Genomic DNA, 55,290 nt, shown 5'->3' with positions numbered 1-55,290 from the left:
TGCTGGCGGCGCTGCGGTTCGTGACGGGGGTGTTCATCGTGACGGGGCCGCCGGAGGCGCACGGGCCCGAGGACTACATCGACCTGCTCACCCCGATGCGGCCCGGCGCGCTCGCGCACACCGCGGGCGACCCGCACGCGGGCGGCCGGTGCGCGGCGGCGGCGCTGCTCGGCGCCGAGTGCTGGGAGCTGGAGGCCATCCCCGACCGGTCGACGACGCGCATCGTCAACGCCGCGGGCAAGGGCTGACGCGGCCCGCTCCCATGATCGCGTAATCTTCCGTCACATGACGGCCGATCTCCTGGCGCGGAGGGTGACGGACCTGCTGGCGCCGCAGGTGCTGGTGATCGCCATGCCGCCCGCCGTGGGGCTCATCGCGGAGGGCTGGGCGGGGGCGGTGTGGGGGCTGGTGGCCTCCGTGCTGTGCGGCGGCGTGCCCGCCGCGGTGATCGCCGTGGGCGTGCGCTCGGGGCGGCTCGACTCCCACCACATCGTCGACCGGGCCCGCCGCACCGGCCCGCTGCTGGCCGCCGTCGGCGCGGTGCTGTTCGCGCTGCTGCTGCTGGGGGTGCTCGGCGCGCCGACGCTGCTGGTGGCGACGGTGACGGCCATGCTGGCCGCGCTGGCCGTGACGATCCCGGTGACGCTGCGCTGGAAGATCTCCTTCCACGCGGCGGTGTCGGCGGGCACGGTGGTGGTGCTGGCCCACGTGCTGCCCGCGGCGCCGACGCTGACGGCGGGGGCGGCGGTGGTGGCGCTGGTGTGCTGGGCCCGGGTGCGGCTGACGCACCACACGTGGGCCCAGGTGGCCGCCGGGGCGCTCGTCGGGACGCTCGTCACGTGGGGCACGCTGGCGGCGTTCGGCATCGGATAGCGGGCGCGTGACACCGGAATAGGGGAGCCTGCCGCGCGGTTGCGGCGGGCATGGACGCCACGAGCCGGGGCCGGGTGCGCGTCGAGCGCACGGCCAAGCGAGTCAGGACCTATCTGGGCGGCCGCGCGGTCGCCGACACCACCCGCGCCCTGATGGTGTGGGAGAGCCCGCACTACCCGACCTACTATTTCCCGCTGGAGGACGTCGAGCGGGACGCGCTCAAGCCCACGGGCGAGACCCGCCGCTCGCCGAGCCGGGGCGAGGCCGCCGTCCACACGCTCGCCCCGGGCGGCGGCGAGGCGCTCGTCTACGGCGACGACGCGCCCCTGGAGCCGGTACGGGGTCACGTCCGCTTCGACTGGGACGCGATGGACGCCTGGTTCGAGGAGGACGAGGAGGTGTACGTGCACGCGCGCGACCCGTACACGCGCGTCGACATCCTGCCCAGCTCGCGGCACGTGCGGGTGGAGGTCGACGGGGTGACGGTGGCCGACTCGCGCAACGCCCGGGTCCTGTTCGAGACCGGCCTGCGGCCCCGCTACTACCTGCCGAAGACCGACGTCCGGCTCGACCTGCTGGAGCCCACCGCCACGGTCACGCGCTGCCCGTACAAGGGCACGGCCGAATACTGGTCGGTCAACGGCCACGAGGATCTGGCCTGGTCCTACCGCACGCCGCTGCCGGAGAGCGAGCGCGTCGCGGGCCTGATCGCCTTCTACAACGAGAAGCTCGACGTCTACGTCGACGGCGTGCTGGAGGACAGGGCCGGTTGACAGCCGCCACCCCGATCCACCACCCTTTCACTAATCGAATAGTGAAAGGGTGGTTTCGTGATCGAGTTCCAGCTCGACCGGGGATCGGGGGTGGCGACCTACCTCCAGCTCGTCCACCAGGTCAAACAGGCGCTGCGGCTCGGCACGCTGCGGCCCGGCGACCAGCTGCCCACCGCGCGCGAGGTCGTCGAGAGCCTGGCCATCAACCCCAACACCGTGCTCAAGGCCTACCGGGAGCTGGAGCGCGAGGGCCTGGTGGCGGGCCGGCCGGGGCTGGGCACGTTCGTCGAGCAGGGGATCGCCGGGCCGACGCTGGCCGACCACCATCGGCTGCGGCGCGGGCTGGAGGAGTGGGTGCGCCAGGCCCGCGCCGCCGGGCTGGACGAGGAGGACCTGCGGGCGCTGTTCGGCGCGGTGCTGGCCGGCTCCGCGCGTGAGGGCGTCGCGTGAACGCGCTGGAGGTCACCGGGCTGGCCGTGCGCCGCCGCCGGTCCTGGGTGCTGCGCGACTGCTCGCTGGCGGTCCCGGCCGGGCGCGTGGCCGCGCTGGTCGGCCCCAACGGCGCCGGCAAGACCACGCTCATGCACGCCGCCGTCGGCCTGCTCGCCCCCGCCCGGGGCGGCGTCACGGTGCGCGGGCAGGCCGCGTTCGTGGCCCAGGACAAGCCGCTGTACGAGACGTTCACGGTCGCGGAGACGCTGCGCTTCGGCCGCCGCACCAACGACCGCTGGGACGAGGAGGCGGCCAGGAGACGGCTGGACCGGCTCGGCATCCCGCTCACCGGCAGGGTCGGCCGGCTGTCCGGCGGGCAGCGGGCGCAGGTCGCGCTGACCCTCGCGCTGGCCCGGCTGCCCGACCTGCTGGTGCTGGACGAGCCGCTGGCCAACCTCGACCCGGTCGCCCGGCACGACGTGATGCGCTCGATCATGGCCGAGGTGGCCGAGCGCGGGCTGACCGTGCTGCTGTCCTCGCACGTCGTCTCCGACCTGGAGGACACCTGCGACTGGCTGATCGTGCTCAACGGCGGGCGGCTCCAGGTCAGCGGCGACATCGAGGACCTGCTCGGCGGGCACAGCGTGCTGACCGGCCCGGCCGGCGCCTCCGCCGCCGGATGCGACGTCGTCGGGGAGAGCCGCACCGGCAGGCAGGTGAGCCTGCTCGTGCGCGGCGGGCCGCCGCCCGACCCGCGCTGGAACGCCCGGCGGCCGGGCCTGGACGAGCTCGTCATGGGCTACCTGCGCAGCCCCGCGTCGGCGGCGCTGCCCGCGCCCGCGGAGGTGGCCGGATGATCTGGGTCACCTGGCGCCAGCACCGGGCGCAGATCCTCGTCACCGCCGGCTTCCTGGCCGCGCTCGGCCTGCTGCTGCTCGGCTCCGCCCTCGAAGCGACGTCGTACGTGGCCGCGCACGTGCCCGGCGGCTGCCCGGGGGGCACCGCGTTCTGCGGGTCGCTGGAGGCGGCCGTCGGCCTCGGGGAGCGCTACGACGCGGTCTACTCGGTGTTCGGCTGGATGCCGCTCGTGCTGCCCGCGCTGGTCGGCGCGTTCTGGGGCGCGCCGCTGCTCGGCAGGGAGTACGAGCGCGGCACCCACCTGCTGGCCTGGACCCAGCGGGTGCCGGTGCGGCGGTGGCTGGCGGTCAAGCTGGCCGTGCTCGGCGGCGCGGTGGTGGCCGGCGGGCTGCTGCTGTCGCTGATGGTCAGCCTGTGGCGGCCGGTGTTCCGGGAGGGGATCGACTCCGGGTTCGGCAACATCGGGATCTTCAACATGACCGGGGTGGCCCCGGCCGCCTGGTGGCTGTACGCGTTCGCGCTGGGGACGCTGGCCGGGGCGGTGCTCAAGCGGACGCTCCCGGCGATGGCGCTGGTCGTGGCCGGGGTGGCGGCGACCATGTTCGCGCTGTTCGCGCTCAGCGACCACTACGCCACCCCGCAGCGCGCCGAGCTGACCGGCAGCGTGGTGCTCGGCGACCCCGACGCCCGGCTCGTCGGCGGCGGCGCCTGGGTGGACCCGGCCGGGCGCGAGGTCGGCCCGGCGGACACGCCCGCGGCCTGCGAGCGGCGGCTGGACGCCGGGCGCGCCAGCCGCAACACCGACGCGTGGCACAAGTGCCTGTTCGACGCGGGCTACCGCTACGCGGTGACCTACCACCCGCCGTCGATGTTCTGGCGCTTCCAGTGGACCGAGGCGGGAATCCTGCTGCTGGCGTCGGCCGTCCTGGGCGGCCTGGCCGTGCGGATCACGCTGCGCCGCACGGCGGGCGGCACCCGGCTACCGGGGACTCACGACAGCAGCCGCGTCAGCACCCGGACGCCGAACTCCAGTCCCTCCACCGGCACCCGCTCGTCCTTGCCGTGGAACATCCCGAAGTAGTCCAGATCCGGCCGCAGCATGAGCGGCGCGAACCCGTACCCCTCGATCCCGATCCTGGCGAACGACTTGGCGTCCGTGCCGCCGCTCATCACGTACGGCACGGGCCTGGCCAGCGGGTCCTCGGCCACGAGGCTGGCGGCCAGCTCGTCGAAGAACGTCGACGGGTACGGCGCGGCCGGGGCGTCCTCCAGGTTGACGAACTCCCGGGTGATCTTCGGCCCGAGCAGCTCGTCGATCGTCGCCAGGAACTCCTCCTGCAGCCCCGGCAGGTAGCGGCCGTCCACGTGCGCCTCGGCGGTCGAGGGCACCACGTTCACCTTGTAGCCGGCCTCCAGCATCGTCGGGTTGGCCGAGTTGCGGATCTGCCCCTCGAACAGCTTGCCGAGCGAGCCGAGACGCCGCGCCTCGGCGTCCAGCCGGTCCAGGTCGATCGGCTGGCCGGTGATCTCCGACAGGCTGTCGAGCAGCGCCGCGACCGACGGCGTGACCCGTACCGGCCACTGGTAGGAGGCGATGCGCGACAGCGCGTGCACCAGCGTCGCGACCGGGTTGTCCACCGCGGGCCGGGAGCCGTGCCCGGCCACGCCGTGCGCGGTGAGCTTCATCCACGCGGTGCCGCGCTCGCCCACCGCCACCGGGTAGACGCGGTGGCCGCCGGAGTCGACGCTGAACCCGCCCGACTCGCTGATCGCCTGCGTGACCCCGTCGAACAGCTCCCGGTGCTCGGTCACCGCGTGCCGCGAGCCGAAGTCGCCGGTCGCCTCCTCGTCGGCCAGGAACGCCAGCACCACGTCCCGCCGGGGCCGCACGCCCAGCGCCCGCATGCCCAGCACCGCCGACAGGGTCATCGCGCACGAGCCCTTCATGTCGACCGCGCCCCTGCCGTAGACGCACCCGTCGACGATCTCGCCCGAGAACGGGTGCATCCGCCACTCGGCCGGGTCGGCCGGGACCACGTCCAGGTGCCCGTGCACCAGCAGCGCGTCCGGGGAGTCGCCCGCCATCCGCGCCACCACCGTGGTGCGGCGCGGCGCCGACTCGAACACCTCCGGCTCCAGCCCGGCGTCGGCCAGCAGCGTGGCCACGTACTCGGCGGCCGGCCGCTCCCCGGAGCCCGGATTGGTGGTGTCGAACCTGATCAGGTCCGAGCAGATCTCGGCGACGCTCTTCACTTCCTGCCCTCCAGCTTCAGCGGCGCCACCTCGGGCGTCTCGAACCCGAAGATCAGTCCGTAGAAGGCCAGCTCGGCCTCCAGCACCGCCACGATCGTCTCTTCCCTGCGCCAGCCGTGCTGCTCGCCCTCGAAGGTCAGCAGGGCCCACTCTTTGCCGTTCCTGTCCAGCTCCGCGACGAACCGCTCGGCCTGGCCGACGTCCACGATCGCGTCCTCCAGCCCGTGCAGCATCAGGCACGGCCCCGACGCCCGGTGCGCGTGCAGCAGCGGCGAGCGCTCGCTGTAGCGCTGCCGCGTCTCCGGCAGCGGGCCGATCAGGCCGTCGAGGTAACGCGACTCGAAGTCGTGCGTCTCGGCCGCCCAGCTCTCCGGGTCGGTGATCGCGTAATGGGCGACGCCGCCCGCGAACACGTCGCTGTGCACCAGCGCCGCCACCGTCGTCCAGCCGCCCGCGCTGCCGCCCCGGATCGCGATCCGCGCCGCGTCGGCCCGGCCCAGCTCCACCAGCCCGCGCGCCACCTTGGCGCAGTCCTGCACGTCGACCACGCCCCACTGGTGCCGCAGCCGCTCGCGGTAGGCGCGGCCGTAGCCGGTGGAGCCGCCGTAGTTGACCACCGCCACGCCCAGCCCCCGGCTGGTGAAGTAGGCGATCTCCAGGTCCAGCATCACCGGGTGGTTGCCGGTCGGCCCGCCGTGCACGAAGATCACGTACGGGGCCGGGCCGCGCGTCCCCGCCGGCGGATACAGGTGCGCGTGCACGCCCTCGACCGTCACCGCCTCCGGCACCGGCAGCAGGTCCCGCTCCGGCAGCTCCTTGGGCGCCGACACCACCTCGTGCCCGCCGCCGTCGAGGTCGACGAGCATCACCTCCAGAGGCGTGTACGGGGTCGCCGACACCGCCGCGACCTTGCCCCCGGCCGCCGACACCGTCGAGGCCCAGTAGGTGGCCTCCCCGCCGATGTCGCGCAGCTCGCCGCCGCCCGGGTCCAGCACGGCCAGCCTGCGCCGGTCCGGCGTGCCGTACACGACCGCCAGCCGGTCACCGGCCACCGCCAGGCAGCCCGAGCCCGGCTTCCACGCCGCGTGGCCGAACTCCGCCTCGACCGGCGTCAGGTTGCGGATCCGCGTGCCGTCCCTGCCGATCAGGTGCACGTTCCACCAGCCCGTCGGGTCGGTGATCGCGTACAGCGTGTCGTCGTCGCGCCACTCGGCCTGTACCACCGACTCGTCCGGCCCGCCCGCGACCACCTCGTACGGCCCCGCCTGCCCGCCGGGGCCGAGCGGCGCCACGCACAGCTCGGTGCCGTCCCACGGCATCGCCGGATGGTCCCAGCCGATCCAGGCGACATGCCGCCCGTCGGGCGACAAACGCGGATTCATCAGGAAACGCTGCGCCTCGGCGATCACCGTCAGCGGCCCGCCGTCCAGCGGGATCGCCACCAGGTCGCGCACGTCCGCGCTCTCCCGCACCGCCCACACCTCGTCGCGGCCCGGCGGCAGGTAGAGGTCGGCGTAACGGGCCGGGCCCGCCGGCGTCAGCGCCACCGGGTCGCCGCCGCCGATCCGGTAGACGCGCTGGTCGGCCCAGTTCGTGAACACCAGGCCGCCACCGGGCAGCGGACGCCACGAACGGCCGCCGTACTCGATCACCCGGTTGCGCGCGTTCCAGCCGTCCGGCAGGGCGTCCACCCGCTCGCCGCCCGGCAGGCGCCGCACCACGCAACGCCGGCCGCCCTCGTGCGGGCGCGGCTCGTCCCACCACACCTCGACGCCTTCCGGCGTGGCCACCGCCTCAACCCACTGGGGGCCGCCGTCGGTCCGGGCCACATCGATCGGTCGAATACTCATATTTCACCAATTGCCATTTGACGGGGGCAAGGACATCTCGGGTGGGTGCAGCACGTACGCGATCCCGCCGCTGCCGGAGCTCCGCAGCCACACCCGCTCGAACGCGGCACGCGGATAGACCCGGCGCACCTGCGCGTCACCCGGCGCGGCCGGATCGTTGACCATGACGTCGCCCGCGGCCGTGAACCCCGTGACGACCATGATGTGCCCGCCCGTGGAATAGCCGGAGCCCGGCAGCTCGTGCTCCTTGAACGACTGCGACGTGATCACCGGGATCCCGGCGCGCACCAGCACTTCCAGCTCCGCCGCCGACCGCAGCCTCGTCACGAGCCCGGCCAGCCCGTACGTGCCCGCGTACGCCACGTTGAACGGCCAGTTGCCGGTGCCCTGGTAGCTGGTGTCGTAGGCGCCGCGCGCCGCGTGGTCCACCGCCGGGCACGGGTCGCCCGCGCCCACCCAGCCCAGCTCGTCAGCCGCCGGGCCGCGGCCCCAGTAGGCGAGCACCATGGCCACCGCCGCCGGGCCGCACCAGTTCGCGCCGCCGCCGTCCCACTGCGGGTGATGCCCGGCGTGCTCGTGCTGCGAATGCGCCGGCACCACCAGATGGAACGCCCCGCCCGGCCCCGGCGCGCTCGGCGCCGGCCGGCCCGGCAGCGCCGAGGCCATCACGCCCAGCCCGTGCACGCGCGCCCCCGCGCCGTGCGCCGTCACCCGCACCCGGAAAGCCGTCACCGGCCGCCGCGCCACGAACGTGTCGACCGCCACGTCCCCGTCCTCGTCCCCCTGCCCCGGGACCGACGTGCGCGGCTCGCCGTGCTCCGACCAGCGGCCCATCACGTACCACCTGGTCCGCGAACCCGCCGCCGTCGTCGCCTGAAGCTCCACCTCGATCCACGAGCCCGGCGGCGTCCGCGCCGTCCACGAGGCCACGAGCTGCGTCGCCGCGAAGCCGATCGGGTGCTCGGCACTGGTCCACGACGCCTGGCCCGCCGGCACGGAGAAGCGGGCGAAACAGACACGGGCCAGGTCGACGGTGAGCACCAGGCTCATTGTGGAACCCTCTCCCGCCCCGCGCATCGGAGGTTTTACGTACCGGACCCGATTGTGTCGGTGGTGATCACTATCGTCCGGGCCATGACTCAAGCGGTGCAGGCGTACTCCTACGCCGGGCCCTCCGTGCTCGCCGACGGCCGGCTCGGCCTGTCCACCTCCGGCGGCACGGCCCTGTCGGGCCCCCAGACCCATCCCCGGTTCTTCAGCGGGCTCCTCACCCAGGCCGCCCCCGCCGCCGCCGGCCTGCTGGCCGTCGCCGACGTGGCCATGGCCCGCTACCACCAGCCCCGCCCCGGCTGGACCCGCGACCCGGTGGTGACCTGCGACGGCGACCGGCTCAGGTTCGAGTCGTTCTCCGCCTGCGGCGGCGTCTACGCCCGCCTCGACGTGCTCGCCCTCGACGGCGACGTGCTCGACCGGGGCACCACCAACGTCGACGTCAACGGGCCGCTGCGCGAATCGCTCGCCCGCGTCGGCGGACGCGACCCCCTCCACCTCGGCGTCGGCCCCGACGAGCTCACCGTCACCACCCTCGACGGCGCCGTCGTCGAGAAGAAGGTGCCGCTGCCCAGCCGATGGCTGCGCGGCTTCGCCGAGGTCCAGGTGATCGCCGCCGGCTTCGACCTGCGCGCCGAGCTCAAGGGGCCGCAGGCCGTCCGCTTCCTGCGCTCCCTGCCGCGCAAGGCGTCCGCCACCGTGTGGGCCGTCCCCGCCGGCGGCGACCTGCGCCTGGCCGCCGGGCCCGGCCGCGGCTCCGTCTGCCTGTCCGGCGCCGGCCGCGTCGCCACCCTCATGCCGCTGCTGCGCTTCGCCAAGGCCCTGCGCGTCTACGGCCCGCCCGGCGCCGACGCCGGCCACCAGGCCAGCGCCTGGGAGCTCGAACTGCCCGGCATGCGCTACACGCTCGCCGTCTCGCCCCAGCCCTGGCGCGGCTTCTCCGGCGAAGGCGCCGTCCTCGACGACCTCGCCACCGACGAGGCCGCCGGCGACGCCGACGTGATCGGGATGCTGCTCAACTTCGAGCCCGCCGTCGAGATCGGCCTGCTCGCCGACCGCTCCGGGCTCCCCGTCGACCGCGTACGCGCCGCGCTCACCCAGCTCGGCACCGCCGGGCGCGTCGGCTACGACCTGTACGAGGCGGGCCACTTCCACCGCGAGCTGCCCTACGACCGCGACCAGGTGGCGCAGCTCAACCCGCGCCTCACGGCCGCCCGGGCGCTCGTCGAAGCGGGCGCCGTCACCCTCGACGGCGACCACGCCCGCGTCACCACCTCCGGCGGCACCCGCCAGGTCGGCATCGCCGACGGCAGCTGCACGTGCGAGTGGTGGTTCGACCACCGCGGCTCCCGCGGCCCCTGCAAGCACGTCCTCGCCGCCCGCATCGCCTCCCGCCACACCGCGGACGCCCTCCTATGACCCCCACCCCACCCCCCACCCCCTGGCCCACCGACCCGCGTCCCCGGCCCATCGACCCGGGTGCCTGGCCCTCCGATGCGGGTGCCCGGTCCGCCGACCCGGGTGCCTGGCCTGCCGATTCGGGCCCCTGGCCCGCCGATTCGGGCCCCTGGCCCGCCGACCCGGGCCCCCGGCCCATCGACCCGGGCTCCCGGCCCGCGGACCCGGGCTCCCGACGGGCCGACCCGGGCGCCCGGTCCACCGTCTCCGTCCACGCTCCCGTCCCCGCACGTGGGGCAGGACCCGACGGCGGCCCCGACCGGATGCCCGGCGGCGGCCCCGCCCGGCCATCCGGCAACGGTTCCCAACGGGCGGCGGACGGCCCCGTACGGGTGGTTGGCGAAGGCCCTGGCCGGTTGCCCGGCGAAGGCTCCAGGCGGGTGCCTGCCGACGCCCGGGAGCGGACGCCCACCGAGCGCGCCGACGCCCCGCGCGCCTCCGGTGGCGGCCCCTCCGTCGCGTCCGACGCCCGCGACAGCGCCGCCCCGGCATCAGGCGGCACTTCCGCACGGCAGCCTCCCGGCCGGGACCCTGCCGCACGGTCGTCCGCAGAAGCGTCGGGTGGGCCCGGCAGCGGTGCAGGGACCTCCAGGGAGGCTTCCGAACGAGGGGATGGTGTGGGGGAGGGAACTGCCTGGGCGGAGGTCGAGGCGGCGATCGACGCGGGGGACGAGCTCCGGGTGGCCGAGCTGGTGCTCGCCCTGGACGAGGCGGGGCGGCGCGAGGTGGCCGCCGCCCTGCCCGGCCACATCCCCGTGGCGCGCAACCGGGCGTGGGACCGAGAACGACGCCGCCGCCAGGCCCGCCGCACGCAGGAGCGCGTGACACCCACCGGCAGCACAGCCGCCCAGGGCGACACCAACGCCCCAGACAGTGCCGAGGGCCAAGGTGGCGGCGGCGGTCACGGTGGCGCCGGCCGCTACGGGGTGGCGGCGGGCGGCAGCCAGGAGGGCGGCCCGGGGTGGGAGCATGCGCGGGTCGACGCGTGGGTGGGGCCGATGCGGGTGGCGGGCGCGGGCACGATCGGCGGCGCCGCTGCGGTGGCGGCCTGGCTGCACCGGCGCGACTTCCAGGGCTGGGGCGGCCTCGACCACACCGGGCTCGTCGAACGCGTTCTCGCCGCCCGGCCGCACCGCTGGCAGGTGGACTTCGCCGTACGCGCCGCCCTGCGCCTGCGCACGCAGCGCGACGCCCGCGTCTGCGGCGCCCTGGCCCTGGCCATGCTGCGCCGCACCGGCGCGACCCCGCCCGGCCACGACCCGCTGACCGTCGCCTGGGCCGCCGGATCACCTGCGGGTCTGGGCGACGACCCGCTGCTCGACCATCTGCTCCCGCGCCTGTTCGAGGCGGACGGCGTCGGCCGCGTCCTCCGCCACGAGCAGCCCCCGGACGGCGGCCGTGCCGGGCACGAGCCCCGGCCGCCGACCTGGCTCGCCGCCCTGAAGGATCTCGCCGACACCGGGCGGGTGTCGCGCGACCTGCTGCTCGACGGGTGCGTACGCCGGTTCCTGCGCGGCGGCTCCGGTCCTGACCTGCGCTTCTTCGTACGCCTGCACGACCTGCTCGACCCTGCCGACGCCGAGTCCGCCCGGCGGGCCGCCGACTACCTGAGGCTGCTCCCGGCCGCGCCCACCTCGGTGGCCGACCTGGCGCTGCGCCACCTGCGCCGAGCGGGCCGGCTCGGCCACGACGACCTGGTGGAAGGGCTGCACGCCGCCCTGTTCCGGCCGGAGCGCAAGCTCGTCGACGGCGGGCTCGGCTGGCTCGACCAGGCAGTGCGGGAGCGGCGCGGCCCTGTGGACGAGTTCGCGCCGGCGCTCGCCCAGGCCTTCTCCTGCCGGTCGTACGACGTCCAGGCCCGTGCCGTACGCCTTGCCCTGCGCCACGCCGACCGCTTCGGCGCGGCAGGCACGACGCCACTGAGGGAGGCCGCCGCCCAGCTTCCCCCGGACCTTGCCGCCCGCCTCACCACGGCCTTCCCGGGCCCGACGACCTCCACGGGCGGGACCGCGTACCGAGGCAGGGAGACGGACGTGGCCCGCGCGCCGGTGCCCGCCGGCGCTGGGGAGGCGGAAGCGGTCCACACGGCGGCGGCCTCTGCGGGACCCGGGACGGCCGGGCCTGGTGCAGTGGGGGGCGTCTCCGGGTCTGGGGCGGGCTCGGAGCTCAGACAGGGGGACGGGTTCGTGCGCCGGGCGTTGCCTCGGGTGGCGCGGGCGGCGTCGTTGCCGGCGCCGGTCCGTGCACCTGGCGAGTTGACCGCGTTGCCCTACCGGGTCGGGTGGCAGGAGCTTGAGCGGTGGCTGGACGGAGTGGTGCGGCTGCACGCGGAGGATCCTGAGGCGCTCCGGGTGGTGCTCAAGTCGCTGACCGGGGAGCCGTCGCGGCTGTACAAGGAGCGCGAATGGGAGCATCCGGGCCAGTGGGCGGAGGCGATCGCGCGGCGGCTCGTCGACCCGGGGGCCGAGCCGCCGCCCCGGCCGGGGCCCGCCCTGCTTCCCACGGCTCTCGGGGTGCTTCGCGTTCTCGGGGGCGCGTCGGTCGAGCCCGCGCCCGTATCCGGGCCTGCGTCTGGACCCGTATCCGGGCCGGTGCTCGGGGCCGAGCAGGGTGGGCGGCGGCGGGGGCGGTTGCCGGACGCGTCGCGGGTGACGGCGCCGCACTGGATGCTGCTGCGCCGGCTGGCCGAGGTGCATGCCGCCGCCGGGTCCGGGGCGCTGCCGCCGTACCTGCTCGCCACGCCCACCACCGGCGCCGGCGGGGTCGGCGCGGCCGAGCTGGTGGAGAGGGTGGCGGGGTACGAGCGGGCCGGGGTCGAGGCGCTGGACGCCGATCTGCAGCAGGCGCTGCTCCGGCTGCCGCGCGCCATCGAACCCGGGGTGGTGGCGCGGGCGGCGCGGCTGCGTTCCGGGGCGGGCGCGACCGTCGCGGCGTGGATGCGCGACAGGCCCTCGATCAGCACCGGGATCGACTGGATCGACGGCGGGGTCCCGTACGCGAGCGACCGGGCGGCCCCCGGAGCGGAGGCCGCGTCCGGGGCGCGGAAGGCGAGGGGAGCGACGGGGGAGGGGCGGGAGCCGTCGCTGGTTCCGCGGATCCGGGGGGAGGCGACCGGGCTGGAGCTGGTCGACCGGCTGCTGTCCGATCCGCGGGCGTCGCGCTGGCAGGCCGACGGGGACGATCCCGTCGACTGGCCCGCCGTGCTTCCGCACGACCGGGAGGTCGCGGCGCTGCATCTGCTACCGCGGCTGCTCTGCCGTACCCACGGGTCGCACGTGCGGCTGGCCGAGGTGCAGGCGGTGGCGTCGGCCGGCGGGCCCGCGGGGGAGGCGGTGGCGCTGCTGGTGGCGTACTTCCTGCTGCACCGCGAGTGGTGGCGGCGCGACGACGGGGTGCGTCCGCTGCTGGAGCTGGCCGCGCGGGGGGAGCTGCCCGCCGAGGAGACCGGGCGGCAGCTCGGGCTGCTGCTGCGGCGCACCTGGCATCAGCCGGCGGCCATGCGGGAGGCGCTGGAGACGGCGGCCCGGCGCGGCGCCCACGCGGAGGTGTGGCGGGTGCTGACCGGGTTCCTGCCCGTCTACCTGCCGGGGCCGGGTGAGCGGGCGCACTCGGGGCACACGCAGATGCTGACGTTCGCGGTCCGGGCGGCGGGATGGGCGCGGGCCGAGGGCGAGCTGCCGTGCGTGGCGCGGATCGCGGCCAGGAAGGCGACGAGCGGCTTCGTCCGTGAGGCCCGCCGCCTGCACGCCCTCCTCGGCTGAGCCCTGGCGGCCGGGGCGCACCCGGCCGCTAGGGTGATCGTCATGCGTGACGACGCCTACCACTACAACCAGGCCCGCTGGGAGGCGCTCGTCGAGGCGGACGCGTTGTTCACCCGCCCGATGCTCGACCTCGACGCCGAGCGGGCCCGCGCCTACCTCGACCTGGAGAGGCTGGGGCTGCCGGGCGACGTGGCGGGCCGCCGGGTGCTCTGCCTGGCGGGCGGGGGCGCGGCCTCACCCACCACGCGTGGAACGGCGAAGGCTACACGCTCAAGCACCCCTACACCGACGGGGCCGAGACCGGCTACCCCGACCAGGACTGGGTGTACGAGCGGCGGCCCGGCCTGGAGATCAGCGGGCCCCGCGAATACCGGCAGACGATGAGCCGGATCGTCAACGGCCTGACCGGGGTGGGGTTCCTGCTGGAGCGCCTGGCCGAGGTGCGCAGCGACCGGCCCGGCCTGGAGCCGGGGAGCTGGGAGCACTTCACGTCGGTGGCGCCGCCGTGGCTGGAGTTCGTCTGGCGCTACCGCCCCGGCGTCCTCGGCGGGTGAGGGCCTACAGGTAGAGGCCCGTCCCCTCGGTGCCGGCCGTGCGGGTCAGTGACCGCCCGGCGCGGAGCGCGTACAGCTCGGCCAGCGTCGCCCCCGACGGGCCGACGCCCTGGGGCGAGCCGAGCCAGGCGACCGCCTCGTCCCGCGACAGCGGGCCGATCTCCAGCTGCGCCAGGCAGCGGCCGGGGCGGACGACGGCCGGGTGCAGGCGGGCCAGGTCCTCGTTCGTGGTGATCGCGACCAGCACGTCACGGCCCTGGCCGAGCAGGCCGTCGGTCAGGTTGAGCAGCCTCGACAGGCCCTGGCCGGCCTGCGACTTGGCCGAGGCGCTGATCAGCTCGTCGCAGTCCTCCAGCACGAGCAGCCGCCAGCGCTGCTGCTCGTCCTCGTCGTGGTCGTAGCCGACCGCCACCTCCATGAGGTAGCCGGGCTCGTCGAACAGCCGCTCCGGGTCGAGCACGCAGTCGACCTGGCACCAGTCCTGCCACTGCTTGGCCAGCGAGCGCAGCAGCGTCGTCTTGCCGGTGCCGGGCGGGCCGTGCAGCAGGATGAGACGGCCGTTCACGTCGGCCGGGGTGACGGCCATCAGGGAGTCGAGCGAGCGGCGCGCCTCCGCCGAGTAGTTGCCGCTGATCTCGGGCCACGGCTGCGCGGTGATCGGCTTCTCAGAACGGGTGCCGCCGTGCGAGCCGCGCCACCAGAAGCCCATGTCGACGTGGTCGGTCTCCGGCTCGGGCTCCTCTGCGCCGTCGACGGTCTCCTTCAGCACCGACCGGGCCAGCTCCTCGCTGGTGGCCGTCACGCTGACCGTCGCCGACCGGTTGCGGTGCCGGATCACCCGCAGCGTCCAGCCGTCGCCGCAGATCAGCCGCGACTCCGAACCGTCCTCCACCTGCGCCGTCCGCACGACGCTGCCGTGCGCCGGGCGCAGCGGGGCGTCGGGGCGTACGCGCTCCAGGTTGACCAGGCGCGACCACGGCTGCACCCCCGTGGCGAACGGCGACAGCGCCAGCGCGTCGATCACGTCGACGGCGGAGTCGGAGTCGTCGATCCAGATGTTCATGGGGAGCTCGGTGGCATCCTGGCTGGGGAACGGCACCTCCCTGATCACAGACATGGCTCCAATGATCACAGTTTGCGGGGCGGGTTGTCGAAGGGTTTGCGTTTTCAGCCGGTCTTCGTCAGCTCGCCCTCGCTCCTTCCCATGGGCATCGTGAGCTCGTAGTCGGCCTGGTCGTCGTCCTTGAGCTCCAGGGTGACCTTGACGCTGCCGGTGCCGCCCAGGTACGCGCACACGCCGCCGAGGTCGGCGAGCGTGAGGTGCAGGGTGGAGTCCTTGACCTCGGTCGCGTACAGGGTGCCCTTGCCGCAGCCGGGGTCGCTCTGCGCGTCGCCGGGGGAGTCCCAGACGCCCTTGGGCTCGCCTGCGCGCAGGATCAGGGTGACCGACTCGTTCTCGAACTTCGTGCCTGCCGCCTCGCCGTCGACCGTGCCCGTCCAGGTGCCCGCGAACTCGGCGGGGACGTCGACGGTGTCGCTTGGCCTGCCGGTGCCCACGGACAGCTCGGGGAGGAGTTCCGTGAGGCCCGCGCCCGGGTCGCCAGGGGAGACGGGGGAGACGGAGGCGGTCGAGGTGGTGGGCGTGCGCCGGTCCAGGGCGGACGGGGCGCCGCCGTTCAGCCACAGCAGCGCGCCGCCGCCCGCGATCAGCGCGACGACGGCGGCCGCCGCGCCGACGAGCAGGCCCCGCCGCCGCCGTCCCGGCCGCGTGGTGATGGCGGGCCCCGGCGGTCCCGTACGGTGCCCCGCGCTGTGCCCTGCGCTGTGCCCGGGTCCGCCCGTAGGTGCGCCACCCCCGCCGGGTGTGGCCGGGAGGGGGAGTTGGGGTTGACGAGGTGGACCATCAGGTCGCGGGCCGTGGGCCGGGCGGCGGGGTCCTTGGCGAGGCAGGAGGCGAGCACGCCCCGCAGCCGCGGCGGCAGCGGGGTCAGGTCGGGCTCGGCGTGCAGGACGCGGTGCAGCACCGCCGGGACCGTGTCGGCGCCGAACGGGCTGACCCCGCCCGCCGCGAACACCATCGTGGCCGCCCACGAGAACACGTCGGACGCCGGCGACGCCGGGGTGCCGGCGATCTGCTCGGGCGCCAGGTAGGCGGGCGTGCCGATCAGCCCGGAGGTCAGGGTGGCCGCGCCCTCGGCGCGCGCGATGCCGAAGTCGACCACGCGCGGCCCGTCGGGCCCGAGCAGCACGTTGGCGGGCTTGAAGTCGCGGTGCACGACCCCGGCCGCGTGGATGGCGGCCAGCGCCGTGGCCGTGCCGACGACGACGCGTTCCAGCTCGCCGCCCGCCAGCGGCCCCCGGTCGCGGACGCGGTTGGCCAGCGACGGCCCGTCGATGTACTCGCTGATCACGTACGGGCGCGGCCCGTCCGTGGAGGCGGCCAGGACGCGTGCCGTGCAGAAGGACGCGATGCTCTCCAGCGCCTCCAGCTCGCGCGCGAGCCGGGCGCGGGTCTCGCGGTCGCCGGTGCTCAGCAGCTTGATGGCGACCGGTTCGCCCGCCTCGGTGTGGGCCAGGTAGACGACGCCCTGGCCGCCTTCGCCGAGGCGCCCCGCCAGCCGATGTCCGCCCAGTTCGGGCGGATCGTCCGGCGTCAGAGGGGTCACCATGGCCGATACGTTACAGGTCATCCTGCGGTGACATAGATCACCCGCTACTTTATGACGTTGATCAAATGACCTGAACGCGGAGGTACGGGGTGTCTGGTGTGAAGTTCCGCGAGCGGGCGCGCTACTGGTTCGACAACACGATGTCCAAGGGGACGGTCTCGCTCGTCGGCTGGCTGGCCGTCGTGTCGATGGGCCTGGTCGTGGTCGTCGCCGGGTTACTGATGTGGGTGGCGCCTAATGAGCCGGAGGGCGTCGGGGGCCCGGGGCACGTCCTGTGGATCGCGCTCATGCACGCGCTGTCGCCCGACGAGCTGGCGGCCGACAGCGGGTCGGTGCCGTACATGGCCGTCATGCTGGTGGGCTCGCTCGGCGGGCTGTTCATCGTCAGCATGCTCGTCGGCCTGCTGGCCAACGGCTTCGAGCAGAAGGTGGACCGGCTGCGCAGGGGGCGCTCGCGCATCGTGGAGTCCGGCCACACGGTGGTGCTGGGCTGGTCGGACCAGGTGTTCACGATCGTGGCCGAGCTGGTCAAGGCGCACGCCAGCGAGTCGGGCTCGGTCGTGGCGGTGCTGGCCGACCGGGACAAGCTGGCGATGGAGGAGGACATCCGCGAGCGCGTCGACCTGGGCCGCACGCGGCTGGTGTGCCGCACCGGCTCGGCCACCGAGCCGCACGACCTCGACCTGATGAACCTGGCCGCCGCCAGGTCGGTCGTCGTGCTGTCGCCCGAGGGCGAGGACCCGGACGCGCACGTGTTCAAGATCCTGCTCGCGCTGGAGAAGCGGGACGGGCCGCACCCGCCGGTGGTGGCCGCCATCGCCGCCAGCCGCAACGTGGCCGCCGCCCGCCTGGCCGGGGGCGCGGACGTGCACCTGGTGGACTCCGACGACACCGCCTCGCGGCTGATCGTCCAGTCCTCCCGCCAGTCGGGCATGTCGGTCGTCTGCATGGACCTGCTCAACTTCGACGGCGGCGAGATCTACCTGCGGCCGGGCGCGGAGGTCGCGGGCCGGACGTACGGCGAGACGCTGCACGCGTACGGGACGGCCACGGTGATCGGCCTGCGCAGGCCGTCGGGCGTGGTGCTCAACCCGGCCATGGACACCGCGGTGACCGAGGCGGACGAGGTCATCGTGATCGCGCACGACGACTCCCGCATCGAGCTGGCCGAGGGCGCGCCCGCCGTGGACGAGGCCGCGATCGTCACCGCCCGGCCCGCCGACCCGGAGCCGGAGCGCACGCTGCTGCTCAACTGGAACAGCCGGGCGCACCACATCATCCGCTACCTCGACGGCTACGTGGCACCCGGCTCGGTGCTGGAGATCGCCACCGACCACCCGAAGGCGGGCACGGGCCTGGAGGGCCTGCGCAACCTCACCGTCAACGTCAAGGACTGCGACACCACCGACAGGTACGCGCTGGAGGCGCTCGGCCCCGGCCTGTTCCAGCACGTCATCGTGCTGTCGGACGACCGGTTCACGCTGCACCACGCCGACACCCGCACGCTCATGACGCTGCTGCAGCTGCGCGACATGCAGAGCGCGATGAACGAGCACTACTCGATCGTCAGCGAGATGCACGACGAGAACAACCGGGCCCTGGCCGAGGTCACGGAGGCCGACGACATCGTCATCAGCGACACCGTCATCGGCCTGCTGCTCGCCCAGCTCGCCGAGAACCGGCACCTGGCGGACGTGTTCGGCTTCCTGTTCGACTCGCGTGGCTCCGAGATCTATCCGCGCCCGGCGGGCTCGTACGTGACCACCGGAACGGAGGTGAGCTTCGCGACGGTCATCGAGGCGGCGCGCCGCAGAGGGGAGACCGCGATCGGCTACCGGGACGCCGCCGGGCGCAACGTCCCGCCCCACTACGGCATCGTGCTGAACCCGCCCAAGCCGGACCTCGTCCGCCTGTCCGAGCGTGATTCGGTCATCGTGCTGGCGGAGGACTGAGTCTGGGTTAGCGTGTGCGGCGTGAGGACCATCGATTGGGTGGACGGCGCCGTCGAGCTCATCGACCAGACCCGGCTGCCCGCCGAGTGCGTGACGCTGCGCCTGCACACCGTGGACGAGCTCGTCGAGGCCATCCGCCGGCTCGCGGTGCGGGGCGCGCCCGCGCTCGGCGTGGCCGGGGCGCTCGGCGTCGTGCTGGCCAGGGGCGACCAGGAGGCCGTCGCCCGGCTGCGCGCCGCCCGCCCCACCGCCGTGAACCTGGCCTGGGGCGTCGACCGGGCCGCCGCCCACCTGGGCGAGGGGCAGGAGGCCGTGCTGCGCGCCGCCCTGCGCATCAGGGACGACGACATCGCCGCCTGCCTGGCCATGGGCGAGCGCGGCGCCGACCTGCTCGAAGGCGACCGGCTGCGGATCATGACCGTGTGCAACACGGGCGCGCTGGCGGCCGTCGAGCGCGGCACGGCGCTCGGCGTCGTTCAGACGCTGCACGAGCGCGGCCGGCTGGCCGAGGTGCTCGCCCTGGAGACCCGGCCCCTGCTCCAGGGCGCCAGGCTCACCGCCTGGGAGCTGGCCCGCATGGGCGCCCCGCACCGCCTGGTCGCCGACTCCGCCGGGCCGTACCTGCTGGCGCGGGGTGGGGTGGACGCGGTGCTCATCGGCGCCGACCGGATCGCCGCCAACGGCGACACCGCCAACAAGATCGGCTCGTACGCGCTCGCGCTCGGCGCGGAGCGGGCCGGGGTGCCGTTCATCGTCGTCGCGCCGGAGAGCACGATCGACGCGGCCACCCCGTCGGGCGACCACATCGAGATCGAGGACCGGGGCGCCGAGGAGATCGTCAGCGTGGCGGGCGTGCGGGTGGCCCCGGAGGGCACGAAAGCGCTGAATCCCGCTTTCGACGTGACACCGCACGACCTGATCACCGCGATCGTGACGGACACCCGCGTAATCCACCCGTAGGTTAAAATTATCCCGAACTCGTGACCAGTTCGCGCATCTAGCGTTACGCTCTGTTGTGTAATGACGCTACTTTCCGGAGCGTATCGTGGCCATTGACCTGATCAAGCGGGCGGATTGGGATGCGCGTTCTCCCCGCGGCGCCTACACACAGCTCGATTCCACCAAAGGGGTGAAAGTCCACTACACCGGTGGACGGGTCGATCCCGGAATCGTCGACGACCACGCAGGATGCGTGAAATTGGTGAAATCCATCCAAGGGTCACATATGGATGGAAATGGCTGGATCGACATCGGATATTCCTTTGTCGCCTGCCCGCACCGCAAGGTGTTCGAGGGGCGGGGGCTGCACCACCTGCCCGCCGCCAACGGCGCCGGCCTCAACCGCGGCCACTACGCCGTGCTCGGGCTCGTCGGCAACGCCGGGCTGGTCCAGCCGCCCGACGAGCTGCTCCACGCCATCCTCGACGCCGTCGAGCACGTCCGCGACCGGGGCCGGGCCGGCAAGGAGATCAAGGGACACCGCGACGGCTACTCCACGAGCTGCCCCGGCGACGCCCTCTACGCGTGGGTCCGGCGCGGCGCGCCCCGGCCCGGCAACGACAACGGCACCCCCGAGTCGCCCCCGCCCCCCGGGCGGTTATTGAGATACCCGCCCGTCACCCGCGGCGACGACGTACGGACCTGGCAGGCCAAGATGCGCGAGCGCGGCTGGGAGATCGACGTCGACGGCGCCTACGGACCCGCGTCCAAGGACGTGTGCCGGCGGTTCCAGCGCCGGCAGGGCATCGAGGACGACGGCATCGTCGGCCCCGTCACCTGGCGTCTCACCTGGGAAGCCCCCCTGACCTGACCCCTGTCACAGCCCCGCGTGCACGTTCCGTGACGTGTTGCGCTTACGATCCCAAGCATGGATCTGGCAGCGGGTTTCCCCGCCACCACCCGGGACGGCTGGCGTGCGCTGGCGCTCGCGGTCCTGCGCAAGTCCGGCGTCGAGGCCGCCACCCCCGAGCAGGCGCTCGGCGCGCTCACCTACGACGGAGTGCCGATCGCGCCGCTCTACGACGCCTCCGACCTGCCCCCCGTGCCGCCGTTCGACCGGGGGAGCGCCCGCGCCGGATGGGACGTCAGGCAGCGGCACGCCGTCCCCGACCCCGAAGCGGTGCTGACCGACCTGGAGAACGGCGTCACCTCGCTCTGGCTGGTGGCCGGAGACGGCGCGATCCCCGTGGTGGAGCTGCCCCGGGTGCTCAAGGACGTCCTTCTCGACCTCGCCCCGATCGTCCTGGACGCCGGGCCGCACACCCGGGAGGCCGCCGAGGCGCTGTTCGCGCTGGCCGGCGACACGCCGCTCACCGGAAACCTCGGCGCCTCCGCGCTCGACGACTCCGGCGTGGAGCTGGCGGCCCGGTGCGTGACCGGCCACTCCGGGCTGCGCGCGATCACCGTCGACGCCACGCCCTACCACGACGCCGGCGCCTCCGACGGTGAGGAGCTGGGCTGCTCGATCGCGCTCGGCGTGGCCGCGCTGCGGGCGCTGACCGGGGCCGGGCTGAGCGTCGAGCAGGCGTTCGGGCAGCTCGAGTTCCGCTACTCGGCCACCGACGACCAGTTCGCCACCATCGCCAAGCTGCGCGCCGCCCGCAAGCTGTGGGCGCGCGTCGCCGAGGTGTGCGGCGGCGGGTCCCAGGACGCGTACGCGCAGGTCCAGCACGTCGTGACCAGCTCCGCCATGATGACGGCGCGCGACCCGTGGGTGAACATGCTGCGCACCACCGTCGCCTGCTTCGCCGCCGGGATCGGCGGCGCCGACGCCGTCACCGTCCAGCCGTTCGACGCGGCCGTGCGCCCGCCCGACGCCTTCTCCCGGCGCATCGCCCGCAACACCCAGGCGCTGCTGCTGGAGGAGGCGGGCGCCGGGCGGGTGGCCGACCCGGCGGGCGGCTCCTGGTACGTCGAGCGCCGCACCGCCGACCTGGCCGCGCGTGCCTGGGAGTGGTTCCAGGAGATCGAGGCGGCGGGCGGCATCCGCGCCGCCGCCGGGAAGGTGGCCGGCCGCGTCGCCGCCACCCGCGCCCGCCGCGCCGCCGACATCGCCCACCGCCGCCTCCCGATCACCGGCGTGAGCGAGTTCCCCGACCCCGCCGAGAAGCCCCTCCGCCGCCCCGCCGCCCCGAAGCCGCCCGCCGGTGCGACGACGGCCCCCGTCCAGCCGCCCGGCACGGCCGCGGAGCGGGGGACCGGGCTGCCGGTGGTGCGCTACGCCGCCGAGTTCGAGGCGCTGCGCGACCTGGCCGACGCCCAGCCGGAGCGGCCCAAGGTGTTCCTGGCCACGATCGGCCCCGCCGCCGCCCACACCGCGCGGGCGGCGTTCGCGGCGAACCTGTTCCAGGCCGGCGGGCTGGCCGTGGACAGCGCGGGCCCGGGCGCCGACGCCGAGCGGATCGCCGCCGCGTTCGCCGCCAGCGGGGCCGCCGTCGCCTGCCTGTGCTCCACCGACAAGCTGTACGCCGAGCACGCCGAGGAGGTGGCCGCCGCGCTGCGCCGGGCTGGCGCCCGCCGGGTGTGGCTGGCCGGCAAGGGCAGCCACCCGGGCGTCGACGCCTGCCTGTTCGCCGGGTGCGACGCCCTCGACGTGCTCCGCACGACCTTCCGCGACCTGGAGGTGACCGCATGATCCCCGACTTCACCGGCGTCCCCCTGGACGGCGCGCCTCCGGCGGCGACCGCCGGGGAGCCCGCCGCCCCGGGCCCGGTCTGGGAGACCCCCGAGGGCATCGCGGTCAAACCGCTCTACACCGCACGCGACCTGGACGGCCTGGACTTCCTGTCCACCTACCCGGGCGCCGCCCCCTACCTGCGGGGCCCGTACCCGACCATGTACGTCAACCAGCCGTGGACCGTCCGCCAGTACGCGGGCTTCTCCACGGCCGAGGACAGCAACGCCTTCTACCGCCGCAACCTGGCCGCCGGGCAGAAGGGCCTGTCGGTGGCCTTCGACCTGGCCACGCACCGGGGCTACGACTCCGACCACCCGAGGGTGGCGGGCGACGTGGGCATGGCCGGGGTGGCGATCGACTCCATCTACGACATGCGCCGCCTGTTCGACGGCATCCCGCTGGACCGCATGTCGGTGTCGATGACGATGAACGGCGCCGTGCTGCCGATCCTGGCCCTCTACATCGTGGCCGCCGAGGAGCAGGGGGTGGCGCCGGAGCAGCTCGCCGGGACCATCCAGAACGACATTCTCAAAGAATTCATGGTACGGAACACGTACATCTACCCGCCGGGCCCCTCGATGCGGATAATTTCGGATATTTTCGCATATACCAGTGAAAAGATGCCGAAATTCAACTCCATCAGCATTTCTGGTTACCACATCCAGGAAGCGGGGGCGACGTGTGATCTGGAGCTCGCCTACACGCTCGCCGACGGGGTCGAATACCTGCGTGCCGGAATCGCCGCCGGAATGGACGTCGACCGGTTCGCGCCGCGTTTGTCGTTCTTCTGGTGCATCGGCATGAACTTCTTCATGGAGGTCGCCAAACTCCGGGCCGCGCGGCTGCTCTGGGCCAACCTGGTGTCCGGGTTCGATGCGAAAAATCCGAAATCGCTGAGCCTGCGGACCCACTCCCAGACCTCCGGCTGGTCCCTCACCGCCCAGGACGTCTACAACAACGTGGCCCGCACCTGCGTCGAGGCGATGGCCGCCACCCAGGGCCACACCCAGTCGCTGCACACCAACGCCCTCGACGAGGCCCTGGCGCTCCCCACCGACTTCTCCGCGCGCATCGCCCGCAACACCCAGCTCCTGCTCCAGCAGGAGTCCGGCACCACCCAGGTGATCGACCCGTGGGGCGGCTCCTACTACGTCGAACGCCTCACCCACGACCTGGCCGAACGCGCCTCCGCGCACATCCACGAGGTCGAGGCCGCCGGAGGCATGGCCAAGGCCATCGAGGCCGGGCTGCCCAAGCTGCGCATCGAGGAGGCGGCCGCCCGCACCCAGGCCCGCATCGACTCCGGCCGCCAGCCGGTCATCGGCGTCAACAAGTACCGGGCCGCCGCCGACGAGCCCATCGAGGTCCTCAAGGTCGACAACAGCGCCGTACGCGCCCAGCAGCTCGCCAAGCTGGCCGCGCTGCGCGCCGAACGCGACGAGGACGCCGTCCGCCGCGCGCTCGCCGCGCTCACCGACGCCGCCGCCGACCCCGCGCCCGGCCTCGACGGCAACCTGCTCAAGCTGTCCGTCGACGCCGCCCGTGCCAAGGCCACGGTGGGCGAGATCTCCGCCGCGCTGGAGCGGGTCTTCGGCCGGCACGCCGAGCAGGTCCGTACGATTTCCGGCGTGTACCGCGACGAGGCCGGACCGGCCGCCGACATCGAACGCGCCCGGCAGGCGTGCGCCGACTTCGCCCGCGCCGAGGGCCGCCGCCCGCGCATCCTGGTGGCCAAGATGGGACAGGACGGCCACGACCGCGGCCAGAAGGTGATCGCCACCGCCTTCGCCGACCTGGGCTTCGACGTGGACGTCGGCCCGCTCTTCCAGACGCCGGAGGAGGTGGCCAGGCAGGCGGTCGAGGCCGACGTGCACATCGTCGGCGTCTCCACGCTCGCCGCCGGGCACCTCACGCTGGTGCCCGCCCTCCGCCAGGCGCTCGCCGACCTGGACGCCGCCGACATCATGATCGTCGTGGGCGGCGTGATCCCGCCGGGCGACTTCGACGAGCTCCGCGCCGCCGGGGCCTCGGCGATCTTCCCGCCCGGCACGGTCATCGCCGAGGCGGCCCTCGGCCTGCTCGACGAGCTGCGCGAGCGTCAGAAGTAGTCCTCGCACATGGTGAACGACACATGGTGAACGACACCCGGCGCCGCGGCCGGGTCCGGCCCTGGCGCGCGGGTGCACCGCGCCGGCCGGACCTGCTGGAGCGAGGGCCCGTCCACGTGCTTATGGTCAAGTGATTCGTTCGCCAGGGCCGTCAGTGGGTTCGAGGCCGGGAGACAGGAGGGCGCGGTGCGCTCACTGGAGGACTACGTCCGGGGCGTCAAGGCGGGTTCGCGCACGTGGATCGCACGGGCGATCACGCTGGTCGAGTCCACCCGGCAGGACCACAGGGCGCTGGCCCAGCGGCTGCTGGTCGAGCTGACGCCGCTGGCGGGCCGGGCCCGCCGGGTGGGCGTGTCGGGGGTGCCGGGCGTGGGCAAGTCCACGTTCGTCGACGCGCTCGGCACGCGGCTGACCGGCGCCGGGCACCGGGTGGCGGTGCTGGCCGTGGACCCGTCCTCCACCAGGACCGGCGGCAGCATCCTGGGGGACAAGACCCGGATGGCCCGGCTGTCGGCCGATCCGGCGGCGTTCATCCGGCCCTCGCCGACCTCCGGCACGCTGGGCGGGGTCGCCAAGGCCACGCGGGAGGCGATGGTCGTGGTGGAGGCCGCCGGGTTCGACGTGGTGCTGGTGGAGACCGTGGGCGTCGGCCAGTCGGAGACGGCGGTGGCCGACATGGTCGACACGTTCCTGCTGCTGACGCTGGCCCGCACCGGCGACCAGCTCCAGGGCATCAAGAAGGGCGTGCTGGAACTGGCCGACGTGATCGCGGTCAACAAGGCCGACGGCGAGCACGCCCTGGCGGCCCGCAAGGCGGCCCGCGAGCTCGCCGGGGCGCTGCGCATGCTGCGGTCCGGGGGCGCGCCGCCGCCGGTGCTCACGTGCAGCGGGCTCACCGGCGACGGGCTGGAGGAGCTGTGGCGGCAGGTCCTGGCCCATCAGGAGGGGCTCGACCTGGCGGCCAAGCGCCGCGAGCAGCAGGTCGGGTGGACGTGGACGCTGGTGCGCGAACGCCTGCTGGCCGAGCTGCTCGACGACCCGGACGTGACGGCGATCGCCGGGGACGTCGAGAGGGAGGTGCTGGCGGGGGAGCTGACCCCGTCGCTGGCGGCGGACCGGCTCCTGGAGGCCTTTAAACGCCGCTGATCAACCGGCCGCTGACCCACCCGCCGCTGCTCCACCCGCCGCCCGGCCCCGCTGCCCCACGAACGCCGCCGATCCACTCGCCCCCAGTTATACGAACGATCGGTCGCTCATATATTGTGGGGCCCATGACCGAACAGGAGACCGACGGGCGCAGGGTCCGGGGGCGGCGCAGCCGGGAGGCGATCCTGGAGCACGCCGTGTCCCTGGCCTCGGTGCACGGGCTGGGCGGGCTGAGCCTGGGGCGGCTGGCGGACGCGGCCGGCGTGAGCAAGTCCGGATTTTTCGCCCACTGGCGCGACAAGGAGGAGCTCCAGCTCGACGCAGTGGAGTGGGCGAGCCGCCAGTGGGTCGAGCGGATCGTCAAGCCCGCCCTCGAGGCCCCGCCCGGCGTCCGGCGGATCTTCGCCCTGCACGAGGCCCGGATGCGCTTCTACGCCGACGGGGTGCTGCCCGGCGGCTGCTTCTTCTTCATGGCGCAGGTCGAGTTCGACGACCAGCCCGGCCGGGTGCGCGAGCGCGTCGCCCGGGCGCTGGCCGAGTGGCTCGGCCTGATCGAACGGCTCGTGCGCGAGGCCGTGGCCCTGGGCGAGCTGCCCGGCGACGTCGACGCGGGGCAGCTCGCGTACGAGATCGAAGCGCTCGGGGAGGCCGCGGTCACGCACGCGCGGCTGCTGGACCCCGACGAGGCCCACCGGCGCAGCCGCCGTGCCGTGCTGCTGCGCCTGCGCGACCTGACCACCACCCCCGAACTCCTTCCGGAGGACCGCACGTGAGCGTGACCCGCACCGTCCAGATCCATTTCGACGACCTCGACGCGATGGGGCTGCTGCACAACTCCCGCTACGCCCTGCTCGTCGAGCGTGCCGTCGGCGCGTTCTGGGCCGAGCAGGGATGGAACTTCGACCCCGGCGTGTCCCGGTTCCGCGACGTCTACATGGCGGTCCGCGAATTTAAGATCACCTACAACGCGCCGATCTCGGGGGCCGGGGAGGTGGCGGTGGAGTTCTGGCTGGACCGGATGGGCCGCACCAGCGGCGTCTACGGCTTCCGGGTGCTGTCGGCCGACCGCTCGATCGTGCACGCCGAAGGCTACCGGGTCAACGTCAACCTCGACCCGGCCACGTTCCGCCCGGCCCCGTTCAGCCAGGAGCTGCGGGACGCGGCGGCGCCGCTGCTGCTGAAGGACCTGACCGCCGTGCAGTGACGCGGGGGAGGAGGGCGCCGGTCACGAGACCGGCGCCTTTTTCGTTCCAGCGCTCTGGCCGGGTGTGTTAAATTTTGGCCATGCGGTCAGAAAATGAGCCCAGCGGCCAGAAGGGCCGGTCGTTCATCGAGGAGGCCCGGCGCGCCCAGATCATCGCCTCGGCCGTCGAGGTGATCGCCGAGCAGGGGTTCGCCCGAGCCTCCCTGGCCCGGATCGCCCAGCACGCGGGCATCAGCAAGGGCGTCATCTCCTACCACTTCGACGGCAAGGACGAGCTGATGGAGGAGGTCGTCGTCCGGGTCTACACGGCCATCAGCGAGCACGTGCTCGCCCGGATGGAGGGCCTGAGCACGGCCACCGAGCTGCTGCGCACCCAGATCCTCGGCGTCGCCGAGCACATGCGCGCCCAGCGCACCCAGCTCAAGGCCCTCGGCGAGATCTTCGCCAACCTGCGCGACGCCGACGGCAAGCTCCGCTTCGGCGTCAACGCCGGCGAGGAGATCTACCAGGCGCTGGAGCAGATCTACCGCCTCGGCCAGAAGACCGGCGAGTTCCGCGCGTTCGACGTCCGGGTGATGGCGCTCACCCAGTCCGCGGCCGTCGACGCCATGTTCGCCTACTGGATCAACAATCCCGGCCACGACCTCGACGCGCACGCCCGGGAGCTCGCCGACCTGTTCGAGAGGGCCGTCCGATGAACACCGAGTTACGCGCCGCGACCCGGCTGCACGCCGTCGACAACCTGCGGGTCCTGCTGACCGTGCTGGTCGTCCTGCACCACGTCGCGCTCACGTACGGCAACATCCCGATGTGGTACTACACCGAGCCCGCCGCCGACCCCTCCGGCCTGGCCCTGGACATCCTCGTCGTGATGAACCAGGCGTTCTTCATGGGCTTGTTCTTCCTCATCTCCGGCTTCTTCACACCCGGCTCCCATGACCGCAAGGGCGGCCGGGGGTTCGCCCGGGACCGGCTGGTCCGGCTCGGCGTGCCGCTGCTGGTGTTCCTGGTCCTGCTGCGGCCGCTCGTGACGCTGCCCGACTACCTGGCCGGGGAGCCGTTCTGGCAGGTCTACCTGCGCACCTGGGACCCGGGGCCGATGTGGTTCGCCGAGGTGCTGCTCGTCCTCGGCCTGGCGTACGCGCTGTGCCGCCGCCGGGGGAGCACGGCGCAGGAGGCGCAGGCGGCGCCCTCGGCGCCGAAGGCGCGCTGGATCGTGCTGTTCACCGTGGCCCTGGCGGCGGTGACCGTCCTGTGGCGGATCCCGGTGCCGGTCGGGACGTACGTGCCGGTCCTCGGGCTGCCCACGCCCTACTTCCTGCCGCAGTACGTGAGCATGTTCGCGGCCGGGCTGGTGGCGTTCCGCCGTGGCTGGTTCGAGACGCTGCCCCGCCGGGCCGGGCGGCTCGGGTTCGTCGTCGCCGCCGCGTCCACGGCCGTGTGCCTGCCGGTCATGGGCATGACCTCCGGGGCGGTGACGGACGCGATCACCGCCACCTGGGAGATCGTCTTCGCCGTCGGCATGATCCTCGGGCTGGTGGTGCTCTTCCGCGAGCGGTTCGCCGGGCAGGGGCCGCGCGGCCGGTTCCTGTCGGAGCACGCCTACACCGTCTACGTCGTCCACCCGCTGGTGGTGGTCGCCGCCGGCTACGCGCTCAGCGGGATCCAGGCGGCGGCGATCGTCAAGTTCGCGCTCGCCGCCGCCCTCTGCCTGCCGCTGTGCTGGGGCCTGGCCTACCTGGTGCGCTCGCTGCCCGGGGCCAGGAGGGTGCTGTGACCCGGGGCTACTCGGCGTAGAAGGCGTCGAGGGTGCTTCCGTGGCGCTCCTCGACGGCCTTGCGCTTGACCTTCAGGCTGGCGGTCAGCTCGCCGCCCTCGACCGTGAAGTCCTCCGCCAGGATCGCGAACTTCTTGATCGTGGCGTAGCTGGCCTGGTCGGCGTTGACCTGGTCGATGCCCTTCTGCACCTCGGCCAGCATCCGCGGGTGCCCGCGCAGCTCCTCCGGGTCCGTCGGCAGTCCCTCGGCCTCCGCCCACGGCCTGGTCACGTCCATGTCCAGAGTCACCAGGGCCGTGCAGTAGTTGCGCCGGTCGCCGTGCACGAACACGTGCGACAGATACGGGCAGGCCGCCTTGATCCGGCCCTCCAGGTGGGTCGGCGCGACGTACTTGCCGCCGGAGGTCTTGATCAGCTCCTTCTTGCGGTCGGTGATGCGCAGCCGGCCCGCCTCGTCCAGCTCGCCGATGTCGCCGGTGCGCAGCCAGCCGTCGTCCAGCGCCTCGGCCGTCTCCTCCGGCAGGCCGTGGTAGCCGCGCATGATGCCGCGCCCGCCGATCAGCACCTCGCCGTCGTCGGCGATGCGCACCTCGGTGCCCGGCAGCGGCAGCCCCACCGTGCCGAACTTGACGCTGTCGGGCCGGTTGAGGAAGCTGCCCGCCGACGACTCGGTCAGGCCGTAGCCCTCCAGGATCGTCAGCCCGGCCGCGTCGAAGAACTCGGCGATGTCCTGCGACAGCGGTGCCGCCCCCGAGATGAAGAAGCGGATCCGGCCGCCGAACCTGGCCCGCAGCTTGCCGAACACCAGCCGGTCGGCCAGCGCGTACTCCAGCCGGGTCGTCAGCGGGATCGACGCGCCGCGCTGGCGGGCCCGCACCACGCGGACGCCCGTCGCCTTGGCCCAGTTGAAGATCTTGAGCTTGACGCCGCCCTCGCGCTGCTGGGTCGCGGCGACCGTGTTGTGGATCTTCTCGAAGATGCGCGGGGCCGCCGCCATGAACGTCGGCCGCAGCGCGCCCAGGTTGTCGGCGATCCGGTCGAGGCGGCCGTCGATCGCGGTCGGCACGCCCTCGCCGAGCATCACGACCTCCAGCAGCTTGCCGAACGAGTGCGACAGCGGCAGCCACAGGAAGTGCAGGTCCGCGCCCGACAGCAGGTCGATCTCGCGGACCGCGCCCGCCGCGTACAGCCAGTTGTCGTGGGTGAGCACCACGCCCTTGGGCCGGCCGGTGGTGCCGGAGGTGTAGATGAGCGTGGCCACGTCGTCGGCGCCGATCGCCGCCACCATCGCGGCGTAGTCACTGTCGCCGTCACTCTCGCCGCCGGCGGCGCGGACGGAGTCGAGCGTGACCACCCAGCCGTCGTCGCCGGCCTCGCCGTCGATCACCACCACGTGGGTGACGTCCGGCAGCTCCTTGCGCACCGACCGGAGCTTGGCCACCTGCTCGTCGTTCTCCGCGATGACGATCGTGCTGCCGGAGTCGGTGATGACGAACGCCGACTCCGCCGCCGTGTTGGACGGGTAGATCGTCGTCGTCGCCGCGCCCGTCGACAGCACCGCCAGGTCGCACAGGATCCACTCCACCCGGGTCGAGCAGAGGATCGAGACCCGGGCGCCCGGCCCCGCGCCCAGCTTCGTCAGGCCGAGCGCCAGCTCCCGCACCCGGTCACCGGTCTGTCGCCAGGTCATCGACGTCCAGCCGTCACCCGAGGGGTAACGGTACGCCTCGGCGTCGGGGGTGGCCGCGATCCGGTCGAGCAGCAGGGCGGGGATGCTGGACATTGCCTGGACCTCCTGTGGGGGATGTGAGGCAGACTCTAGGCCGGTTGCCCCGTTCCAGTCGATAACGCAATTGACGTCCCGGGAGGAAGCGGGCGATAGTGTGGCAGGTGGCTGCCCCCCGGATGATCACGTGCGTTCTCGCGCTGGCGACCCTCACGCTCGGCGCGTGCACCTCCGCGCCCTCCCTGAGCGGCGGCTCGCCGCGGCTGAGCGGCACCGCGGGCGGCCCCGGCGGCGCCGGCTCGCCCAGCCCCAGCCTCGCCGCGCTCACCGCCGACGCCTACAAGGGCGAGCTCGGCACCCGGCACGACGCGCTGAGCGACGCGATCAAGTCCGTGGCCTCCGCGCGCGGCCTCAAGAGCCTGCGCCAGCGGGTGGGCAAGGCGGAGGAGCAGATGCTCGGCGCCGCCGAGGAGCTCGCCGCCCTCCAGCCGCCCGCCGAGGTCCGCGCCCAGCACGACGCGTACGTGACCAGCATGCGCGACCTGGCCGCCGGGCTCGGCAGCGCGACCGGGAAGGTCGGCTCGGACCTGTGCACCTCCTCGGCCGTGCTCACCGACGTCCGCGGCGCGCTCGGCGCCCTCGACGAGGCCGGCGAGACCCTGCAGGAGGCCGGCGGCTACCCGGCGGACGTGGTGTCGGTCAAGGCCGCCGGGAAGAAGACCAGGCGGCTCGGCAACGGCCACTACCTGCGCAAGAGCGGCCTCGGCGGGCGCAGCTCGCTGCAGATCCACAACGGCACCCGGCGCGACGCCGTCGTCAACGTGATGCGCGGCAAGTCCAAGGTCATCAGCGTCTACGTGCGCAAGAAGTCCAAGTTCAAGATCCCCGGCATGCGCGACGGCACGTACCGGATCTACTTCACGCACGGCGTCGACTGGGACGGCAAGAGCCGGGCCTTCACCCGCGACTGCAGCTTCTCGCGCTTCCAGAAGTCGGTGAAGTTCAAGACCACCTACACCTCGACGCAGATCCTCTGGCACGACTGGCGCATCACGCTGCACTCCATCTCCGGCGGCAACGCCAGGACGAGCCAGGTCGACCCCGACGACTTCCCCGGCTAGAACCGGCCGCACGCGGCCGGAACACGCGAGGGCCGCGCGCCGGAGCGCGCGGCCCTGTGCCGGCGAGGTCGCGCCGGTAAGCTGGAGGCCGGTCAGCTGGAGAACAGCATCCCCACCCAGCTGCGCTGGCGGTGGTGACCGTAGTGGCCGCCCGGGTGGCCGCCACGCGGAGGGGCGCCCCACGCGGGGCCGCCGGGCGCGGGAGGCGGGGGAGCGGCGTGGTAGGCCGACTCCATCTGCGTCAGAGTCTCGAGCTCGCCGTAGTCCAGGAAGATCCCACGGCAGTTGTCGCACTGCTCGATGTGGACGCCGTTGCGCTCATATGTCCGCATGTTGCCGCGGCACTTCGGGCACTGCATCTAGTCGCTCTCCTTGGCCTCGTGGTTCTGAGCAAAACCTACCGCGCGCAACGCCCTCGCGCTGTGACGATTCTGTTGCACGACTCGACCAACGAATGCTCGACCTCATCGAGTTCCCGGCCGTCCCTGGCGGCGTTGACGACCGCCACGGCGGCCAGCTGGACGGTGACCGCGCGGGCGGGCAGGTCCAGGCGCCGCCACGGGTCCTCGCCGCCGCCCAGCGCCGGTCCGCCCGAGCCGAGGTACGCGCCCAGGAACCGATCCCAGACGACAGGATCCAGTAACCCCGCGGCATACCAGGCGGCCGGTCTGGCCAGGTCCCACGCCGGGTCGCCGACCCCCAGGTCGTCCACGTCGATGAGCAGCCACCGGTCGCGGCGCACGAGCTGGCCCAGATGCCAGTCGCCGTGCGTCAGCAGGCCGGGCCCCGGCTCCGGCTCCGGCAGCTCCGCGAACGCCCGCCGCACCAGGCTCTCCACCGGCCCGTCGCCGGTCATCCGCCGCACCGCACGCGCCGCCCGCGCGGGACCTCCGGCCGGCGGCAGCGCCGGCACCACCGTGAGGGGTACGGCGTGCAGCCGGGCCAGCAGCCTGGCCCCCTCCTCCCACGGGGCCGACTCCGTCTCGTCCTGGCCGATCGGCCGGCCCGCCGGCCACACCGACACCGCGCGGCTCGCCACCGTCAGCACCTCCGGCTCCAGCGGCGCCAGCATCACCCCGGTCAGCGCCGCCGATGCCGTCGCGCGCAGCCGGGGCCGCAGCGCCTCCACGTCGTCCCGCGCGGAGTGCGCCTTCACCACGACCTCACCGCGGCGTAACACCACCACGTCGGTCCGCGTCGGGTGCAGCACGGGCTCGCCCGTCCCCCCGTACGCGCCCGCGACAACCGCCAGCTCAGCCTCAAGACCCATCCGTACAGCCTAGGACCTTCCGCCCACGCCTCCCCCGGCCCGTCCGGCCGCCGGGCCTGTCCGCCTCCCCGCCCTGCAAGCCCGCCGGGCCCGGCCCTCTACGCTGCTCGGCAGGGGTTCTGATTCCTGTCCGCCCGTCTCGGAGGTCGTCCATGAGAACCGGTTTCGCCGTGCCGCAGTCCGGAGCTTGGGCCACGCCCGCGAACATGCGCCGCGTCGCCGTCAGGGCCGAGGAGCTCGGCTACCACGAGCTGTGGACGTTCCAGCGGGTGCTCTACCCGGTCGGGCACCCGATGGGCGCCACCTACCGCAGCGTCCACGACCCGCTCGTGGCCCTCGCCTACCTGGCCGGGATCACCCGGACCGTCCGGCTCGGCGTCGCCGTCGTCAACGCCTTCCTGCAGCCCGTGGCGCTGGCCAAGCAGCTCGCCACCCTCCAGGCCGTCTCGGGCGGGCGGCTCACCGCGGGGCTCGGGCTCGGCTGGGTGCCGGAGGAGTTCGAGTCCGCGGGCGTCGGCTTCGAGGGCCGCGGGCGGCGCGGGGAGGAGTTCGTCGAGGTGCTGCGCAAGGCGTGGACCGACGACGTGGTGGCGCACCAGGGCGAGTTCTACCGCGTCCCGCCCTCGCACGTCGACCCCAAGCCGTCGCCCGTCCCGCCGCTGCTGCTCGGCGGCACCGCCGATGTGGCGCTGCGGCGGGCCGGGCGGCTCGCCGACGGCTGGGTCAGCTCCAGCCGCGAGAACCTGTCGGAGATCGGGTCGCGCGTGGCCGTCGTCAAGGAGGCCGCCGAGCGGGCCGGCCGCGACCCGGCCGCGCTGCGCTTCGTCTGCCGGGGCGTCACCCGGGTCCGCGCCGGGGCCGGGCCCGGCCGGCGGCTCCTCACCGGCACCTTCGAGCAGATCCGCGCCGACGTCGCCGCCCTGGAGGCCGAGGGCGTCACGGACGTCTTCCACGACCTCAACTTCGACACCGCCCACGTCGAGCTGGACGCCGGCGAGGCGATGCGGCGCGCCGAGGAGGCCCTGGAGGCGCTCGCCCCGCACCGGTAGGCGCGGGGGTCAGCCTCCGTAGGGGACGGTGATGATCTCCAGGTTGTGGCCGTTCGGGTCGAGCCAGTAGAGGCCGCGGCCGCCGTCGTTGGTGTTGATGCGGCCCGCGTGCCGGTGGTACGGGTCGGCCCAGTAGGTGAGGCCGCGGTCCTTGATCCGGGCCCAGATCTCGTCGAACTCCGCCTCGCTCACGAGGAAGGCGTAGTGCTGCGGATGCACGTCGCCGTCCGCCTGGATGACGTCGAGGGAGACGCCGTTGGCGAGCTCGACGACGCGGAACGGGCCGAACTCGCCGGCGGGCTCCAGTCCGAGGACGTCCACCAGGAAGCGGGCGGTGGCGTCGCGGTCGCGGGCCTCCACGATGGTGTGGTTGAGCTGTACGGGCATGGGCGCCCCTCCTTTCACCGTCCGTCCCAGGCTACGTCCGGCCCGTGACGGGCGGGCCGGGCAGCGGGGCCGGACAGCGGGGCCGGGCGGCGGGCCGGGTCAGCCGGCGAGGCGGAGGGCTTCGGCGGCCACGGCGTGGCGCAGGGCGCGCAGGCCGTCCCGGCCGCGCACCGGGTGGACGGCGTTGGTGAGCAGCACCACCGTCAGCCCGTGCGGCGGCGAGACGACCAGCGAGGTGCCGGTGAACCCCGAGTGGCCGAACGCGCCCGCCAGCGGCCCGACGATGCCCGGGTCGCCGATGCGCACGCCCAGGCCGTGCCGGAACGGCGCCCCTTCCGCGCCCTGGTCGCGCAGCATCTCGGCCACGCTCTCCCGCCGCAGCAGCGGCCGCCCGCCGGGGGCGGCGCCGCCGAGGCGGAGCGACTCGCCGAGCGCCAGGACGTCGTCGGCCGTGCCGAAGACGCCGGCGTGGCCCGCGACGCCGCCGAGCGCGTAGGAGGTCTCGTCGTGCACCTCGCCGCGCACGCAGCCGGGACCCGGGCGTTCCGGCTTCCACTCGGTGGCGGCGACGCGGTGGAGCTCGGCGGGCCGGTAGCCGGTGTCGGTCAGGCCCAGGACGCCGGTGACGCGGGCGGCGACCAGCGCGTCGAGCGGGGCGCCGCCGGCCACCTCGGCGACCCGGCCCGCCATGATCATGCCCACGTCCGTGTACAGGTACGGGCCGCCCACCGGCGCGGTGACGGGTGTGTCGATCATGGCCGCCATGCGGGCGCCGGGGCTGGCGTCGGGCAGCTCCAGGTCGATGCGGCGGATCGGCTGCAGGCCCGCCGTGTGGGTCAGCAGCCGGCGCAGGGTGATCCGCGCGTCGCGGCCCGGCAGCCAGGTCGCCACCGGTTCGTCGAGGTCCAGCAGGCCGTCCTCGGCCAGCGACAGGATGGCCGCCGTGGTGAACAGCTTGCTGATCGACGCCAGGTCGAAGATCGAGTCACGGCGGGCCGGCGGCCTGTCGCCGGCGAGCGTGAAGTCCGCGTCGCTGTAGCGGACGAGCTCCCCGGCGGCGGCGGACGCCACGACCGCGCCGTCCACGGCGATGAGCGCGACCGCGGCCGGGCACACGCCCGGCACCCCCTCCGCGAGGATCGCCTCCAGCCGGTCGGACATCTCCTCATACCTCCCCGTATGCGATGGCCCGTATGTGATGACCCGTACGTGACGGCCCGTATGTGACGGCCCGTGTGGTGCTTCGGTCAGCTCAGCGCGTCGCTGAGGCGTTCGCCGTGCGACTCCAGCAGCGCGCGGGCGCCGTCGGCGTCCAGCCCGTGCTTGAGCATGACGACGGCGATCTTCGCGTGCCCGCCCGCCGCGTCCAGCGCCTTGCCCGCCGCGTCGTGGTCGGCGCCGGTGATGTCGCTCACCATGCGCACCGCCCGGCCGGCGAGCTTGCTGTTCATGGCCGACATCTCGATCATCTTGTTCCCGTACGTGCGTCCGAGGCGCACCATCGAGATGGTCGAGATCATGTTGAGCACCAGCTTCTGCGCGGTGCCCGCCTTGAGCCGGGTCGAGCCGGTCACCACCTCGGGGCCGACGACGACCTCGATGGCGTGCTCGGCGGCGGCCGACAGCGGCGCGCCGTCGTTGCACGACAGGGCGGCGGTGAGCGCGCCCCGGCGGGCGGCCTCGGCCAGCGCGCCGAGCACGAACGGGGCACGCCCGCTGGCCGACACGCCCACCACGGAGTCGAGCTCGCCCACTTCCAGCTCGGCGAGCGCGGCGGCGCCCGCCGCGGTGTCGTCCTCGGCGCCCTCGATGGAGCGGGTCAGGGCGTCGGGGCCTCCGGCGATGATCCCCACCACGAGCTCGGGGTCGGTGCCGAAGGTCGGCGGGCACTCGGAGGCGTCGAGCACGGCGAGCCTGCCGGACGTGCCCGCGCCCACGTACAGGAGCCTGCCGCCCTTGGCCATCCGCGCGGAGATCGCGTCGATGGCGTCGGAGATGGCCGGGATGGCCACCGCGACGGCGGCGGGCACGGCCGCGTCGGCCTGGTTCATCAGCCTGGCGAGCTGCGCCGTCGGCAGCCGGTCGATCTGGCTGTAACGGGGGTCGCTCTGCTCGGTGGACAGCTCGGGTAGCGGATCAATCATGACGCTAATTTCCACCCTTTACTTCTCTCTTGTAAATATCTTTCAGACAATGGGTTCATGTCATACGTACGCACCGGAGCTGAACGGCTGGCCGCGGATCCTTCGCTGGCGGCCGGAGCACGCCTCGGCCTGATCACCAACCCCACCGGGGTTCTGCCCGACCTGACCCCCACCGCCGACGCCCTGCTGGCCGCCGGCACGCCGCTGACGGCGCTGTTCGGCCCCGAGCACGGCATCAGGGGCACCGCCCAGGCGGACGGGAGCGAGCAGGACCCCGTCGACCTGCGGACCGGCCTGCCGCTGTTCGACACGCACAAGGCGTCCGGCGAGGCGCTGGACGAGATCGTCGCCCGCTCCGGCGTGGACACGCTCGTGTTCGACATCGCCGACGTCGGAGCCCGCTTCTACACCTACGTCTGGACGATGTACGACCTGATGGCCTCGGCCAGCCGGCTGGGCCTGCGGTTCGTCGTCCTCGACCGGCCGAACCCGCTCGGCGGCACCGTCACCGAGGGCCCGCTGCTCGACCCGGCCTTCGCCAGCTTCGTCGGCCGCTTCCCGCTGCCGGTGCGGCACGGCAGGACCGCCGGGGAGCTGGCCACGCTGTTCGGCTTTGACCTGGACCTGCGGGTCGTCACGATGGAGGGCTGGCGGCGGGAGATGTCCCACGCCGACACGGGCCTGCCCTGGGTGATGCCGTCGGTCAACATGCCCACCCCCGACACCGCCCTCGTCTACCCCGGCACCGGGCTGTTCGAGGGCACCGGGTTCTCCGAGGGGCGCGGCACCACCCGGCCCTTCGAGCTGGTCGGCGCGCCGTACGTGGACGAGCGCTTCCAGCCCGCGCTGGCGGCGCTGGACCTGCCCGGCGTGCGGTTCAGGGACACCTGGTTCACGCCGACCTTCCACAAGCACGCGGGCACCGCCGTGCGCGGCGTCCAGCTCCACGTGCACGACCGGGAGGCGTTCCGGCCGGTGCTCACGGGGCTGTCGATGCTGCACGTGGCCCGCACGCTCTACCCGGACGACCTGGTCTGGTGGGGGCCCGAGCTGTTCATGGACCACCTGTGGGGCTCCGACTCGCTGACCAGGTGCCTTGAGGAGGGACGGGACCCGCGTGAGCTCTGCCCCGACCCCGCACCCCCCGGCGGGCCACTGCTCTACGGGTGACCTCACGCCAGTTCGCGCCCGTACAGCCAGAAGACCCTCTCGGCCCGGGCGCCGACGGCACGCGAGTAGAACCGCAGCGGACCGACCCAGCCGATCTGGGCGGTCCGCTGACCGGCGGCGCGCTGGTCGGCCAGGCAGCGGCGCAGCAGCACCCCGCCCACGCCCAGGCCGCGCGCCTCCGGCGCGGTGCCCATGGGGCCGAACCACGCCGGGCGGGCGCCCCAGGCGGCGAACCCGAGCACGCGGCCGTCACGCTCGGCGTGGTGCACGCCGGCGGCGTTGGCCACCTCCCAGGCCCAGTTCTCGTTCCAGTGCTCGCGGGCGAAGGCCACGACCCGCTCGCGGCCGGCGCCCGTGGCGTGCACGCTCACGCCCTGCCCGGCCAGGCGGCGCACGTCGTCGCCGGTGGACAGGTCGGCCGACAGGTCGGCGGTCATGTTCCAGGCGACGCGGGACTGCTCGTAGCCGAGGCTCTCGGCCAGGCAGGCGGCGGCGGTGTAGCGCACGTCGATGCCGGGCCAGGCGTAGCAGGGCGGGTTGCCGGCGAAGACGGCGCGCCGGGCGCCCTGCCCGCGCAGCCAGTCCTCCGCCGCGCGTGCCAGCGCCCGGCCGCGCCCCTCGCCCTGGCGGTCCGGGTGCACGGCCAGCAGGTCGATGTGGCCGACGCCCGGGTCCCTGCCCGACACGGAGGCCAGCGCGACGCCGCCGTCGGTCAGCAGCGCGGTCCAGCGGCGGCCCGCGGGCGGGGCCGCCAGCCGGCGGACCAGGGCGGGCGCCTCCCCGGCGTCGAGCGTCAGGGCCGCGCGCGCCACCTCCCCGGCCGCGGCGAGCTCCGCGTCGCCGGGGTCCGCCACCACGCGCACGTCCGGCAGCGGCCGGGACGTGTCAGGGGAGGAGGGCACGGTCACACCTCGCTCAGCGGGCGGGCGATGACGCTGCGGCGCTCGGGGTAGAAGCAGGCGTGCTCCTGCGGGAAGCCCTCGCTGACCTGCAGCAGCGGGCGCTCGCCGCAGCGCTCGCCGCGGAACGGGCACCGGCTCGCGAACAGGCAGCCGGTGTCGTCGCCGGTCGCGTCCAGCGACGACAGCGGGACGACCGGCTGCTCGCCCGGCCGCTCCAGGCCGTGCAGCACCGGGATCGCCGACAGCAGCGACTGCGTGTACGGGTGGACGGGATCGGCGATCACGGTGTCCACGGCGCCGCGCTCGACGACCTGGCCCCGGTAGATCACGTACAGCTCGCCGTCGTCGCCGATGTACCGCGCGGTGGCCACGTCGTGGGTGATGAACAGGACGCTCACCCCGAGCCGCTCGCGCAGGTCCTTCAGCAGCGCCAGGATGCCCAGCCGGAGCGAGACGTCGATCATGGAGACGGCCTCGTCGGCGACGAGCATCTCCGGGTCGACCGTCAGCGCGCGGGCGATGACGACCCGCTGGCGCATGCCGCCCGACAGCTGGTGCGGGTAGCGGGCCAGCACGCTGCCCGGGTCGAGGCCGACCAGCGACAGCACCTCGGCGGCCCGCTCCTCGATCCACCCCTTCGACCGGCCGGTCTGCTTGGCGCGCAGGCTCAGCGGCGCGAACAGCGTCTGGTGGACGGTGCGGGTGGGGTTCAGCGCCGAGTACGGGTCCTGGTGGATCATCTGGATCTTGCGGAAGTGCGGCTGGCGCTGCTTGGGCTTCAGGCCGGACATCGCCGTGCCGTCGATGACCACCTCGCCCTCGTCGTAGGACTCCAGCCCGGCGATGATCCGGCCCAGCGTGGTCTTGCCGCAGCCGGACTCGCCGATGAACGAGGCGGCGCCTCCCTTGGGGATGGCGAAGTCGACGCCGCGCAGCGCCCGCACCTCCCGCCCGGCGAGCACGTTGCCGCGCTGCTTGAAGGTCTTGACGATGCCGGTCCCGGTAATCACGCGTGCTCCTTCACGGTCACCGCATGGCAGGCGACGATCCTCGGGCCGTGCGCGACGGCCTCGGGGTCGACGGTGTCACAGACGTCCATCCGCAGCGCGCACCGCTCCCGGAACACGCAGCCCTGCTTGGGCACGGTGGCCAGCGTCGGCGGGCGGCCGGGCAGCGCCCGCGCCTCGTCGATGTCGCCGACCAGCCGGGGGATGGCGTTGATCAGGCCCTTGGTGTAGGGGTGGCTCGGCCTGCCCAGCACCTCGCGGGTGGGGCCCTGCTCGACCAGCCGCCCGCCGTACATGACGGCGAGCCGGTCGGCGACCTCGGCCACCACGCCGATGTCGTGCGTGATCACCAGCGTGGTCAGGCCGCGCTCGGCGTGCACCTCACGGACGATCTTGAGGATGTTGGCCTGCGTGATCATGTCGAGCGCGGTCGTCGGCTCGTCCAGCACCACCAGGTGGGCGTTGAGCACCAGCGCCAGCATGATGCCGACGCGCTGGCGCATGCCGCCCGACAGCTCGTGCTGGTGCGAGTCGAGCACCCGGGCGCCGTCCAGGCCCATCCGGCCCAGCAGCTCCTTGGCGTCGCGCACCAGGCCGCGCAGGTCCTCCACGCCGTGCGAGCGGCCCAGGTCGAGCAACTGCTTGCCGACCGTCTTGAGCGGGTTGAGGGAGTTCTGCGCCGCCTGGAAGACGTAGCCGATGTGGCGGCCCCTGGCCTTGCGCAGCTCCTCGCCCTTGAGGGCGGCCACGTCGCCGAGCCCGTCGATCTCCACCGAGCCGGCGGAGATCCGGCCGGGCGGCTGCACCGCGTTCAGCAGGGACAGGGCCAGCGTCGACTTGCCCGACCCGGACTCGCCGACGATGCCGGTGATCGAGCCGGGCTCCAGGGTCAGGCTGACGTCCCGCACGGCGGGCAGCTCGCCCGCCGGCGTCTTGTAGACGACCGTGAGGCCGCCGATGCGCACTCCCGGCGCTTGTTCCGCCACTGCTACTCCTCACGCAGCCGGGGGTTGAAGATCTCGTCCATGGCGTCGACCACGAGCACGATGCCGAGAGTGAGCAGCAGGATCGCCAGCAGCGGCGCCAGCAGGTAGCCGAGCGCGTTCGGCTGGATCATGGCGCCCGCCTGGAACACGGCCAGGTTGAGCATCACGCCCCAGTTGTCCGACTCGTACGGCAGGACGCCGAGGAAGAACAGGCCCACCTGGGCGTAGACGGCTCCGGTCACCGAGATGAGCATGTTCATCGCGATGTACGGGGCCATGCTGGGCAGCAGCTCCTTGCTCACGATGTGCGTCGTGGACAGGCCCAGTCCGCGCGCCGCCTCGATGAAGCCGCGCTCGCGCAGCGACAGCGTCTGCGCGCGCACCGCCCGGGCCACGCCGCCCCAGCCGAGCAGGCCGAGCACCAGGCCCATCTGCATCGGGCTGCCGAACTTCCACACGGTCGCCAGCACCAGCAGCAGCGGCAGGCCGGGGATGGTGAGCTTCATGTCGGTGATCCGCATGAGCACGGTGTCCCAGCGGCCCCGCTTGAAGCCGGAGAACAGCCCGATCGCGGTGCCGGCGACGACCGTGATGACCGCGGTCACCGCCGCGCACAGCAGCACGTACCGCGAGCCGGTGATGACCAGCGCGAGCACGTCGCGGCCCTGCGGGTCGGTGCCGAACCAGTGCTCCCAGCTCGGCGGCTTGGTGATCTGGTTGATGTCGCCCGGCAGGTGGTCGGGGTAGAACATCGGCCCGAACACGCCCATGAAGGCGAAGCCGACGACGATGACCACCCCGGCCATCCGGCTCGGCTTGCGCTTCATGACCCGCCACACGCCACGCCAGAAGTTGCGGCGCATGGTCCCGGCGGCCGACGCCGACTCCGGGATGAGCGTCGCGCTCATGCCGCCTCCTCTCCGCCGCGCACCCGCGGGTCGATGACCGTGTAGAACAGGTCGGCCACGATGTTGGCGACGATGACCGCGACCGTGATCAGCAGGAACGCGCCGCCCATCGTGGCGTAGTCGCGCTCGTTGACGCTGTCGATGAGCAGCAGCCCGAGCCCCGGATAGTTGAAGATCTTCTCGATGAAGACCGCGCCGCCCATGAGCAGGCCGAGCGAGAGCGCCAGGATCGTGAACAGCGGCAGGATCGCGTTGCGCGCGATGTAGCGGAAGACGATCGAGCGCTTCATCCCGCGCAGCTCGCTGGCCAGGATGAAGTCGTCGCCGAGCACGGTGACCACGCTGGACTTCATCGCCAGGATCCAGCCGCCGTAGGCCGACAGCGCGTAGGTGACGACCGGCAGCACCGCGTGCTCGACGAGCGAGCCGATGTAGCCGGCGTTGAAGCCCGGCTCGAACAGGATGTCCACGGGCCCGTCGGCGGGGAACAGCGGGATCAGCGTGGAGAAGATGACCACGAGCAGCATGGCGAGCACGTACTGCGGGATGCCGTGCAGCAGCGAGCCGGAGATGGCCAGCGCGTCACCGAGCTTGCCGGTGCGCTTGATGGCCGCGTAGACGCCGAGGATGATGCCGACGAGGAAGCTCAGCAGCGTCCCGGCCAGCACCGGTAGAACGGTCCACTTGGCCTTCTCGCCGAGGACGTCCAGCACCGGGGTGCCCGGCCTGGTGACGGACTCGCCGAGGTCGAGGCGGAGCAGCCCGCTCATGTAGTCGACGTACTGCTGCCACATCGTGCCGTCGGGCTGGAACCCGTACAGCACCTTGACCGCCTGCGCCGCCGCCTCCGGCGACATGCCCTGCTCGACGAGCTTCTCGAAGCGGGCCGCCAGGGGGTCGCCGGGGATGTTGTTGATGATGAAGAAGCTGATCGTGGCGACGACGAGGATCATGACGAACCCGCGGGCCAGGTGGCCCGCGAGTCGGCGTGCGATGACCGTCATGGATTACTTCTTCGACTTGATCATGCCAGCCTGGATCCACACACCGGAGGCGAGCACACCGGTGCCCAGGCGGAGGATCTCGTCATCGTGCGGCCAGCCGGTGAAGCGGCTGTTGTTGACGAACTGGGTGTTGACGTAGTCCCAGAGCTGGATGACGGGCAGGTCCTGGTTGGCGGCCTTGGCCAGCTTGGCCATGATCGGCTTGGCCTCCTCGGCGGTGGCCGAGTTGAGCTCGCCGGTCAGCTCACCGGGGTTGATCTTCTCGCCGTCGACCTCGATCTCCTCGGGGCCGCCCATCCAGTTGCCGTTCTTGCCGGGCGCGGAGTGCGACACCTTGCCCTGGACGTTCGTCCAGCCGTTGGAGGTGCCGTAGAGGCGCTGGAAGATGTCGTACGGCGCGGGGCCGAGCGCCATCAGCCAGAAGCCCGCGTCGTACTTGCCGGCGGCCAGCTCCTCCAGGTAGAGCGGGTAGTCGGTGGTCGTGACGACCTCGGCGTCGACGCCGCCCTTGATGAGCTGGCTCTTGATGTTCTCCTGCGCCGACAGCCAGTCGGAGAAGCCGGACGGCGCGTGCATGGAGACCTTCCACGGCGTGCCGTCGGCCAGCGCCCACTTGCCGTCCTTCTTCTGCAGGCCGGCCTTCTTGAACTCCTCCTCGGCCTTGGCCACGTCGGGAGCGTAGGGCTCGAGCTGCGGGACGGTCTCGGGGATCCAGGCCTGGGCGGCCTTCTGGTGGATGCCGCTGGTCGTGGTGGCCGCGGTGCCGCCCTCGGGCGAGGCGACCTTCGTGACCTCCTCGCGGTTGATCAGGTGGGCCAGGCCGCGGCGCACGTGCACGTTGTCGTACGGCTTCTTGCTCTGGTTGAACGCCAGGCCGACGGCGACCGGCGAGTAGCCCTTGATGACCTCGCTGCCCGGCGCCGCCTTGATGCGGTTCATCACGTCGGTGGGGGCGGCGACGAAGCCGGAGTGGTCGAGCTTGCCGGCGGTCAGGTAGTTCCAGATCTGCTCGTTGCCGGTGTAGTTGAGGAACTTCACCTGGTCGGGCGCGACGTTGGCGGCGTTGAAGAAGTTCTTGTTCTTGACCAGCAGCGCCTCGCCGGGGTTGACCCGCTCCAGCACGAACGGGCCGGCCGAGACGTCCTTCTGCGGCGCGAACGCGAGCACCTTCTCGCCCAGGCCGGTGATCTCCTCGCGGGCCTTCTCGGCGTCGGCGCCCTCGCCGCGGGCGGTCTTGATCTTGTCCCAGAAGTCGGCGGGCAGGACGCTGCTCCACACGTGCGCGGGCACGACCGTGGTGTCGAGCACGCCGCGCGCGAACTTCGGACTGGGGTTGTCCATGTTCTGGGTGATCTTCACCGTCTTGTCGTCGACCACGGTGACCTCACCGGCCGCGCCCGCCGCGCCGGGCGTCACGGCGAAGGCCGTGCTGCCGACGGTGTAGGCGATGCCGATGGAAAGCTGCACGTCCTGCGCGGTGACCGGCTTGCCGTCGGACCACTTGGCGTTGGGCTGGAGCTTCAGCGTGATGGAGGAGTTGTCCGGGGCGATCTCCCAGCTCGCGGCCAGGCCCGGCAGTGCCACGTTCGGGTCCGTCAGGTGGTTCTTGACCCAGCCGAGCTTCATCGAGTTGAAGGCGGAGAACGAGTTGCCCTTGGGGGCGTACGGGTTGGGCGGGGCCGACGGCTCCAGGCCGGGCCGGTTCACGTCGATCGTGGTGAACAGGCCGCCACCGCCGCCGGACGAACCTGACGTGTTGGTGGTGCCTTCGCCGCCGCTGCACGCTGTGGCGGTGGCAAGACCCAGCAACGCCACTACCGCTGCTAGTCGCTTCATCTGCCGCTCCGGGGGTGTCGAACCTGTTGAGGATCTGTAGGGGTTGTCCGGACCCTACGATCGCGCCGGGGGCGCGTCAATAATCTCCAGATGTTGTGAGGCTAATGTAACTTTCCTTCATCACCCGCTCGGATGGCGCTCGTCTCCACCCGGGGGCCATCAGCCTATGCGGAGTACGGCAGCACCGCTGACCTGCCCGGTTGCCAGATCGGCGAGCGCCCGGTCGGCCTCCTCGAAGGCGTACGGGACGGTTTTCACGACCGGCGGGCGCTCGGCCGCCAGCGCCAGATACGCCCGCCCGTCCGCGCGGGTGTTGGCCGTGACGCTGCGCAGCGTGCGCTCCTGGAACAGGTGCCGCTCGTAGTCCAGCGGCGGAACGTCCGTCAGGTGGATGCCGGCGACGGCCAGCGTGCCGCCCCGGTCCAGCGCCTCCAGCGCGACCGGCACCAGGTCGCCGCTGGGCGCGAACAGGATGGCCGAGTCCAGCGGCTCGGGCGGCCGGTCGCCGGCCGAGGCCGCGCCCAGCTCCAGCGCCAGCGCGCGGGCCGCCGGCGAGCGGGTCACCACGTGCACCGCCGCCCCGCGCGCGATCGCGGCCTGGGCGGTCAGATGCGCCGACGCGCCGAACCCGTACACGCCCAGCCTGCCGCCCTCGGGCAGGTCGCAGCGCAGCAGCGCCCGGTAGCCGACGATGCCGGCGCACAGCAGCGGCGCCAGCGTCTCGGCGGGCGCGTCCTCCGGCAGCGGGTACACGTACGCGGCCGGAGCGGTCAGGTACTCGGCGAACCCGCCGTCGGCGTCCCACCCCGTGTAGGCGGACTCCGGGCACAGGTTCTCCAGGCCGCGCGCGCACTGGCGGCAGCGCCCGCACGTCGAGCGCAGCCACGCCACCCCGACCCGCCCGCCGTCGCCGCCTCCCGGCCGCACCACCCGGCCGACCGCCTGGTGGCCCGGCGTCGTCAGCGGCCGCCTCGGCCGCAGGTCGCCCTCGGCCAGGTGCAGGTCGGTGCGGCACACCCCGCACGCCTCCACGCGCACCAGCACCTCGCCCGGCCCGGCCACCGGAACCGGCCGCTCGACCAGCGCGAGCGGCCGGGACCTCATCGGCCCGGGCCGGTCAACCGCCCAGGCCCGCATCGGCCGCGACGGCCGGGTCCGCGGCGGCCAGGGCCAGCCGCTCGTGGGCCAGCGACGCGTACAGCGCCGCCCCGTCGGGCAGCACCGCGTCGTCGAACAGCGCCTCCGGCGAGTGGTTGTAGGCCGCCGTCGCCGGGTCCAGCCCCGGCGGGCACGCCCCCAGGAACACGAACGCCCCCGGCACCGCCTCCAGCACGTACGAGAAGTCCTCCGACCCCATCACCGGCTGCGGCGGGACGAAGAAGCGGCCGGGCCCAAACAGCCCGTCGGCCGTGCGCCCGGCGAACCCGGCCTCCACCGGGTCGTTCACCGTCACCGGGTAGCCCATGCCGAAGGAGGTCTCCACGCCCAGCGCGTGCGCCGCCGCCACGCCCTCGACGACCTCCACCAGCCGCCGCTTCACCAGCGTCCGGTTGCCCGGGCTGAACGTGCGCACCGTCGCCTGGAAGACCGCCTCGTCCGGGATCACGTTGTCGGCCGAGCCGCCGTGGAAGCTGCCCACCGTCACCACCACCGGGTCGAACACGTCGAACGTGCGCGTCACCATCGACTGGATCGCCGCCACCATCTCGCAGCCCGCCTGGATCGGGTCCAGCGCCCGGTGCGGGCTGGAGCCGTGCCCGCCGCGCCCCTTGACCGTCACCTGGAACACGTCCGCCGCCGCCATGATCGGCCCCGGCCGCGACGCGAACAGCCCCAGCGGCAGCATCGAGGAGACGACATGCATCCCGTACGCCGCCACCGGCCGCTCGCCCGCCGCGTCGAGCACGCCCTCCTCGATCATGTGCTTGGCGCCCTCGTGCCCCTCCTCGCCCGGCTGGAACATGAAGATCACGTCCCCGGCGAGCTCCTCCCGGCGGGCGCTCAGCAGGTGCGCCGCCCCGGCGAGCATCGCGGTGTGCAGGTCGTGGCCGCACGCGTGCATCTGGCCGGCGATCTGCGAGCGGTAGGGCAGGTCGTTGCGCTCGGCGACCGGCAGCGCGTCCATGTCGCCGCGCAGCAGGACGGCCGGGCCCGGCCGCCCGCCCCGCAGCACCGCCGTGACCGAGCTGAGCCGGGTGCCGAGGGTGATCTCCAGCGGCAGCCCGTCGAGCGCCGCCAGCACCTTCTCCTGGGTGCGCGGCAGCATGAGCCCCAGCTCCGGCGTGGTGTGCAGCGAGTGACGGAGGCGGACGAGCTCGTCCCGCATGTCCTGCGCGGATTCAGTGAACGACATGAAGAACATTGTTCACGTACCGGGGGGAAAGTCGATGAGCCGCGCTCGGTACGATGGCCGCGTGACCGAGCGTAAGCGGATCGACTTCTGGCTGTCCGACATGGACGGCGTCCTGGTCCACGAGGGGCGGCCGGTGCCCGGCGCCGACGACTTCATCAAGCGGCTCGGCGAGTCGGGCAAACGCTTCCGGGTGCTGACCAACAACTCCATCTACACCCAGCGCGACCTTTCGGTCCGGCTGGCCGGGGCCGGGCTCGACGTGCCCGCCGACTCGATCTACACCTCGGCGCTGGCCACCGCCCAGTTCCTGGACGACCAGCGGCCCGGCGGCTCCGCGTACGTGATCGGCGAGGCCGGGCTGACCACCGCGCTGCACGCCGCCGGCTACGTGCTCACCGACCTCGACCCCGACTACGTGGTGCTCGGCGAGACCCGCACCTACAGCTTCACCCAGATCACCCGGGCCGTCCGCCTCATCGAGGCCGGCGCGCGCTTCATCGCCACCAACCCCGACCCGATCGGCCCCTCCACCGAGGGCTCGCTGCCCGCGTGCGGCGCCGTCGCCGCCATGATCACCCGCGCCACCGGCGTCGAGCCGTACTTCGTCGGCAAGCCCAACCCGCGCATGATGCGCAGCGCGCTCAACGAGATCGGCGGCCACAGCGAGACCACCGCCATGATCGGCGACCGGATGGACACCGACATCGTCTGCGGCATGGAGGCGGGCCTGTTCACCATCCTCGTCCTCACCGGCGTCACCCAGCGCCACGAGGTCGACCGCTTCCCCTACCGGCCGTCGCTGATCGTCGACTCCGTGGCCGACCTGGTCGACCTGATCGAGCCCGCCGGGAGCTGAGCGGGCGTCAGCGGGGGCCGGCGATGAGCCGGGGCAGCGCCGTGATGTGCGCCGACAGATAGTCGGCCACCGCCTCGGGGATGAGGTGGCGGGAGGTGATCTCCGCCTCCCGCAGCGGCACCCGCTCCACCTCGTACACCCCGCGCGCCGGGTCCTCGAACTCCGGCCCGTGCCGCAGCGCCGGGTCCATCGACAGCAGGCGGCACCCGTACACGTGCTGGGTCTTGACCCCGCCCTGCCACGGATAGCTGACCGTCGTCAGCGGCGTGACGGAGGAGACGGTGGCGCCGAGCTCCTCCAGCAGCTCGCGGTGGAGGGTGTGCTCCAGGGTCGCGTCTCCGGGCTCCACGTGGCCGCCCGGCACCGACCAGTAGACCTCCCGGCCCGGCACCGTACGCCGGAAGATCACCAGGCGCTCGTCGTCGTCGAGCAGGACACCTCGCACGCTCGGCCGCATACGCCCCACCTTATTTGACCTGTATGTCCTTCCGGTAATCTAACCTACGGTGCCGTAACCTTGAGGGAGAGGATCCTTGCATGGCGATGACCCAGACGCAGCTGCTGCACGAGCTGGAGCCGGTGGTGGCCGGCGAGCTCGACCGCCACGAGAAAGTGGCCAAGGAGTGGTTCCCGCACGAGTACATCCCGTGGAGCGAGGGGCGCGACTTCGACGGCCCCTACGGCGGCCAGCCCTGGCAGGAGGGCGACTCCAAACTGCCCGAACCCGCCCGCGTTTCGCTCATCGTCAACCTCCTCACCGAGGACAACCTGCCCAGCTACCACCACGAGATCGCCAGCACGTTCGGGCGTGACGGCGCGTGGGGCACCTGGGTGCACCGCTGGACCGCCGAGGAGGACCGCCACGGCACCGCGATCCGCGACTACCTGACCGTCACCCGCGCGGTCGACCCCGTCGCGCTGGAGCGGGCCCGCATGGCGCACATGCAGAGCGGCTTCGTCACCGAGTACGGCACGATGCTGCAGCAGCTCGCCTACGTCTCCTTCCAGGAGCTGGCCACCCGCATCGCGCACCGCAACACCGGCAGGGCCTCCGGCGAGGAGGGCTGCGAGCGGCTGCTGGCCCGCATCGCCGCCGACGAGAACCTGCACATGCTCTTCTACCGCAACCTGCTCAAGGCCGCCTTCGAGCTGGACCCGGACCAGACCATGCGGGCCGTCACCGACGTCGTCACCACCTTCCAGATGCCCGGCTCCAACATCGCCGGCTTCACCCGGATGGCCATGACGATCGCCCACGAGGGCATCTACGACCTGCGCCTGCACCTCGACGACGTGCTCATGCCGGTGCTGCGCCAGTGGAGCGTGTTCGACAAGGGCGGGCTCGGCCCCGAGGGCGAGCAGGCCCGCGAGGAGCTGGCCGCGTTCCTGGCCAAGGCCGAGACCACGGCCGCCCGGTTCGTCGCCCGCCGCGAGGAGCGCAAGGCCCGCGCCCGGGGCTGACCCGGCATGGGAGGATCTGTCCCTATGGATCTCCCCCTGAGCCTGTTCTTCTCGTTCTTCGCGCTGCTGATGATCATCGCGCTGGCGGTGGTGGCGCAGCGGCTGCTGGACGTCAGGTTCGGCGCGATCCGCACCTTCCTGGCCGGCCTGGCGGCCTTCACGCTCGCCCAGCCGCTGCTGTCGCCGATCCTCTCGTCGTTCGGCGAGCGGCCGCCCGGCGGCGGCCCGACGGCGGCCGAGGACCCGGGGATCGGCGCCCTGTGGGTGCTGTTCCTCGTCGTGATGTGCGTCGTGCTCATCCCGATGGTCATCCTGGTGCTGGCCGAGGCGCTGATCCCGCCCGGGTCCATCCCCGGGCCGCTGGAGTTCTTCCGGTCGCTGCGCGGCCGGATCTCCCGGGGCCGCCGCTACTCGCAGATCACCAGGATCGCCGTGCGCCACGGCCTCGGCCCCTACCTGCGCGGCCGGGGCGACCGCCTCGACGACCGCACCGGCAAGGTCCGGCTGGCGCGCTCGCTGCGCGCCGCCCTGGAGGACGGCGGCGTCACGTTCGTCAAGCTCGGGCAGGTGCTGTCCACCCGGCGCGACCTGCTGCCGGCCGAGTTCACCGACGAGCTCGGCCGCCTTCAGGACCAGGTCGCGCCCGCCCCCTGGGAGCAGATCGAGCCGGTGCTGGCCGCCGAGCTCGGCGGGCCGGTCGACACCGTGTTCGCCGCCTTCGACCGCACCCCGCTCGCCGCCGCCTCCATCGGCCAGGCCCACACCGCCCGCCTGCACAGCGGCGAGAGCGTCGTGGTCAAGGTGCAGCGGCCCGGCATCGGCCGGACCGTGGCCCGCGACCTCGACATCGTCCGGCGGCTGGCCGCCACCCTGGAGTCACGCACCCGCTGGGGCCGCTCGCTCGGCATGCGCGACCTGGCCGAGGGGTTCGCCGCCGCCATCCGCGAGGAGCTCGACTTCCGCGTCGAGGCGGCCAACATGGCGGCCGTCGCCGCCTCCAACGGCGGCGGCGTCACCTACCCGGCCCCCGTCGCCGCCATGTGCACCGAACGCGTCCTGGTCATGCAGCGCCTCCACGGCAGGCCGGTCACCACCGCCACCCCCGAACAGGCCCCCGCCCTCGCCCGCGACCTGCTCGACTGCCTGCTCCGCCAGATCCTCGTCGAGGGCGTCTTCCACGCCGACCCGCACCCCGGCAACCTCATGCTGCTCGACGACGGCACGCTCGGCCTGCTCGACTTCGGCAGCGTCGGCCGCCTCGACGGCTCCATCCGCTCGGCGCTGCAGCGCTTCCTGCTCGCCCTCAACCGCCAGGACCCGCTCGGCGTCACCGACGCCCTGCTGGAGGTCGTCCCGCGTCCCGAGGACATCGACGAGGCCGCCCTGGAGCGGGCGCTCGGCCAGTTCATGGCCAAGCACCTGGCGCCCGGCCTCGACAGCGCCCAGATGTTCACCGACCTGTTCAAGATCGTCTCCGCGTACGGGCTGTCCATCCCGCCCGAGGTCGCCGCCGTCTTCCGCGCGCTGGCCACCCTGGAGGGCACGCTCGTACGGCTCTCGCCCGGCTTCAACCTCATCGGCGAGGCCCGCGCGTTCGCCGGCCGCTACCTGGCCGAGAAGCTCGACGGCGGCACGCTCAAGGAAGCCGCCACCCAGGAGATCGCCGCCCTGCTGCCCATGCTGCGCCGCCTGCCGCGCCGCGTCGAGCGCATCGCCAGCGCCGCCGAGCACGGCCGCCTCGGGCTCAACGTGCGCCTGCTCGCCGACGAGCGCGACCGCCGCTTCGTCACCGGGCTGCTGCACCAGGTGCTGCTCACCGTGCTCGGCGCCACCGCCGGGCTGATGGCGGTGCTGCTGATCGGCACCGAGGGCGGGCCCGTCGTCAGCGCCCAGCTCGACCTGGGACTGTTCGAGCTGATCGGCTACAACCTGCTGGTGATCTGCGCCATCCTCGTGCTCCGCGTGCTCGTGCTGATCTTCCGGCGGCCGCGCGACACCCTCTGATCCCGGAAGCGACAACCCGGGCATCCTCTTGACCTGGGGATGGTCTTGGACAACCACGGCATCGGGCAGGTTTCCGACTACCGGCCCTACACCAAGACCGCCTGGGGAGTAGTGGGTGAAAGTCATCGGGATCGCCGCCAGCCTCCACGCGGGTTCGTACATCAACAGGCTGCTGGAAGCGGTGCGCGGCGAGCTGCCGCCCGGCGCCCGCTTCGAGGCCTGGCCGGGGCTGGGGGAGACGCCCCCCTGCACCGGCGGGCCCGCCCCGCGCGCCGTGCGCGAGCTGCTCGCGCTCGTCGAGGAGGCCGACGCGGTCGTCATCACCGCGCCCGAGCACAGCCTGCTGCCCGCCGAGCTGGAGTACGCGCTGGCCTGGCTGTCGGAGAGCGGGGCGCTCGCGGGCAAGCACGTGGCCGTCATGTGCGCCAGCGCCCGCGCGTGCGGCGCGATGTGGGCCCAGGCCGAGCTTTACAAGGAGCTGATGGCCGCCGGGGCCGTGGTCATGGGCGCCGAGCTGGTCATCTCGCCGGTCTGCCCGCACTTCGACGACGACGGGCGGCTGTGGGCCCGCGACCTGCGCGCCCAGGTGCGCGAGGTGGTGGCCCAGCTCTGCCCGGCCGTCCAGCTCACCGTGCGGCTCAGGGAGCCGGTCCTCACGCCGGGCTAGCCGTATCGACCCTGGCTCGTCAGATGTCGCGGCGCAGGCGCTTGACGTCGGAGCGGTGCTTCTTGGCCGCGATGCGGCGCTCGACCGAACCCCGGCTGGGCTTCGTCGGGCGGCGGCGCTTGGGCGGCGGCGCGATGGCCTCCCGGATGCGCTGGGCGAGCCGCTGCTCGGCGGCCTCACGGTTGCGCAGCTGGGAACGGTGCTCGGAGGCGGCGATCGTGATCGTCGGCGCGCCGAGGCGGTCCAGCGCGCGGGCGCGCAGCGGCTCGGAGAACGCGGTGGACGCGGCCACGTCGAAGGTCAGCTCCACCCGGCTGTCGGTGGTGTTGACGCCCTGGCCGCCCGGGCCCGAGGAACGCGAGAAGCGCCAGACGAGCTCGGCGTCGGGGATGACGACCGCGTCGTTGACGACCAGTGGGCCCGGCATGAGCGCTTCCTCCTTCCTCGTTCCGTCTTGTTTCGTCTCGCTACGGAACACCACCGTATCCGCCCGCCCCCCGCGGGCGGCAAGCGCATTTCCCGTCACCGGTTGACTGGCCCGGCGCGGACGGCGTATGCCAGAGTCGCGCGAGAGCAACGGGGCGAGGGGAGCGGCTGTGGCGGGCATCGTCGGTGTGCACGGCATCGGCAAGTACAACTACTACGTCGACGCGGGGCATTCCGCGGCGGGCGCGGCCGAGGCGATGCGCGCCAAATGGGACCGCTACCTGCACGCCGCGTGCGGTGGCGGGCCGGAGCGCCGCTACTTCAGCGAGGTCGCCTACTTCTCCCACCTGCTGCACGAGGGGCCGCCCGGCAGCCCGCGCGAGGCCGCGGCGGTGGCCGAGGCCCGGGAGCGGGTCCTCGCCGGGTGGGCCCGCAACCTGGGGCTCGGCGAGCACCTGACCGGCGCGCTGAAGTCGTTCACCGGCTGGCTGCTCGACAAGCTCGACGGCCGCTCGGCCGCGTTCGCCGAGCTGTTCGCGCCCGAGGTGGCCACCTACCTGACCGACGCCGCCAAGCGGCGCGAGACCCAGCGCGTCGTGGCCCAGACGATCCGGAAGAACCGGCCGGACGTGGTGATCGCCCACTCGCTCGGCAGCGTCGTCGCCTACGAGACCTTCTGGGCCAACCCCGACCTGCGGACCGATCTGCTCATCACGCTCGGCAGCCCGCTCGGCATGCGCCACGTCGTCTTCGAGCGGCTGCTGCCCGCGCCCATCAACGGCCGGGGCAGCCGCCCCGAGGGCGTGGCCCGCTGGGTGAACATCGCCGACAAGGACGACATCGCCGCCATCCCGCCCGACCTCGCCGGCAGCTTCACCGGCATCGACGTCGAGGAGCTGGTCAACCTCGACTGGATCGACTTCCACACGGCCGAGAAATACCTGGGCTGCCCGGCGATCCATCCGCATCTGCGACCATTTCTCGTATGAAGTGGATCATCTTTGACTACGGCAACGTCCTGTCCCTGGCCCAGCCCGAGGCCGAGGTCGACGCGATGGCGGCCGCCGCCGGAGCCGATCCGGCGGCCTTCCGCCTCGGCTACTGGAAGCACCGCCTCGACTTCGACCGGGGCGTGCTGACCGCCCCCGCCTACTGGTCGGCGGTGCTCGGCCGCGACGTGCCCGGCGAGGAGTCGGCGCGGCTCGTCGCGATGGACGTGGCGAGCTGGTCCCACCCCGACGCCGGCGCGGTCGCGCTGCTCGGCGAGCTGCTGGCCGCCGGGCGCGGCGTGGCGCTGCTGTCGAACGCGCCCGCCGAGACCGCCGACGGCATCGACCGGCTGCCCTGGATCGCCGCCATCCCGCACCGCTTCTACAGCGCCAGGATGGGCCTGGTCAAACCCGGCCGGGAAATCTACGACGAGGTCGCCCGCGCGCTCGGCGCCGACCCGGCCGAGGCCGTCTTCGTCGACGACCGGCCCGACAACGTGGCGGGCGCCGAGGCGGCCGGCATGACCGGAGTCCTCTACACCGGCGCGGCCGGCCTGCGGGAGCTGCTGGCCTAAACCCGGGGCGGAATGTCGGTTATGTGATCTATGGTGTGCCGCGTGGACAACGCCTTCCAAGTGGACCTGCGCGGCGTGGTCGATCTCCTCAGCCGCCACCTGTACTCGAGCCCCCGCGTCTACGTGCGCGAACTCCTGCAGAACGCGGCCGACGCGATCACCGCCCGGCGCGCCGCCGACCCCGACGCGCCCGCCACCGTCACCATCGAGGCGACCGGCGGGCTCATCAGCGTCCGCGACACCGGCATCGGCCTGACCGAGGACGAGGTCCACGCGCTGCTGGCCACCATCGGCCGCTCCTCCAAACGCGATGAGCTCGGCTTCGCCCGGCACGAGTTCCTCGGCCAGTTCGGCATCGGCCTGCTGTCCGGCTTCCTCGTCGCCGACGAGATCTCCGTCGAGACCCGGTCGGCCAAGGGCGGCCCCACCGTGCTGTGGGCCGGCCGCTCCGACGGCCGCTACCGCGTCGAGCTCGCCCCCGCCGACCGCGCCGAACCCGGCACCACCGTCACCCTGCGCACCCGCCACGACGCCGCCGAATGGGCCGCCCCCCGCACCGTCGCCGAACTCGCCGAACTCTACGGCTCGCTGCTGCCCGTCGACGTCACCGTCAACGGCCGCCGCACCACCCTCGGCACCCCGCCCTGGCGGGCCGCCCACCCCTCGCCCGACGCCCGCCGCCGCGCCCTGCAGGCGCACTGCGAGGAACTGTTCGGCTTCGTCCCGCTCGACGTCGTCGACCTCGACGTGCCCGAAGCCGGGCTCACCGGCGTCGCCTACATCCTGCCCGCCCCCGCCAACCCTGCCGTGCGCGGCACCCACCGCGTCTACCTCAAGCGCATGCTGCTCACCGAGACGGCCGACGGGCTGCTGCCCGACTGGGCGTTCTTCGCCCGCTGCGTCGTCGACGCCGCCGAACTGCGCCCCACCGCCAGCCGCGAAGCCCTCTACGAGGACGACCTGCTCGACCACACCCGCGAGGAGCTCGGCCGCCGCCTGCGCGCCTGGCTGGTGCGCCTGGCCGAGACCGACCCCGCCGGGCTGCGCGCCTTCCTCGACCTGCACCACCTCGGCGTCAAGGCGCTCGCCCTGCACGACGACGACATGCTGCGCCTGGTCGACCAGTGGCTGGAGTACGAGACCAGCTCCGGGCCGATGACCCTCGCCCAGTTCCGCCTGCGCCACCCCGGCGGGCGCTACACCACCAGCGTCGACGAGTTCCGCCAGCTCGCCGCCGTCTCCGGCGCCCAGGGCGTCGGCCTCGTCAACGGCGGCTACGTCTACGACAGCGAGATCCTCGCCCGCCTGCGCCGCATCGATCCCGGCGCCGCCCTCGACCGCCTCGAACCCGCCGAGCTCGCCACCCACCTCGGCCCCGCCGACCCCGACGCCGAACTGCGCGCCCGCCCCTTCCTCACCGCCGCCGCCCGCGCCCTCGGCCCGCTCGGCTGCGAGGTCGTGCTGCGCGACTTCGACCCCGCCTCGCTGCCCGCCCTCTACCTCACCAGCCGCGCCGCCCAGCACCACGCCGACCTGCGCGAGGCCCGCGACACCGGCGACGCGCTGTGGGCCGACGTCCTCGGCGCCCTCGAACGCAGCGTCGCCGCCGACCGGCCCAGGCTCGTGCTCAACCACCGCAACCCCCTCGTCCGCCGCGTCACCGGCCTGCCCGACCTCACCCTCGCCGCCACGGCCGTCGAAGCGCTGTACGGCATGGCGCTCCTGCACGGGCACCACCCGCTGCGCCCCGCCGACACCGCCACGCTCAACCGCTCGTTCCTCGGCCTGCTCGACTGGGCCGTCCAGGGAGGCACCCATGACTGAGGACGTCCAGGCGCTGCTCAGCGAGGCCGGCGCGATGCCGTACGGAGAAGCCAGGACCGTCCTCGCCGAACGCGCGCTGCGCGAGGCCGAGGCGCGGCGCGAGCACGCCCTCATCGTGCGCGCCCGGCTCGACCTCACCCAGGCCTACCAGTACGGCGGCGAGCCCGTGAAGGCGTTCACCGTCTTCTCCCGCAACCTCGCCGACCACGACGCCGAACCCGGCCGCTGGGG

53 protein-coding genes (2 of these 53 cut by a window edge) are annotated in these 55,290 nt (G+C 73.4%); 31 read left to right on the top strand and 22 right to left on the bottom strand.

The features are described from left to right. The 6 genes in view from ACWDXC_RS22760 to ACWDXC_RS22735 are tightly spaced (at most 57 nt apart) and all read left to right on the top strand, a layout consistent with a single transcriptional unit that may run on beyond the window. Positions 1-248: the 3' portion of an adenylyltransferase/cytidyltransferase family protein gene (locus tag ACWDXC_RS22760; protein WP_219517809.1), read on the top strand. 220 nt of this gene lie to the left of the window's left edge; 248 of the gene's 468 nt are visible here — the last part of the coding sequence; its start codon lies off the left edge, out of view; it ends in the stop codon at positions 246-248. A 37-nt stretch (positions 249-285) separates the two neighbouring features. Then, positions 286-873, top strand: a complete 588-nt coding sequence (locus tag ACWDXC_RS22755; RefSeq protein WP_449985080.1) for a hypothetical protein — start codon at positions 286-288, stop codon at positions 871-873. Between the two features lie 50 nt (positions 874-923). Continuing rightward, positions 924-1,646 (top strand): DUF427 domain-containing protein, encoded by a 723-nt coding sequence (locus ACWDXC_RS22750; RefSeq protein WP_364172035.1) that lies wholly within the window; start codon positions 924-926, stop codon positions 1,644-1,646. 57 nt (positions 1,647-1,703) lie between these two features. Continuing rightward, positions 1,704-2,096, top strand: a complete 393-nt coding sequence (locus tag ACWDXC_RS22745; RefSeq protein ID WP_219517814.1) for a GntR family transcriptional regulator — start codon at positions 1,704-1,706, stop codon at positions 2,094-2,096. Continuing rightward, on the top strand, positions 2,093-2,935 hold the full coding sequence (locus ACWDXC_RS22740) for an ABC transporter ATP-binding protein (RefSeq protein ID WP_375073394.1): 843 nt from the start codon (positions 2,093-2,095) through the stop codon (positions 2,933-2,935). Before ACWDXC_RS22745 ends, ACWDXC_RS22740 begins: the two co-directional genes overlap by 4 nt. Further along, positions 2,932-4,017 carry a hypothetical protein gene (locus ACWDXC_RS22735; protein ID WP_449985076.1) on the top strand — a complete coding sequence of 362 codons (1,086 nt, stop codon included), beginning with the start codon at positions 2,932-2,934 and terminating at the stop codon, positions 4,015-4,017. The genes ACWDXC_RS22740 and ACWDXC_RS22735 overlap by 4 nt, the downstream gene beginning before the upstream one ends. Here the strand turns inward: ACWDXC_RS22735 and ACWDXC_RS22730 are convergent. The 3 genes from ACWDXC_RS22730 to ACWDXC_RS22720 are packed head-to-tail and all read right to left on the bottom strand — an operon-like array spanning position 3,927 to position 8,089. Further along, on the bottom strand, positions 3,927-5,189 hold the full coding sequence (locus tag ACWDXC_RS22730) for a M20/M25/M40 family metallo-hydrolase (RefSeq protein ID WP_449985073.1): 1,263 nt from the start codon (positions 5,187-5,189) through the stop codon (positions 3,927-3,929). The two genes, ACWDXC_RS22735 and ACWDXC_RS22730, sit on opposite strands and share 91 nt — an antisense overlap. Then, entirely contained in the window at positions 5,186-7,039 is a 1,854-nt protein-coding gene (locus tag ACWDXC_RS22725) for a S9 family peptidase (protein ID WP_364172028.1), read from the bottom strand. The genes ACWDXC_RS22730 and ACWDXC_RS22725 overlap by 4 nt, the downstream gene beginning before the upstream one ends. A 3-nt stretch (positions 7,040-7,042) precedes the next feature. Then, the gene (locus ACWDXC_RS22720) at positions 7,043-8,089 is read right to left on the bottom strand and encodes a C39 family peptidase (protein WP_449985069.1); all 1,047 of its coding nucleotides are present in this window, start codon (positions 8,087-8,089) and stop codon (positions 7,043-7,045) included. A gap of 84 nt (positions 8,090-8,173) precedes the next feature. Between ACWDXC_RS22720 and ACWDXC_RS22715 the strand changes: the two genes are divergently transcribed. From ACWDXC_RS22715 to ACWDXC_RS22700, 4 genes are all read left to right on the top strand, one after another. Then, the gene (locus ACWDXC_RS22715) at positions 8,174-9,508 is read left to right on the top strand and encodes an SWIM zinc finger family protein (RefSeq protein WP_449985066.1); all 1,335 of its coding nucleotides are present in this window, start codon (positions 8,174-8,176) and stop codon (positions 9,506-9,508) included. Between the two features lie 656 nt (positions 9,509-10,164). Further along, positions 10,165-13,308 (top strand): hypothetical protein, encoded by a 3,144-nt coding sequence (locus tag ACWDXC_RS22710; RefSeq protein WP_449985063.1) that lies wholly within the window; start codon positions 10,165-10,167, stop codon positions 13,306-13,308. A gap of 42 nt (positions 13,309-13,350) precedes the next feature. Next, complete coding sequence (locus tag ACWDXC_RS22705; RefSeq protein WP_449985060.1) at positions 13,351-13,692, top strand: hypothetical protein; 342 nt, start codon at positions 13,351-13,353, stop codon at positions 13,690-13,692. Continuing rightward, complete coding sequence (locus ACWDXC_RS22700; RefSeq protein ID WP_449985057.1) at positions 13,689-13,862, top strand: hypothetical protein; 174 nt, start codon at positions 13,689-13,691, stop codon at positions 13,860-13,862. Before ACWDXC_RS22705 ends, ACWDXC_RS22700 begins: the two co-directional genes overlap by 4 nt. A gap of 4 nt (positions 13,863-13,866) precedes the next feature. Here ACWDXC_RS22700 and ACWDXC_RS22695 read toward each other — a convergent pair whose 3' ends face one another. From ACWDXC_RS22695 to ACWDXC_RS22685, 3 genes are all read right to left on the bottom strand, one after another. Continuing rightward, positions 13,867-14,979: a DUF5925 domain-containing protein gene (locus ACWDXC_RS22695; protein WP_449985055.1), complete on the bottom strand. Its 1,113-nt coding sequence runs from the start codon at positions 14,977-14,979 to the stop codon at positions 13,867-13,869. A 50-nt stretch (positions 14,980-15,029) separates the two neighbouring features. Further along, positions 15,030-15,419: a hypothetical protein gene (locus tag ACWDXC_RS22690; protein ID WP_449985053.1), complete on the bottom strand. Its 390-nt coding sequence runs from the start codon at positions 15,417-15,419 to the stop codon at positions 15,030-15,032. A gap of 149 nt (positions 15,420-15,568) precedes the next feature. Next, positions 15,569-16,531, bottom strand: a complete 963-nt coding sequence (locus ACWDXC_RS22685; RefSeq protein WP_449985050.1) for a serine/threonine-protein kinase — start codon at positions 16,529-16,531, stop codon at positions 15,569-15,571. Between the two features lie 89 nt (positions 16,532-16,620). Here ACWDXC_RS22685 and ACWDXC_RS22680 point away from each other — a divergent pair, with 89 nt between their 5' ends. The 10 genes from ACWDXC_RS22680 to ACWDXC_RS22635 all read left to right on the top strand — a co-directional run bounded on the left by ACWDXC_RS22680 (position 16,621) and on the right by ACWDXC_RS22635 (position 28,394). Beyond that, a complete protein-coding gene (locus ACWDXC_RS22680) occupies positions 16,621-18,483 on the top strand; it encodes a CASTOR/POLLUX-related putative ion channel (RefSeq protein ID WP_449985048.1) in 1,863 nt (620 codons plus the stop codon). 21 nt (positions 18,484-18,504) lie between these two features. Beyond that, positions 18,505-19,443 carry an S-methyl-5-thioribose-1-phosphate isomerase gene (mtnA, locus tag ACWDXC_RS22675; RefSeq protein ID WP_449985045.1) on the top strand — a complete coding sequence of 313 codons (939 nt, stop codon included), beginning with the start codon at positions 18,505-18,507 and terminating at the stop codon, positions 19,441-19,443. Positions 19,444-19,708: 265 nt separating this feature from the next. After that, positions 19,709-20,293, top strand: coding sequence for a peptidoglycan recognition protein family protein (locus ACWDXC_RS22670; RefSeq protein WP_449985042.1), 585 nt, complete (start codon positions 19,709-19,711; stop codon positions 20,291-20,293). A gap of 57 nt (positions 20,294-20,350) precedes the next feature. Beyond that, positions 20,351-22,117 (top strand): methylmalonyl-CoA mutase subunit beta, encoded by a 1,767-nt coding sequence (locus ACWDXC_RS22665; protein ID WP_449985039.1) that lies wholly within the window; start codon positions 20,351-20,353, stop codon positions 22,115-22,117. Continuing rightward, on the top strand, positions 22,114-24,267 hold the full coding sequence (scpA, locus tag ACWDXC_RS22660) for a methylmalonyl-CoA mutase (protein WP_449985036.1): 2,154 nt from the start codon (positions 22,114-22,116) through the stop codon (positions 24,265-24,267). Before ACWDXC_RS22665 ends, scpA begins: the two co-directional genes overlap by 4 nt. Before the next feature lie 186 nt (positions 24,268-24,453). Further along, the gene (gene meaB, locus ACWDXC_RS22655) at positions 24,454-25,413 is read left to right on the top strand and encodes a methylmalonyl Co-A mutase-associated GTPase MeaB (protein WP_364182138.1); all 960 of its coding nucleotides are present in this window, start codon (positions 24,454-24,456) and stop codon (positions 25,411-25,413) included. Between the two features lie 125 nt (positions 25,414-25,538). Further along, positions 25,539-26,186 carry a TetR/AcrR family transcriptional regulator gene (locus ACWDXC_RS22650; RefSeq protein ID WP_449985033.1) on the top strand — a complete coding sequence of 216 codons (648 nt, stop codon included), beginning with the start codon at positions 25,539-25,541 and terminating at the stop codon, positions 26,184-26,186. Next, positions 26,183-26,617 carry an acyl-CoA thioesterase gene (locus tag ACWDXC_RS22645; RefSeq protein WP_449985030.1) on the top strand — a complete coding sequence of 145 codons (435 nt, stop codon included), beginning with the start codon at positions 26,183-26,185 and terminating at the stop codon, positions 26,615-26,617. The genes ACWDXC_RS22650 and ACWDXC_RS22645 overlap by 4 nt, the downstream gene beginning before the upstream one ends. Positions 26,618-26,697: 80 nt before the next feature. Further along, complete coding sequence (locus tag ACWDXC_RS22640) at positions 26,698-27,315, top strand: TetR/AcrR family transcriptional regulator (protein ID WP_449985028.1); 618 nt, start codon at positions 26,698-26,700, stop codon at positions 27,313-27,315. Beyond that, positions 27,312-28,394 (top strand): acyltransferase family protein, encoded by a 1,083-nt coding sequence (locus ACWDXC_RS22635; protein WP_449985025.1) that lies wholly within the window; start codon positions 27,312-27,314, stop codon positions 28,392-28,394. Before ACWDXC_RS22640 ends, ACWDXC_RS22635 begins: the two co-directional genes overlap by 4 nt. 7 nt (positions 28,395-28,401) lie before the next feature. Here ACWDXC_RS22635 and ACWDXC_RS22630 read toward each other — a convergent pair whose 3' ends face one another. Then, positions 28,402-30,177, bottom strand: a complete 1,776-nt coding sequence (locus ACWDXC_RS22630; RefSeq protein WP_449985023.1) for an AMP-dependent synthetase/ligase — start codon at positions 30,175-30,177, stop codon at positions 28,402-28,404. A gap of 122 nt (positions 30,178-30,299) precedes the next feature. Between ACWDXC_RS22630 and ACWDXC_RS22625 the strand changes: the two genes are divergently transcribed. After that, positions 30,300-31,241 carry a hypothetical protein gene (locus ACWDXC_RS22625; RefSeq protein WP_449985021.1) on the top strand — a complete coding sequence of 314 codons (942 nt, stop codon included), beginning with the start codon at positions 30,300-30,302 and terminating at the stop codon, positions 31,239-31,241. Between the two features lie 92 nt (positions 31,242-31,333). Here the strand turns inward: ACWDXC_RS22625 and ACWDXC_RS22620 are convergent, their stop codons facing one another. Both ACWDXC_RS22620 and ACWDXC_RS22615 read right to left on the bottom strand, forming a co-directional pair. After that, complete coding sequence (locus tag ACWDXC_RS22620) at positions 31,334-31,600, bottom strand: TFIIB-type zinc ribbon-containing protein (protein WP_219514114.1); 267 nt, start codon at positions 31,598-31,600, stop codon at positions 31,334-31,336. A 38-nt stretch (positions 31,601-31,638) separates the two neighbouring features. Continuing rightward, on the bottom strand, positions 31,639-32,511 hold the full coding sequence (locus ACWDXC_RS22615; RefSeq protein ID WP_449985018.1) for a phosphotransferase family protein: 873 nt from the start codon (positions 32,509-32,511) through the stop codon (positions 31,639-31,641). A 152-nt stretch (positions 32,512-32,663) separates the two neighbouring features. On the opposite strand from ACWDXC_RS22615, the gene ACWDXC_RS22610 reads away from it, so the two are divergent. Next, positions 32,664-33,560 carry a TIGR03619 family F420-dependent LLM class oxidoreductase gene (locus ACWDXC_RS22610; RefSeq protein WP_449985015.1) on the top strand — a complete coding sequence of 299 codons (897 nt, stop codon included), beginning with the start codon at positions 32,664-32,666 and terminating at the stop codon, positions 33,558-33,560. A 9-nt stretch (positions 33,561-33,569) separates the two neighbouring features. On the opposite strand, the gene ACWDXC_RS22605 is transcribed toward ACWDXC_RS22610, so the two are convergent. The 3 genes from ACWDXC_RS22605 to murQ all read right to left on the bottom strand — a co-directional run bounded on the left by ACWDXC_RS22605 (position 33,570) and on the right by murQ (position 36,091). Beyond that, a complete protein-coding gene (locus ACWDXC_RS22605) occupies positions 33,570-33,947 on the bottom strand; it encodes a VOC family protein (RefSeq protein WP_449985012.1) in 378 nt (125 codons plus the stop codon). Between the two features lie 99 nt (positions 33,948-34,046). Continuing rightward, positions 34,047-35,108 carry a serine hydrolase domain-containing protein gene (locus ACWDXC_RS22600; RefSeq protein ID WP_449985009.1) on the bottom strand — a complete coding sequence of 354 codons (1,062 nt, stop codon included), beginning with the start codon at positions 35,106-35,108 and terminating at the stop codon, positions 34,047-34,049. A gap of 86 nt (positions 35,109-35,194) precedes the next feature. Next, positions 35,195-36,091, bottom strand: coding sequence for an N-acetylmuramic acid 6-phosphate etherase (gene murQ / locus ACWDXC_RS22595; RefSeq protein WP_357590540.1), 897 nt, complete (start codon positions 36,089-36,091; stop codon positions 35,195-35,197). A 57-nt stretch (positions 36,092-36,148) separates the two neighbouring features. On the opposite strand from murQ, the gene ACWDXC_RS22590 reads away from it, so the two are divergent. Further along, a complete protein-coding gene (locus tag ACWDXC_RS22590; RefSeq protein WP_364182067.1) occupies positions 36,149-37,261 on the top strand; it encodes an exo-beta-N-acetylmuramidase NamZ family protein in 1,113 nt (370 codons plus the stop codon). 2 nt (positions 37,262-37,263) lie between these two features. On the opposite strand, the gene ACWDXC_RS22585 is transcribed toward ACWDXC_RS22590, so the two are convergent. The 8 genes from ACWDXC_RS22585 to ACWDXC_RS22550 form a co-directional block, all read right to left on the bottom strand. After that, a complete protein-coding gene (locus ACWDXC_RS22585) occupies positions 37,264-38,163 on the bottom strand; it encodes a GNAT family N-acetyltransferase (RefSeq protein ID WP_449985005.1) in 900 nt (299 codons plus the stop codon). Positions 38,164-38,165: 2 nt separating this feature from the next. Continuing rightward, on the bottom strand, positions 38,166-39,173 hold the full coding sequence (locus ACWDXC_RS22580) for an ABC transporter ATP-binding protein (RefSeq protein ID WP_364182061.1): 1,008 nt from the start codon (positions 39,171-39,173) through the stop codon (positions 38,166-38,168). After that, complete coding sequence (locus ACWDXC_RS22575) at positions 39,170-40,156, bottom strand: ABC transporter ATP-binding protein (protein WP_357590544.1); 987 nt, start codon at positions 40,154-40,156, stop codon at positions 39,170-39,172. Before ACWDXC_RS22575 ends, ACWDXC_RS22580 begins: the two co-directional genes overlap by 4 nt. Before the next feature lie 2 nt (positions 40,157-40,158). Then, entirely contained in the window at positions 40,159-41,064 is a 906-nt protein-coding gene (locus ACWDXC_RS22570; protein WP_219514068.1) for an ABC transporter permease, read from the bottom strand. Then, a complete protein-coding gene (locus tag ACWDXC_RS22565) occupies positions 41,061-42,068 on the bottom strand; it encodes an ABC transporter permease (protein ID WP_219514066.1) in 1,008 nt (335 codons plus the stop codon). Before ACWDXC_RS22565 ends, ACWDXC_RS22570 begins: the two co-directional genes overlap by 4 nt. 3 nt (positions 42,069-42,071) lie before the next feature. Continuing rightward, positions 42,072-43,904: an ABC transporter substrate-binding protein gene (locus ACWDXC_RS22560; protein ID WP_449984996.1), complete on the bottom strand. Its 1,833-nt coding sequence runs from the start codon at positions 43,902-43,904 to the stop codon at positions 42,072-42,074. A 159-nt stretch (positions 43,905-44,063) separates the two neighbouring features. After that, positions 44,064-45,008 carry a zinc-binding alcohol dehydrogenase family protein gene (locus ACWDXC_RS22555; RefSeq protein WP_449984994.1) on the bottom strand — a complete coding sequence of 315 codons (945 nt, stop codon included), beginning with the start codon at positions 45,006-45,008 and terminating at the stop codon, positions 44,064-44,066. Between the two features lie 13 nt (positions 45,009-45,021). Beyond that, a complete protein-coding gene (locus ACWDXC_RS22550) occupies positions 45,022-46,257 on the bottom strand; it encodes a M20 metallopeptidase family protein (protein WP_449984991.1) in 1,236 nt (411 codons plus the stop codon). A 100-nt stretch (positions 46,258-46,357) separates the two neighbouring features. Here ACWDXC_RS22550 and ACWDXC_RS22545 point away from each other — a divergent pair, with 100 nt between their 5' ends. After that, on the top strand, positions 46,358-47,113 hold the full coding sequence (locus tag ACWDXC_RS22545; RefSeq protein ID WP_246646480.1) for an HAD-IIA family hydrolase: 756 nt from the start codon (positions 46,358-46,360) through the stop codon (positions 47,111-47,113). Between the two features lie 7 nt (positions 47,114-47,120). Here the strand turns inward: ACWDXC_RS22545 and ACWDXC_RS22540 are convergent, their stop codons facing one another. Continuing rightward, the gene (locus tag ACWDXC_RS22540) at positions 47,121-47,570 is read right to left on the bottom strand and encodes an NUDIX hydrolase (RefSeq protein ID WP_357590550.1); all 450 of its coding nucleotides are present in this window, start codon (positions 47,568-47,570) and stop codon (positions 47,121-47,123) included. An 80-nt stretch (positions 47,571-47,650) separates the two neighbouring features. Here ACWDXC_RS22540 and ACWDXC_RS22535 point away from each other — a divergent pair, with 80 nt between their 5' ends. The 3 genes from ACWDXC_RS22535 (at position 47,651) to ACWDXC_RS22525 (ending at position 51,245) form a co-directional block, all read left to right on the top strand. Continuing rightward, positions 47,651-48,574 carry an acyl-ACP desaturase gene (locus ACWDXC_RS22535; protein WP_449984988.1) on the top strand — a complete coding sequence of 308 codons (924 nt, stop codon included), beginning with the start codon at positions 47,651-47,653 and terminating at the stop codon, positions 48,572-48,574. A gap of 24 nt (positions 48,575-48,598) precedes the next feature. Further along, positions 48,599-50,578 (top strand): ABC1 kinase family protein, encoded by a 1,980-nt coding sequence (locus tag ACWDXC_RS22530; RefSeq protein ID WP_449984985.1) that lies wholly within the window; start codon positions 48,599-48,601, stop codon positions 50,576-50,578. Between the two features lie 115 nt (positions 50,579-50,693). Next, the gene (locus ACWDXC_RS22525; protein ID WP_219514038.1) at positions 50,694-51,245 is read left to right on the top strand and encodes an NADPH-dependent FMN reductase; all 552 of its coding nucleotides are present in this window, start codon (positions 50,694-50,696) and stop codon (positions 51,243-51,245) included. Positions 51,246-51,264: 19 nt separating this feature from the next. Here ACWDXC_RS22525 and arfB read toward each other — a convergent pair whose 3' ends face one another. Then, complete coding sequence (gene arfB, locus ACWDXC_RS22520; RefSeq protein ID WP_219514028.1) at positions 51,265-51,672, bottom strand: alternative ribosome rescue aminoacyl-tRNA hydrolase ArfB; 408 nt, start codon at positions 51,670-51,672, stop codon at positions 51,265-51,267. A 169-nt stretch (positions 51,673-51,841) separates the two neighbouring features. On the opposite strand from arfB, the gene ACWDXC_RS22515 reads away from it, so the two are divergent. The 4 genes in view from ACWDXC_RS22515 to ACWDXC_RS22500 are tightly spaced (at most 42 nt apart) and all read left to right on the top strand, a layout consistent with a single transcriptional unit that may run on beyond the window. Next, complete coding sequence (locus tag ACWDXC_RS22515) at positions 51,842-52,660, top strand: hypothetical protein (protein WP_449984983.1); 819 nt, start codon at positions 51,842-51,844, stop codon at positions 52,658-52,660. Beyond that, the gene (locus ACWDXC_RS22510) at positions 52,657-53,235 is read left to right on the top strand and encodes an HAD family hydrolase (RefSeq protein ID WP_219514018.1); all 579 of its coding nucleotides are present in this window, start codon (positions 52,657-52,659) and stop codon (positions 53,233-53,235) included. The genes ACWDXC_RS22515 and ACWDXC_RS22510 overlap by 4 nt, the downstream gene beginning before the upstream one ends. 42 nt (positions 53,236-53,277) lie before the next feature. Further along, a complete protein-coding gene (locus ACWDXC_RS22505) occupies positions 53,278-55,059 on the top strand; it encodes an HSP90 family protein (protein ID WP_449984979.1) in 1,782 nt (593 codons plus the stop codon). Next, positions 55,052-55,290 carry the start of a hypothetical protein gene (locus ACWDXC_RS22500; protein ID WP_449984976.1) on the top strand. It continues 1,777 nt past the right edge of the window, so the window shows 239 of its 2,016 coding nt (coding positions 1-239); the start codon lies at positions 55,052-55,054; the stop codon falls past the right edge of the window. Before ACWDXC_RS22505 ends, ACWDXC_RS22500 begins: the two co-directional genes overlap by 8 nt.

Source organism: Nonomuraea sp. NPDC003214 (assembly GCF_053590035.1).
This window is presented reverse-complemented; position numbering and strand designations above follow the sequence as displayed.

Excerpts from the sequence above, each read along its gene's own strand:
- ACWDXC_RS22755 (WP_449985080.1), top strand. The coding sequence starts at position 286 with ATGACGGCCGATCTCCTGGCGCGGAGGGTGACGGACCTGCTGGCGCCG.
- ACWDXC_RS22750 (WP_364172035.1), top strand. The coding sequence starts at position 924 with ATGGACGCCACGAGCCGGGGCCGGGTGCGCGTCGAGCGCACGGCCAAG.
- ACWDXC_RS22735 (WP_449985076.1), top strand. The coding sequence starts at position 2,932 with ATGATCTGGGTCACCTGGCGCCAGCACCGGGCGCAGATCCTCGTCACC.
- ACWDXC_RS22725 (WP_364172028.1), bottom strand. The coding sequence starts at position 7,039 with ATGAGTATTCGACCGATCGATGTGGCCCGGACCGACGGCGGCCCCCAG.
- ACWDXC_RS22720 (WP_449985069.1), bottom strand. The coding sequence starts at position 8,089 with ATGAGCCTGGTGCTCACCGTCGACCTGGCCCGTGTCTGTTTCGCCCGC.
- ACWDXC_RS22715 (WP_449985066.1), top strand. The coding sequence starts at position 8,174 with ATGACTCAAGCGGTGCAGGCGTACTCCTACGCCGGGCCCTCCGTGCTC.
- ACWDXC_RS22705 (WP_449985060.1), top strand. The coding sequence starts at position 13,351 with ATGCGTGACGACGCCTACCACTACAACCAGGCCCGCTGGGAGGCGCTC.
- ACWDXC_RS22700 (WP_449985057.1), top strand. The coding sequence starts at position 13,689 with ATGAGCCGGATCGTCAACGGCCTGACCGGGGTGGGGTTCCTGCTGGAG.
- ACWDXC_RS22695 (WP_449985055.1), bottom strand. The coding sequence starts at position 14,979 with ATGTCTGTGATCAGGGAGGTGCCGTTCCCCAGCCAGGATGCCACCGAG.
- ACWDXC_RS22685 (WP_449985050.1), bottom strand. The coding sequence starts at position 16,531 with ATGGTGACCCCTCTGACGCCGGACGATCCGCCCGAACTGGGCGGACAT.
- ACWDXC_RS22670 (WP_449985042.1), top strand. The coding sequence starts at position 19,709 with ATGGATGGAAATGGCTGGATCGACATCGGATATTCCTTTGTCGCCTGC.
- ACWDXC_RS22665 (WP_449985039.1), top strand. The coding sequence starts at position 20,351 with ATGGATCTGGCAGCGGGTTTCCCCGCCACCACCCGGGACGGCTGGCGT.
- scpA (WP_449985036.1), top strand. The coding sequence starts at position 22,114 with ATGATCCCCGACTTCACCGGCGTCCCCCTGGACGGCGCGCCTCCGGCG.
- ACWDXC_RS22650 (WP_449985033.1), top strand. The coding sequence starts at position 25,539 with ATGACCGAACAGGAGACCGACGGGCGCAGGGTCCGGGGGCGGCGCAGC.
- ACWDXC_RS22640 (WP_449985028.1), top strand. The coding sequence starts at position 26,698 with ATGCGGTCAGAAAATGAGCCCAGCGGCCAGAAGGGCCGGTCGTTCATC.
- ACWDXC_RS22635 (WP_449985025.1), top strand. The coding sequence starts at position 27,312 with ATGAACACCGAGTTACGCGCCGCGACCCGGCTGCACGCCGTCGACAAC.
- ACWDXC_RS22630 (WP_449985023.1), bottom strand. The coding sequence starts at position 30,177 with ATGTCCAGCATCCCCGCCCTGCTGCTCGACCGGATCGCGGCCACCCCC.
- ACWDXC_RS22625 (WP_449985021.1), top strand. The coding sequence starts at position 30,300 with ATGATCACGTGCGTTCTCGCGCTGGCGACCCTCACGCTCGGCGCGTGC.
- ACWDXC_RS22620 (WP_219514114.1), bottom strand. The coding sequence starts at position 31,600 with ATGCAGTGCCCGAAGTGCCGCGGCAACATGCGGACATATGAGCGCAAC.
- ACWDXC_RS22615 (WP_449985018.1), bottom strand. The coding sequence starts at position 32,511 with ATGGGTCTTGAGGCTGAGCTGGCGGTTGTCGCGGGCGCGTACGGGGGG.
- ACWDXC_RS22610 (WP_449985015.1), top strand. The coding sequence starts at position 32,664 with ATGAGAACCGGTTTCGCCGTGCCGCAGTCCGGAGCTTGGGCCACGCCC.
- ACWDXC_RS22605 (WP_449985012.1), bottom strand. The coding sequence starts at position 33,947 with ATGCCCGTACAGCTCAACCACACCATCGTGGAGGCCCGCGACCGCGAC.
- ACWDXC_RS22600 (WP_449985009.1), bottom strand. The coding sequence starts at position 35,108 with ATGTCCGACCGGCTGGAGGCGATCCTCGCGGAGGGGGTGCCGGGCGTG.
- murQ (WP_357590540.1), bottom strand. The coding sequence starts at position 36,091 with ATGATTGATCCGCTACCCGAGCTGTCCACCGAGCAGAGCGACCCCCGT.
- ACWDXC_RS22590 (WP_364182067.1), top strand. The coding sequence starts at position 36,149 with ATGTCATACGTACGCACCGGAGCTGAACGGCTGGCCGCGGATCCTTCG.
- ACWDXC_RS22570 (WP_219514068.1), bottom strand. The coding sequence starts at position 41,064 with ATGAGCGCGACGCTCATCCCGGAGTCGGCGTCGGCCGCCGGGACCATG.
- ACWDXC_RS22565 (WP_219514066.1), bottom strand. The coding sequence starts at position 42,068 with ATGACGGTCATCGCACGCCGACTCGCGGGCCACCTGGCCCGCGGGTTC.
- ACWDXC_RS22560 (WP_449984996.1), bottom strand. The coding sequence starts at position 43,904 with ATGAAGCGACTAGCAGCGGTAGTGGCGTTGCTGGGTCTTGCCACCGCC.
- ACWDXC_RS22555 (WP_449984994.1), bottom strand. The coding sequence starts at position 45,008 with ATGAGGTCCCGGCCGCTCGCGCTGGTCGAGCGGCCGGTTCCGGTGGCC.
- ACWDXC_RS22550 (WP_449984991.1), bottom strand. The coding sequence starts at position 46,257 with ATGTCGTTCACTGAATCCGCGCAGGACATGCGGGACGAGCTCGTCCGC.
- ACWDXC_RS22545 (WP_246646480.1), top strand. The coding sequence starts at position 46,358 with ATGGACGGCGTCCTGGTCCACGAGGGGCGGCCGGTGCCCGGCGCCGAC.
- ACWDXC_RS22540 (WP_357590550.1), bottom strand. The coding sequence starts at position 47,570 with ATGCGGCCGAGCGTGCGAGGTGTCCTGCTCGACGACGACGAGCGCCTG.
- ACWDXC_RS22535 (WP_449984988.1), top strand. The coding sequence starts at position 47,651 with ATGGCGATGACCCAGACGCAGCTGCTGCACGAGCTGGAGCCGGTGGTG.
- ACWDXC_RS22530 (WP_449984985.1), top strand. The coding sequence starts at position 48,599 with ATGGATCTCCCCCTGAGCCTGTTCTTCTCGTTCTTCGCGCTGCTGATG.
- arfB (WP_219514028.1), bottom strand. The coding sequence starts at position 51,672 with ATGCCGGGCCCACTGGTCGTCAACGACGCGGTCGTCATCCCCGACGCC.
- ACWDXC_RS22510 (WP_219514018.1), top strand. The coding sequence starts at position 52,657 with ATGAAGTGGATCATCTTTGACTACGGCAACGTCCTGTCCCTGGCCCAG.